Below are 56037 nucleotides of genomic sequence, written 5' to 3'. Positions count from 1 at the left end.
TCGCGGGGTGGAGCAGTCCGGTAGCTCGTCGGGCTCATAACCCGAAGGTCGCAGGTTCAAATCCTGTCCCCGCAATCATAAAAAAAACGAAACTTAGGTTTCGTTTTTTTGTTTTATCCGAAATTCAAATAAATTGTCCCTAACTTATTTGTTTCTTCTTTTGAAACAAGGTAAACTACATATAGAATGGTTTTTGTTCCATAACGGACATGAAATATAGGACGTTTTCCTAATAATGATAAAGGTGATTGATATATGCAACATTTTGAATGGATTTCTCAGGATGAGGAAGAAACAGCGCAATTTGCGCATAAATTGGCACAAAAACTTTCGAGTGGAGATGTACTGGCTTTAGAAGGTGACCTAGGTGCAGGGAAAACGGCATTCACAAAAGGGCTAGCTAAAGGGTTAGGTGTTACTAGAGTAGTAAATAGCCCTACCTTTACGATAATAAAGGAATACATGGGGCGATTGCCTTTATATCATATGGATGTATATCGGGTAAGTGAATCAGAAGAAGATTTAGGCTTTGATGAATATTTTGATGGTGATGGTGTGACTGTCGTTGAATGGGCCCATTTAATAAAGGATCACCTTCCTGATGAAATCTTGACCATTTATATTTATCGTCTTAGTGATACAAGTCGGCGTTTTGTTTTAGCAGCCAAAGGCGAACGATATGTAACGTTATGTAAGGAGATTATTTGATGAAGGTTTTAGCTATAGATACTTCGAATTTCACATTAGGGATCGCGCTGATAAATGGGAGTCAAGTAATTGGTGAGTATACGACGAACCTAAAGAAAAACCATTCGGTGCGGGTAATGCCAGCAATTGAGACGCTGTTAAGGGATTGTGATACTAATCCGAAGGAATTGACTAAGATAGTGGTCGCTCAAGGTCCAGGCTCTTATACAGGCGTCAGGATTGGTGTGACGATTGCGAAAACCTTGGCCTGGACGCTTCAGATTCCGTTATCAGGTGTTTCCAGTTTAGAAGTTTTAGCAGCAAATGGACGTTATTTTAACGGGTTGATATCTCCCTTGTTCGATGCAAGAAGAGGGCAGATTTATACTGGATTATATGAAATGAAAAACGATCTGTTAAAAACTGTCATGGAAGATTGTAATATTCTATCCTCTGAGTGGGCGATGCGATTGAAGGAATTAAATCGTCCTGTTTTATTTGTTGGTCAAGATGTTGACATCCATCGGGATGCGATTACGGAAGCGTTAGGCAATTTAGCAGTATTTGCTCCGGTACAGTCGTTTAACTCAAGACCAAGCGAACTGGCCTTCATTGGTCTTCTCAAGACTGAAGTGGATGTTCACCAGTTTGTACCGAATTATATTCGCATGGCTGAAGCAGAAGCTAAGTGGCTTGAACAGCAGGGGAAATAAAAAGGAAAGCGACCGATTACTATGAGTAAAACATTGACGTTCCGAAAGATGAAAACGGAAGATATCGACCAAGTGCTTAACGTGGAAAAACAATCCTTTACTTTGCCTTGGAGCCGGGAAGCTTTTTTTAATGAATTGAATCATAATCAATATGCTGTATACATGGTGATAGAAGATGAGGGGGAAATAGCTGGTTATTGCGGCGCTTGGATTGTCATTGATGAATCGCACATTACCAATATTGCAATTTTACCTGAATACCGAGGGCAAAAGCTTGGAGAAGCTTTGCTCAGGAAGATGATTGAAATCTCCATTGCAATGGGTGTGGTGCGGATGACGCTTGAAGTCCGTGTCAGTAATGCAGTAGCCATTTCACTTTATGAAAAACTAGGTTTCCAAAAGGGCGGAATCCGAAAAAATTATTATACAGATAATCAAGAAGATGCTTATGTTATGTGGGTGAATTTTTCATGAAAACAAATCAACTTATATTAGGAATTGAAACGAGCTGCGATGAAACTGCGGCAGCTGTCATAAAAAACGGAACAGAGATACTAAGCAATGTCGTGGCGTCACAAATAGAAAGCCATAAACGTTTTGGCGGAGTCGTCCCCGAAATAGCTTCCCGTCACCATGTAGAGCAAATTACGATTGTTCTTGAAGAGGCGCTGCTTCAGGCGGGTGTGACATATCAAGATTTGGATGCCATTGCCGTTACAGAAGGCCCTGGACTTGTAGGGGCACTATTAATAGGCGTTAATGCGGCTAAGGCTGTAGCTTTTGCACATGGAATCCCGATTGTAGGTACGCATCATATAGCGGGCCATATCTATGCAAATAGACTTATTCAGGAGATCCAATATCCTGCCCTTTCTTTGGTCGTTTCGGGAGGTCATACTGAATTGGTTCTTTTGGAAGAACCGGGTTCTTTCAAGGTGATAGGTGAGACGCGGGATGATGCAGCAGGAGAGGCGTATGATAAAGTGGCTCGAACCTTGGGGCTCCCTTATCCTGGTGGCCCTCATATCGATAGACTTGCACAAGAAGGTTCACCTTCATTGAAACTGCCTCGGGCATGGTTGGATGGCAGCTATGACTTTTCTTTCAGCGGGTTGAAATCAGCTGTAATCAACACTTTGCATAATGCAGAACAGCGCGGGGAAAAAATTGAACCTAAAGATTTGGCGGCAAGTTTCCAAGCAAGCGTGATAGAAGTGCTTGTAATGAAAGCTGTTAAGGCTGCCAAGGAATATAATGTGAAACAGGTATTGCTCGCCGGAGGAGTTGCGGCAAATAAAGGCCTGAGGGAAGCATTAACGGAAGCTTTTAAGGATTTACCTATGGATATATCCATTCCGCCCCTCTACCTTTGTACGGACAATGCGGCCATGATCGGTGCTGCCGGCAGTGTCATGTTTGAAAAAGGTAAGCGCTCCGGATTGGATTTGAACGGAAATCCCGGATTGGATATAGAAGCATAATTGACGTGAAGACAGGACCTTAACTTCGGGATCCTGTCTTTTTATCGTGTTTAATAAAAAAAATAGAATATTCTGTGGATAAAGTTTATTTGTCAATCAAACTGCATGTGTATAAACAGGAGTTTTGTGGATAAGTGGATATGTTTCTGTGGATTATGTGTATAACTCGAATCAATGGCTAGTAAACGGCAAGTGGTTTGTTAATAATTTTGTGGATAACTTTTAAGGGCATTTTAACTGGAAAAGAAAAGACCGAGTCATTTGACTCGGTCAATTGTCATTCTCCCAGTTCAGCCCATTCTTCGAGAAGCAGGTCTAATTTTTCCTGTGCTACATCAAGCTTTGTTTGGACTTCCATTACTTTCTCGTGGTCCTGGAAAACATTTGGGTCACAAAGGTGTTCGTTGTATTCGTTTATTTCAGTTTCAAGAAGCTCCATGGCCGCCTCGATTTCCTCAATGCGCCTTTTTCGCTGGCGTTCAGCTTTTTTTGCTTCCTTATCAATTTTATAATTTGTTTTTTCTGCGGCTACATCTAAGGTTTTTGCGTGATTTTCCTGTTCAAGTTCTTTGATTTCAGCTTGCTCCTGTTTCTTCTCTACGTAGTAATCATAATCACCGAGGAATTCTTCGTTCCCGTCTTTGGAAAGCTCGATCACTTTCGTTGCTATCCGATTTATGAAATAGCGGTCATGTGAAACGAAAAGAATGGTTCCCGGATAATCGATCAATGCGTTTTCAAGCACCAATTTACTGTCGAGGTCTAAATGGTTTGTTGGCTCATCAAGAATTAAAAAATTCCCTTTTTCCATCATCATTTTGGCTAGAGCTAGCCTGGCCTTTTCGCCGCCGCTTAGTGTGGAAACGGTTTTCAAAACATCGTCCCCACTAAAAAGAAAATTACCGAGTACGGTTCGTATGTCTTTTTCCGGTTTAAGGGGATAATCATCCCATAATTCATTGAGTACCCGTTTATTGGAAATAAGGTTAGCCTGTTCCTGATCGTAGTAGCTGACTTCGACGTTCGTTCCAAAACGGAAATTCCCAGAAAGTGCAGGCAGCTTAGAGATGATCGTTTTCAATAACGTTGATTTTCCAACGCCATTTGGGCCAACAAGAGCTATACTCTCTCCTTTTGTCATCCGGGAATTTATATTTTTTGATACCGTTTCCCCTTCGTAACCGATAGCCAAATCCTGAAGGTGTAGCACTTCATTTCCGCTTTGCCGTTCAATCTGGAAAGAGAAATTAGCGGATTTTTCATCACCTTGCGGCTTGTCCAATACATCCATCTTTTCGAGCTGTTTGCGTCTGCTTTGTGCTCTTTTCGTGGTGGAAGCCCTTGTGATATTGCGTTGGACAAAGTCGCGAAGCTTTTCGATTTCCCCTTGTTGTTTCTCGAAAAGCTTCATGTCCCGCTCATAATCTTCCGCTTTTCCCTCTAGGTAAGAACTATAATTGCCATAGTACTTTTTCATGTTATTCCGGGAAATTTCATATACCTGGTTTACAACTTTATCTAGAAAATAGCGGTCATGGGAAACAATAAGAACAGCTCCTTGGTAGCCTTGTAAATATTGTTCAAGCCAAGAAAGGGTTTCGATATCCAAATGGTTCGTTGGCTCATCCAGAATCAATATATCCGGTTTCCTTAAAAGCAGCTTCCCTAAAGCAAGTCTTGTTTTTTGCCCACCGCTTAAAGTGGAAATTGGGGTAGAATAGTCAAAATCAGCAAACTGAAGTCCATGCAATACTGAACGAATATCCGCTTCATATTGATAACCGCCCTTCTCTTTGAAAGCTACCATCAAAGTGTCATATTCATTTAATACTTTTTGGTAAATTGCTTCATTTTCAAAGATGTCAGGTCTGGCCATATCAGCCTCAAGGCGACGCAGTTCTTTTTCTTGTTCTAAAAGGTCATTGAATACAGTCAGCATTTCATCCCAAATGGTCAGTTCTGATTCCAGTCCCGTGTCCTGTGCCATATATCCGATGGTGACACCTTTTGGTTTGATTATTTCACCACCATCATGGGAAAGCTGCCCGGCTATGATTTTTAGCAGAGTAGATTTTCCAGCGCCATTTCGGCCGACAAGTGCAATTCTATCCTTATTTTGAACTTCGAGCTTCATATTTGATAAAATAAGTTCAGCTCCATAATATTTCGATAGTTGATTGATTTGTAATAAAATCATAGATTTCACCTCAATTGATTATTGTTAGTGTAACGTATTATAGTTATTATCGGCAACAGCTTGGTTCCAAGCAAAAACAAGCTATTACATAAAGTGGAATAATAGTGTATGATTTAGGAGGGGTTACTTAAATGGGAGACTTAACGCATTTTAATGAACAAGGCAGGGCTAAGATGGTTGATGTGACTGCTAAGCCTGAAACATCCCGGACGGCAATAGCTCAATCGAGCATTTTATTGAACGATGAAATATATGAGTTGGTCACGAACCAGAAAATGAAAAAAGGTGATGTACTGGCCGTTGCACAGGTTGCAGGAATCATGGCCAGCAAAAATACATCCAATATAATTCCAATGTGCCACCCTATTGCTCTGCAAGGGGTCAATATAGCCTTTGAATGGGAAAAAGAAGATGAAGGATATAGGCTTAGGATTGAAACGGAAGCTAAGACAAAAGGGAGTACAGGTGTGGAGATGGAAGCGTTAACAGCTGCATCCGTGACTGCCTTGACTATTTATGACATGTGTAAGGCCCTTGATAAGGGAATGGTAATCGGGCCTACATTCTTAGTGGAGAAAACAGGCGGAGTGTCTAGTAACGATTATAAAAGACAAGTAATTCAAACAGATAGAGATTAAGTTGAAAAGCATGTGTGAAGGCGGGGAAGAATGATGAACCATGACCTAAAGATACCGCAGGCAACAGCCAAAAGGTTGCCATTGTATTATCGATTTTTAAAGAACTTACATTCCTCAGGTAAACAAAGAGTTTCCTCGGCAGAGCTAAGCGAAGCTGTAAAGGTGGATTCTGCGACCATTCGCCGTGATTTTTCCTACTTTGGAGCGCTTGGAAAAAAAGGCTACGGCTACAATGTCAATTATTTATTATCCTTTTTTAGAAAAACACTAGATCAAGATGAACTGACAAAAGTCGCTTTAATCGGAGTGGGGAATTTAGGGACTGCTTTTTTAAATTACAATTTCATTAAAAATAATAATACGAAGATTGAAATGGCATTTGAAGTTTCTGAAGATAAGGTCGGCAAGCAAATAGCTGATGTGCCAATCTATCATATGGATCAAATCGATACACTATTGCAGGAAAATAATATTACTGCGGCTATTTTGACAGTCCCTGCTCAGGTAGCACAGACGATAACCGATCGTCTAGTCAAAGCTGATATAAAAGGAATATTGAATTTCACACCTGCACGGCTGACGGTACCCCCATCCATAAGGGTTCACCACATTGACCTGGCCGTGGAGCTTCAGTCACTCATCTACTTTCTGAAACATTATCCTGTAGTGGAAGAAGCTGCATTGGAGGAATGAAAAAAAACGCTGCATCTCGCAGCGTTTTTTTATTTTTTCTTATTTTTTTGGGCGGCTTTAATCTTAAAGTGAAGCATGATCATGCGTAATCCCGATCCAAAGTCTAAAGTCGCAATTAGTACAAGTATGTAGGCAAAGATTCCCCATCCGGAAGAACTGACGGTTTGAATCGCGATAGCGGTAAAAAGAGCTCCTAAGCCTGCATAGATGATACCCATGAATAATGGTGATTGACGTTTCATAATAAACCTCCGATGAAGGCCTGTGCAGTATCTAGCATCTTCTCAATATCATCCCGATTTACAACTTGAAAGATGATAACAAGCGTATTCATCGCAATATGTGCGCTCATGGAAACGAGGATGCGGCCCGTTTTCGCATAAAGAAAAGCAAAGGTAAAACCCATTGCCGAATATAAAAGAAGATGTTCCAATTCACCATGCGCCAAGCCAAAAATAACTGAACTGAGTAAAGCAGAAATAAAGAAGTTAAAGCGTTTATGAAGTGATCCGAAAATGATTTTCCGAAAAATGATTTCTTCCAATATAGGTCCAATAACTGAAGTGACGAAAATGACTATGGGAACTTGGTAAATGAGTGAAATGAGCTGCTGTGTATTTTCAGATTCAGGCTCCACCCCAAGCATCTGTTCAATGTATCCAGCAATGCTTTGCGCAAAAAGAGCGAGGAACACTCCGGCAACTGCCCATAATATGGACGTGGGAATGGAAGCTGGAGTGCTTCTGTCCATTTTTTCCTTCATATCTTTTCTCATTAAAAACAGGATCAAGGATAGAGCAACGAAAAAGCTGAATACGATCCAGTATGCTGCAGACCTCACCTGGAGTTCATCAGCAGTCATTCCAGTTGAAGACCCGATCAGCATGAAAAGAGGTACCCCAACAATACTGGATAATTGCATGGAAATGTAGGTGATGATGACGAACCAATATTCTTTTTTCAAAAATGAAAACTCCTTTTATTTAGTCACCCATTCCGCTTAGAACGTTCCTGATATGGGGACAATCTATAAACGCATACTCCAAAATGGTATCAAATAATGAGACAGAACACCACTTAAAGGTACCCCTAACAAAACATTTTAGCACCTTTGTTAAAAGAATCATTATGCTAAAGTAGTATACCCGAAATTTATCAGAAATTAATAAAAAATTTTCGATAAGATACTTGCAAAAAAGGCTCGGTTTATTTAATATTATAAATGTGTTAGCACTCGATGGTGAAGAGTGCTAACAATCATGAAACAAATTATCAAGAGAATATGAGGAGGTTGTTTCACTTGTTAAAACCATTAGGTGATCGCGTTATTATTGAACTAGTTCAATCTGAAGAAAAGACTGCAAGCGGTATTGTTCTTCCTGATACTGCAAAAGAAAAGCCACAAGAAGGTAAGGTAGTAGCTGTTGGTACTGGCCGTGTCCTTGAAAATGGCGAACGTGTTGCTTTAGAGGTTGCCCAAGGCGATCTAATTATCTTCTCAAAATATGCAGGTACTGAAGTTAAATACGAAGATACAGAATACTTAATTTTACGTGAAAGCGACATTCTAGCTGTTATCGGCTAATTATACATCATACTTAACTGAACGAAAATTTTCTTAAAATTTTAGGGAGGTACTTATAAATGGCTAAAGAAATTAAATTTAGTGAAGAAGCTCGCCGCTCCATGCTTCGTGGTGTGGACGCACTTGCAGATGCAGTTAAAGTAACGCTTGGACCAAAAGGTCGTAACGTGGTTCTTGAGAAAAAATTCGGTTCACCGCTTATCACAAATGACGGTGTGACGATCGCTAAAGAAATTGAATTAGAAGATGCATTCGAAAACATGGGTGCGAAATTGGTTGCTGAAGTAGCGAGCAAAACAAACGACGTAGCTGGTGACGGTACAACTACTGCAACGGTTCTAGCGCAAGCGATGATTCGTGAAGGTCTTAAAAACGTAACAGCTGGTGCAAACCCAATGGGTATCCGTAAAGGAATCGAAAAAGCGGTTAATACTGCAATTGCAGAATTAAAAGCTATTTCTCAACCTGTTGAAAACAAAGAATCGATTGCACAAGTTGCTGCTATCTCTTCAGCTGATGAAGAAGTGGGCCAACTGATTGCTGAAGCTATGGAACGTGTTGGTAACGACGGCGTCATCACAATCGAAGAGTCTAAAGGTTTCACAACTGAATTGGACGTTGTAGAAGGTATGCAGTTCGACCGTGGATATGCTTCTCCTTATATGGTTACAGATTCAGATAAAATGGAAGCTGTTTTAGACAATCCATATATCTTAATCACGGATAAAAAAGTAACGAATATCCAAGAAATCCTTCCTGTACTTGAGCAAGTTGTTCAACAAGGGAAACCACTATTATTGATTGCTGAAGATGTAGAAGGCGAAGCGCTTGCAACTCTTGTTGTGAACAAACTTCGTGGAACATTCAATGCAGTTGCGGTTAAAGCTCCTGGATTCGGTGACCGTCGTAAAGCAATGCTTGAAGACATCGCAGCTCTTACAGGCGGCGAAGTAATCACTGAAGAAATCGGACTTGATCTTAAATCTGCAACAATCGAATCTTTAGGACGTGCTTCTAAAGTGGTTGTTACAAAAGAAAATACAACAATCGTTGAAGGTTCTGGAGATACAGCTCAAATTCAAGCTCGTGTAAACCAAATCCGTGTTCAATTAGAAGAAACAACTTCTGAATTCGACCGTGAAAAATTACAAGAGCGCCTTGCTAAATTAGCTGGCGGTGTAGCCGTGATCAAAGTCGGTGCAGCTACTGAAACGGAATTAAAAGAACGTAAACTTCGTATTGAAGATGCATTGAACTCCACTCGTGCCGCTGTTGAAGAAGGTATCGTAGCCGGTGGTGGTACAGCACTTCTTAACGTATACAATAAAATCGCTGAAATTCAAGCGGAAGGCGACGTAGCAACAGGCGTGAAAATCGTTCTTCGTGCTATCGAAGAGCCTGTTCGTCAAATCGCTCACAATGCTGGACTTGAAGGCTCTGTAATCGTAGAGCGCCTTAAAGGCGAAGCAGTTGGCACTGGCTTCAATGCAGCTACTGGACAATGGGTGAACATGATCGAATCCGGTATCGTCGATCCTACAAAAGTAACTCGTTCAGCGCTACAAAACGCTGGTTCTGTAGCAGCCATGTTCTTAACAACAGAAGCTGTTGTAGCTGACAAACCAGAACCTGCTGGTGCTGGCGGCATGGGCATGCCTGACATGGGCGGCATGGGCGGAATGGGCGGCATGATGTAATCATTCGCTAAATCCCTTAATAGAGGGGTTTAACGAGGATTCAGAATGAGCTCACCTAACATGTGAATATCAATTTTAAAGAAAAGGCCTCTCACAGTTTACTGTGGGAGGCCTTTTCTTCGATGTTGAAAGGGAAACTTCATACATCCAATTTCAACGAAAGACATACATATAGTTCTTGGCGATGGGGGAACAACAAATACTAGAGTCAGTCCTTTAGAGTAAAAGGAACTGTTGAAAGTTGGATTGAAAATGTTTTTAACTTAGTGAAGTATCATCCAAAGGCTGTTTTCCCTTTACTAGCATCTTTTGCTTCGGTTATTTTGCATGAGTATGATATGAAGCCCATAGTTGTTGATGTATCAGGAGAATCCAGTAGTGGCTAAAGTGGTTTACTTCTACTCTGTTCATCGGTATGGGGGAGTCCTAAAGAATAAAAGTAAAAGCGGGAAACCATGAATTATCAATGTTTTTCCCGCTTTTTATCATTTTATATTTGAGTTACATATAATCATAAACAGAGTCATCAAAATAGAGCCAGTGATAATATTCAATCTGTGAATCTGTCATCTTGGAAATGTCTTTCTCATTGAATTTTTGTTGCTCAATTAATTTCTGCACTTTGGACTTTCTTTCTACTTGGCTCATCTTAAATCCTCCTTATAGTATGAGAAGTAACGAAGTACTTAAATATTGAAAACGCTTTCTTTTTCTCTTGTTTTTATTATATATCTCAATGTGAGATTAAACAAATATCAAATATAGATGATTTTTAAGGAAATAATATAGAAATGTTATTTATCTATTTACTTTGAAGCAGTTAAAGAGGCAAGGTCGAATTCCCAAAGCCTGAGTTTTGTTAAAATATCAAGCCAAAGTTTCTAGAAAAGGGAGTTACTTCCTTTTGTAGGAAATAACTCCGATGATTTTTGGTTTTCACTTTTAAATAAGGAAAAGCTAAATTTCACTTGTAGTTTACACATCAAAAAACTATTTTTGTCTGTAAGTTATTGGTTCACTAGTGAACATGGCCATTCTTCTTTAGGATTAGCTTTCCCTGTTTCATACTTTTCAGCTTCCTCTAGACTCAATTCAGTTGTTTTACCATTTCCTTTTACACCATTTTTATATGTAAGGTCACCATTTGAGAGTAGAAAAGAAGAAGAAGATTTCATTACTAAGGAAATTGAACGTATAGCTAAAGCAAAAAACATTGATTTAAATATTTATCATGCTAAAGAAGATACTTCAAAACTTGGCCTAAAACAAAATTCGTTAACACTTGCTTTTTATCAAGATGGTGAAAAACATTCAATGTTACTATTAAATTATTAATTGAATGGGCGGGCATGATGCATCGCTTAAATCCCTTAATATAGGGGGTAACGGGAGATTCAGTCATGAATGCTCACACCAAACATGTGAATATTTTTAAAGTTGAAGGCCTCCCACAGTTTACTGTGGGAGGCCTTTTCTTTGATAGTTAAATTCGTTATGTCCTAATCGTTGTTGGATTTTTTAATTCCTACTACAGCTTCAATCAATAGGGAAGTGTAGGTATGCCTAAATAAGTGTGGAGTAATGTTCTTTTCCATTCCTGCTTTTTTCGGAAGCCGTTTAAGCTGGGTGTCAAATATTCGGAGCTTCTATGACATGTTAATAGCATTTCATCTATCTTAATCGTACGTAAAGAACCCTTTGTTTTTGGTGTTAAAAGTTGCCCATTTTAAGGGAATTGATCACCGATTCTTAAACCGGTATAGGGAATACACGATTTCTACTAGGGAAGCATCGCTGGAAAATAAGGGAATTATGAAATGTGAATTATATCGTTTCATTTTTGGAACGAGGGGATTTACTAAATATATTAGTATAAAGATAGAAGTGCGGAAACACTTACCTAAACCCCATTGTTAAAAGGAGTTTGACCAATATGAAAATTATTAGAGTTAGAGAAATTGGTGTTAAGAGAATTATAGTTCCAGCTGTTGCAAGTGCTTTTATATTTTCAGCTTTTGCTCCATTTTCAAAAGCTTCTGCTTCTGAACTAAATGAATCAACAATTCGAACAAATACTGAAATTGGTTCTATAATAGTAACCGAGCAAACCAAAATTAGCCTAGAAGAAATAGAAAGTGTCATTGCTGACCAATCGACTCCCTCAAGTTTGTTAATGCAACAGGCCAACCCCGTCAACCCTTATGATGGTACTCAAATGTCATCTGAAATTATTCAACAATTAGAAAATGAGTCCAAAAAAAGGGGATTTAAAAAGACAGTTGTAGTGTATGCACTAAAGTATGGTGGTACAGCAATGGGCAAAATTGTTGGTAGTTTATCACCTGCCAATGGTAAGCTTTTGAAAAAACATGCTTTTGAAATTGGTGATGCATTAGACAGAATGTCTAATAAAATTGAAGCAAGATTAGTTGATTTCATGATACATGAATTAGGCTTTGCACCAAGTGCTGCTAGATCTATTGCTTGGGCAATTGCACTTTGGGTATTATAATAGTAGGAGTTGAATTTAATGGATGAGTTAATAGATGAATTTAAAAAGATGAAATATCATCAAAAGTTATTACTTACAATTGCTTTGGATAAAAATCCTGAACAATATACTTTTTTTCATTTCATTTTGAATAATGACCTGAGTGAAAAGGATTCAAAGGTAATTTTTGATATACTTCATGCTTTAGAAGATAAAAAAGAAGGTACTTACCAAAAGGGTAAATATGAAGCAGCCATTGCATCATTATTAGGAGATAATCCTTTAGTGTCCATGGATACCTTTGAAAAGGCATTGTTACATGTAAATATTGATGTGAACCCTATTTATCTAATTAAATCCTTGAGAAATCAATATTTTCAAGTTGATTTATGTAATTACCTCTTGGAACAATAAAGTATAATCTCAAAAAGCATCAGTATATTTATATTATTTCGGCAAACTAACTAAATATGCAAAAGCGAGACACCCCTTTTTCTATAGTTGCACTGACCTGAAAAATGAGAAAAGTAAAAACACCTTTTCGTTGAAAAGTAGGTATTGAATATCAGCCAATCAATGTAGAGGTTTTTTTTCTATTTCATGATAATCTCTCCTTTTGAAATTAATAGGGGTTTGAATGATTTAAAAATTCACCATCTAGGGTTGCAAACTTTTCTGCTAACCCAATTTTTATTTTTCATTCCAACGTATAGAATCTCGATTCTTAAAATTCAGGTTACACCAAGAATTTTCCAGTCCATCTAAGAGTAAAAAACCACTTTTAGATGGGCGGGCATGATGTAATCATCGCTTAAATCCCTTAATATAGGGGTTTAACGACGATTTAGAATGAGTGACCACCTAACATGCGATTATTTTTAAAGTTGATGGCCTCCCACAGTTTACTGTGGGAGGCCTTTTCTTTTTATGTAAAGTAAAAATTGAATATAATAATTCTGAAAATTTTAAGTTGTTTAACATATCTTCGGGTGATATACTAATTTCACAAATATAATCATGATTATAAAATTACTTTGATTGTTTTGTAATTACGATTAAAAATTTAGGCGCTAATAGTGAGTTGAAAATAAAGATAATGACTACTTTATGGCGGATGAAAATGACTAAGAGGAGGTTGGAAAATGTCAGAGTATAAAGAAAAAGAAATTATCACTAATTTTCCTTATGCGGTTCAAAACATTGAAAACACTTGGATTGTTTTAAAAGATGGAACTAGACTTTCAAGTCGTATCTGGTTGCCTGAGATTAGGGAAGGGCAAAAAGTACCTGCCATTTTAGAGTATATTCCTTACAGGAAAACAGACGGTACAAGGGCAAGAGATGAACCGATGCATGGTTATTTTGCCGGGCATGGATATGCAGTTGTCAGAGTGGATATGAGAGGCTCGGGAGAATCCGATGGTCTGCTAAGGGATGAATACTTAAAGCAAGAACAAGATGATGCTCTGGAAGTTATTGATTGGATCTCAAAGCAAATTTGGTGTGATGGAAATATCGGTATGATGGGTAAATCATGGGGGGGCTTTAATTCGCTTCAAGTTGCAGCCAGAAGACCCCAAAATTTAAAAGCAATTATTACACTCGGGTTTACCGATGACCGGTATAACAATGATATCCACTATAAAGGCGGCTGCCTCTTAAATGATAATTTCTGGTGGGGGGCCATTATGCTGGCCTATCAGGCGCGTCCGCTTGACCCTCATATAGTTGGGGATAGCTGGCGTGAAAAATGGCTGGAAAGATTAGAGGAAATGCCTTTATGGATGGCGCAATGGATGGAGCACCAAACGAGAGATGCTTATTGGAAGCATGGATCAGTTTGTGAAAATTACGATGACATTGAAGTCCCAGTTCTAGCAATCGATGGTTGGGAAGATTCTTATACGAATACCGTATTAAGTTTAATGAAAGGGCTTTCAGTTCCCAGAAAGGGGATTATTGGCCCTTGGGCACACGTATACCCTCATGATGGAGTTCCAGGACCAGCAATGGGCTTTTTGCAAGAAGCTGTTAAATGGTGGGACCATTGGCTAAAAGGAAAAGAGAACGATGCGATGGATGGACCAATGGTGAATGTATGGCTTGAGGAAAGTATGCCTCCTTCTTCCATTAAACCAGTAAGTAAAGGAGAGTGGGTTGGACTCGATTCCTGGCCATCAAATGAAGTGCTAACGCAAACTTATCAATTGACTCATGGTAAATTGCTAGAAGAAAGAGATGAAACAGAAGAGCGAGCGTTATTAAAAACACCTTTAAATCACGGCCTTTTATCAGGTGAATGGATGGGTGCCGGAGTACAGGGGGAAAGTCCGTCAGACCAACGATTGGATGATGGTATGGCGATGGTATTTGAAGGGGATGTCTTAAAAGACCCATTAGAAATAGTTGGTTATCCAAGATTTGAAGTACAAATCACAAGTGACAGGCCAAAGGCTATGCTCTTCGCACAACTATCAGATGTGGCACCAGATGGAGCCGTTACCCGTGTTTCTTATGGAGTAATGAATTTAACCCATTTAAATGGACATGATCAAGTAGACTTGTTAACCCCTGGTGAAAAGGTAAATGCATTTGTTAATTTAGACTGTTGCGGGCATAAATTTAAAGCCGGGCACCGGATACGTTTGTCTATTGCAACAACTTTTTGGCCAATGTTTTGGCCAATGCCTGAGGATGCAACACTTACTCTGAATCTTGAAACCGCAAAGTTTTCATTACCAATCTTTAAAGGAAGCCGGGTATCTGGACCGAATATGAGTCCTCAAAGCGCGCCATTAACTCCGACAACTATACTTTCAGAGGGAAAGGTCGATCGTTCCATTTCATACGATATTTTAACGGACACATGGACTTGCATAACCGATGGTGTAGGAGGGGTATTTGGTGAAGGGGTCTATCGCTTTGATGACATCGGTGTTACGGTTGAACACAATTTGAGAAGAGAGTTGACATTAAGCAATGCTAATCCTCTTTCGGCGAAATATACCATTTGTCAAAAAATGAGGATTGGACGTGAGGGTTGGTGGATTGAAGCTGACATTACCGTTACGCAAACTTCTGATGCAGAAAGCTTTATGATTGTTGGGGAAATGGATGTTAAAGAAAACGGCCGACCGGCATTCCATAAGAATTGGGATCAAAAGATTGAGCGTTCAGGACTTTAAAAAGCCAGGGATTGGAGAGAAAAGAGATGAAAGGTAAACTAAAGAAAAATATACCTACTCTAGTCATATTAATCATTGCAGGTGAAATGATTTATACATTGCCTTATTTTCGAAACTATTATTATGATGTATTCTTAAATGCCTTTCACTTAACCAATACACAAATGGGTACGCTTGGCAGTGCTTATGGAGTTTGCTGTTTGATTTCCTATATCTTTGGAGGGTATGTGGCAGATCGATGGAGAACGAAGCACTTGTTGTCCATATCTTTATTTGCGACAGGGATTCTAGGCTTTACTTTACTATTGTATCCCCCTTACCCTGTGTTGCTGCTAATCTATGCAGCTTGGGGAATAACATCCATCATGACCTTTTGGGTAGCGTTAATAAAAGCCGTCCGTTCGTTAGCATCTGAAAATGAACAAGGAAAGGCATTCGGCTTTTTTGAAGGCGGACGCGGAGCTGCCAAAGTTATCGAATCTGCTTTGGTATTAGGACTCTTCGCCATTTTAGCAAAGCAACTGAGTGACAAGCTGGCATTGTCTTCTGTGATTATTTTTTATTCCGTGATGTGTATTCTTTTAGGGTTTATGATTATGTTACTTTATAAGGAACCAGATGGTAACAACAGTAGTGATGAAATAAAAGAAAAGGAGGATAAAAAATTTGATTGGGCAATACTTTTGAGGATTCTCAAAATGCCAACAACCTGGTTGGCAGCCATTCTTATTTTAACGTCTTATGCGATGATTAATAGTTTCTATTATATTACGCCTTATGCAACGGCCGCCTTTGGTGCTTCAACAATAATTGCCGCTGCTTTGGGTTACTTTTCACAATATTGTCGCCCAATTGGAAGTTTCGGCTCTGGGATTATCGGGGATCGAATTGGTATTTCGAATATGGTCATAATTGGCTACTGTGTTCTGGCAATCGGTTTAGCTGCTCTCATCGTATTACCCGGAAAGCCTTCTTTCATCTTATTACTGTTAGTTTTTATAGCGATTATTTATATATCAATGTATGCATTACAGGCAACGCACTTCGCTATTTTGGTGGAAGGAGACTATCCTGTCGAAACAACAGGAACAGTTGCCATGCCCTTGATGATTATTGGGTATAGCGGAGAAATCTTTATGCCAATTGTTGCAGGTGCTTGTTTGGACCACTGGAGTGGTACAGACGGTTATAAGGTATTATTTACAATTTTATTAGGCTTGACGATTGTTGGGTTGATTACGGCTATAATTTGGCAAAGAGTAACGAAAGAAAAACGAAAAGAGATTTCGCTCCTTAAGAGAGAAATGAAAGCTAGTTAGCAAAAGGCAAGAGGGTACCCAAGTGATAGAATAATTGGGTTTTCTTAAAGATCCCCCAAAATGTAAAAAGGCTGGCGATAAACGTTTTGTTTTTTGCCAGCTTTCTATTTTTATACGTTTCCATGGTGGGCTAATGTTCTTTCGGCTTCCATGCCATAGTTTGGTATAATTTAACCTTAAGCACTTTATTGATTAGCACGCCCCAATAATATATAGATAAGAATACTGAAAGCTATGTTTTATAGGGTTCAGTGATTGAAATGGACCTATATCTTTTTTAAAAATGTGAGGGGAATAGATATGAAAAAAAAAGAAATACAAATGGGCCGCATGTGGAAATACTTTGTGGACGCAACAGCCGAAATTATCGAAGAGGAAGGTTTAGAGAATGTAACAATAAGGAAAGTTGCGGATAAAGCGGGCTATAATAGCGCTACCATTTATAACTACTTTTCTGAGGTCTCCCATTTGATTTTTTTCGCTTCAATGAAATTCTTGAAATGCTACACAGATGAGGTAGCTGTTTATATTGAAAAAGGAAAAGACCCAATTGAAAAGTACTTATTAGCATGGGAATGTTTTTGTAATCACTCTTTTCAGCAACCACAAATTTTCCATGCTGTTTTTATTATGGACCTAGCTGATCAACCTGAAAAGCTGCTCGAAGACTATTATAAAATCTATCCGTCTGATTTGATTAACATTCCTGAAGAATTAAAGACTATCCTATTCGAACGTAATGTGTCAAAAAGAGGGCGATCCTTTTTAGAAATTGCACTAAGAGAGGGCTACATTAAAGAGGAAAACGTTGATGCGATTAATGAATTGACCATTTTAGTATGGCAGGGAATGTTTACGAATGTTCTAAATAATCGCAAAAGCTACGATCTTCAAACGGCTGCAAAAATCACCATGAACTATATAACAGAGATTGTACACAACGCAAATCTCTTTCATTTTAAAAAAGATCATGCCAATCTGCAGTAGCATTCTCTACCATTTGACAAATAAAAATTACTATATATTTGTTTTCCTAGCGACATAGAACCCTATTGATCGAGAAGGCTTGTGATAATATTTTATTATTTCTTGTTTACCTTCAATAATCTTCCTAATGCAAAGGCACTCGCCCTTAGAGCGCATTTCTTGCCCCAGAAACATGCCCTTTCCTTGAATAACTTAGGTCGTTGAAACGGGGACATACCTATTGAATATTTGCCATCCGTGAATGAAATAAAACCTCAGTTAAAAATGACGTTAGAAAACAGTTCAAGCAAAATTACTATAACAAACATCAATAATCCAAATTTTTGTGTCCAATATCCTTTCTAAGGGTGTTTTTTATACAGCCAATCTGAAGCCCTTTTTATGTACAAAGATGTTCGAATCTTTGTGCCATAACCCATTTTTTGTAATTTTCATAATTACGATGAATTGCGTATAATGGAAGGGTATACATGAACTTAAAATAAATCCGATATGAAAGAATGGTCATCATTCTATTCTATAAGCAATTAAAGGTGAAATGATTATGATATCTAGTCTTATGAAGTCTTGGACAATATGGATGAAAATTGGTGTAATGTTATTCGGGGTATTCTTATTATCGTGGTTGGGCCCTGACGAAATTGGTCTTACTGATTTGCTTATTTCATTAAGAGAAGGTGAAGAAACGGGAAATAAGTTAATGCTTGCCGTTTTTTTGTTAGTGTCTTTAAATACAGTTTTAGCTTTGTTTCATTATATTGGTGCACTGCTGTTGGGAGACGAAATCGCTGCTCGTTTAAACCGTCCATGGTTAAAAATCATCATTCCTCTTATTGTTATTCCTCTCGACTATATCGTGATAAATGCTTATTATTCATTAACATACTCATTTAGCGCCTATGCGTTGTTATTGTTATTCGCAATCTTATTATTGCAAGCCTTTGAAAAGGATAGGCTAAAGCCAATTATTAAATCAATTATTTGTTCTCAATTAATCTTTGGGATTGAATGGCTGAATGAGATTCCTTCTTTATCCCAATATGGATTTGGCCAAGGGTCGCTTTCAATGGAATTAAAAGATATTGCAGTTCAAGTTGGATTTGAGCAATCTTTAACATTGTACAGTTTAACTTTGTGTTTAATTTTTGTTATTAATGCTGTTATTTTAGCTGTGTATTTTTCATTAGCTGAACAAAAGTGGCGGATAAAGCAAGAGCTTCATTATGCGCAATTAGAAGCGATGCAGTCAAGGTCAGGACGGGAAGCGCTCTATCTGGTCCATGATTTAAAAACGCCTCTCACAGCAATTGAGGGGCTAAATTCTTTAATTAGTTTGAAGGTGGACGATTCTAAAATTAAAGAGTATTGTCAAAAGATTTCAGCATCGATTCATTCCGTTAGCGACATGATTTCTGAGATTTTATATGATGATAAAAAACATTGGTGCCGTATAAAAGATTTAGTTGAATATGTCGAAGCAAGCAGACTGAGCGGGACAAATCTTAATCTGAAGGTAGACTTTCAAACAGATCCTGAAATTAAAATTTTCATTAATAAAATCCGAATGACAAGGGCATTAGTGAATTTAATTGACAATGCTTACGATGCAGTGAATGGAGTGGAAGATGGCAAGATTTTGCTTAAGGTGAAAAACTATGAAAATGAACTTTGGTTGGGCGTATCAGATAATGGGATAGGGATTTTACCTAAAGAGCAGGAGAAAATATGGAAAGCTGGGTTCAGTACGAAATCGCATCCAGGGATGGGATTAGCTTTCGTACGACAAGTTGCTAAAGGGCATGGTGCATCTTTAGAAATTGACAGCAAGCTTGGACACGGGACAACAATTTGGATTAAACTAGCCGAGAGGAGTGTGTCAAGATGAACATTTTAGTCATTGATGATGATGCATCAATTCAATATATGCTAAGTGAAATTTGTGAATTTGCCGGCTGGAATGTAGATACGGCTAACAACGGAAAAGAAGGGTTAAATGTGTTTGCAGAAAAAGGAGCAGATGTTGTTTTAGTTGATTATCATATGCCGGAAATGGACGGAATAAAAACGGTGGGTGAGCTCCGTACCCTTAATGCTGATGTTCCGATTCTTGTATTGACAGTCGATGAACGACAGGAAATTGCTGATCGCTTTCTTGAAGCAGGCGCAACGGATTTTGCCTTAAAGCCCGTAAAAGCGCCTGATTTGATTTCAAGAATTCAACTGCATGCCCGCCTTGCAAAATTAACTCAATCAGCTACGCAGCAAAAATTCAGTGAAGAAAAGGATGTATTTGTTACAAAGGGAATTAGTAAGAGAACACTTCGTCACATTAGTGATTTTTTACATTCTAATCGTGAACCTTTTTCTGTTGATACAATTTCTAAAGAAGTTGGTTTGGCTTATCCGACCGTCTATCGCTATATTATGCATTTACTTGATGAAGGAAAAGTGGAAATTATTGTGAGTTATCAAAAAATAGGAAGACCGAAAAATTTATATCAATGGATTGTTGACTAAGAAACTGCCTTAATACAAGGCAGTTTTTTTATTATGATGGGGGCCCCTGTTGCTGCACAGACCGCTAATCCAGCAAGACTTTTTTTCTTTTTTTTCTGTATTTTTATATTTTCTGATAATATAAAATTATTTTACAACACTAAATATTCTTGAAAGTTTACATACTTTCATTGAACCTCCTTTTTCAAGCAATAAGAATTTTTTCATTTAGAGAGATTGATTACACAGAGGGGTGACATTGTTAGTGGACTAAGAACGTTGACTCGGTACTGGTGTAACCTTAAATGTTATCAAAATAAACACGAAAATATAGTGTAAACACCGAACATTCTGGAAGTTTGCTATCTGATTCATTTTGCACCGGAGACAAGATCGGAAATGAAAACGCTTACTGAAGATGGGTTGGGTGACCTTCAGCGTTAGATCTAATAAAAAAATACAATTATATTGTGAATGTAAACGATTGGTGGATGGTTTAATATTCAACCATATTGAGGAGGACTTTATTATGCAAGCACTATTAAAAGAAGAAGTTCAGCAGCCAAACCCGTCCAGGAAAAAGCATCCTCTTGGATTGTATATGCTGTTCGCGACTGAGGCATGGGAGCGCTTCAGTTATTACGGAATGAGGGCAATCCTTGTTCTTTACTTAACGGCAACTGTTGTAAACGGCGGGCTTGGAGTCGACAAATCTACGGCTATGGGCATATACGGATTCTTTACTGGTGCCGTTTATATTACGCCAATGATTGGCGGATACTTAACTGACCGTTTCATAGGCAGAAGATTGGCGATTACGATTGGTGGCATTTTAATGGCGCTTGGTAACTTTTCGCTATTCGCAAGTCAGAGTTTGACGGCGCTTTACATTGGTCTTGGTTTATTGATTGTCGGTAATGGTTTCTTCAAGCCAAACATCTCGACAATTGTTGGTGATCTTTATGAAGACAACGATCCGCGTCGTGATGGAGCTTTCACCATCTTCTATATGGGTATTAACGTTGGGGCTTTCTTCGCACCATTAATAGTTGGACTTATGAGCTATAAATATGGGTTCCTGACAGCAGCAATTGGCATGATTGTAGGGCAGTTAGTTTTCAACTTATTAGGCAATCGTTATTTAGGCGATATCGGTAAAGAACCTACTGGTAAACCGGAAGTTACAGCTGGTCAAAAATCAGCTGCACCGTTAACGAAAAGAGAACAAAAACGTACAGCGGCAATCGTGATTTTGGCAGTCTTCGTTATTGCGTTCTGGGCCGCTTTCGAGCAGGCAGGAAGTTCATTGACATTGTACGCTAATGACCAAATTGATCGGACTGTATTTGGTTTTGAGGTTCCGACTGCTTGGTTCCAATCATTGAACCCATTATTCATCGTGATTTTAGCGCCAATCATGTCTGCTTTATGGTACAAGCTTGGCAGCTCAAAACGCGGTGACTTAAAAACTCCAACGAAGATGGCTCTTGGTTTGGTCACTGTTGGTTTAGGTTTCTTAGTACTGCTTCCTGCTGTTATGTATACAGGAAACGATACAGCGCTGAAAGTAAATATCCTGTTCATGATTGTAACGTATTTCCTTCATACATTAGCCGAATTAATGATTTCACCAGTTGGCTTATCAATGGTAAGCAAAATTGCTCCAATCAAGCTTGCCTCTCTTCTAATGGGAGTATGGCTGGCAAGTTCCGCGGTAGCTAATATGGTAGCCGGCCAATTAGCTGCATATACGCAGTCTTTAGGTTACCTGGAAATCTTCAGTGTAATTGGTTTTGTAACAATTGGTTTAGGTATTGTACTATTGCTTCTTTCGAAGCCAGTAGCAAAGCTGATGAAATAATGAGAAAAGGAGCTGACCCAAAAGGCATATAATGTGCCTTTTGGGTCGAGCTTTTTTGTATATGGCCGTGCTTTGTGGAATATCATTGGTGTATTTAAGTCTGAATGCCCTAATCTTTCTTGAATCTCATTTACGCCTGCCCCAGCTTCAATGAGAAGGGATGTGTGGGTATGTCTAAGCTGTGTGGAGTGATGTGCTTGTCTACATCCAAATGCTTCATTAAACGCTGTAAACGCAATACCACTTGCTTCATAACCCTTGGATGCCCGATGTTTTCAGCAAAAATGAAATCTTGATTCTCATATACTAACCGTTGTTTCATTTTCAATTCCATCTGCTCACGCTTGTGTCCTCTGCTTTAGAACATTATCTAAAAGTACACACTGTGATTTAAATTGAAACGCCGTATACGCGAACCGTACGTACGGTGTTGTGAGAGGGGCGAAAATAAACTTATTTTCTCCCTACTCGATTATGCAACTAAAGGGGCAGGTTTGTTGAAGAAGGATATTTTCTGTTTTAAGCGAATTAGAATTTCAAACAAACTTTACACGAATACAGGTATTGAAAATAACAGGAATATAGGAGGTATGAGATATGAAGATCAATAGAATAGATCATGTGAGTATAAACGTAAATGATCTTTCAGAGGCTAAAGCGTTTTTTCTTGATTTAGGACTTGAAGTACAAGCGGAATGGGAATTGGATGGAGAACAGTTGGACAGAATAGTTGGGCTTAATGATGTTAAAACGGCATGTGTAGGATTGGGGATGCCAGATGGTCAGGCATGGATAGAGCTAGTCAAATTTTATACGCCGTCAGATGAAAAAGATATTCAGCAACCTTTGGCAAATACGCTGGGTATCCGACATATTTGCTTTGCTGTTGAAGATATTGAAGCTATTGTTGCAAAATTGAAAAAGAAAGGCACGGAAATCTTTAGTGAGATACAGCAATATGAAGAAAGTTATAAGTTATGCTACGTTCGTGGTCCAGAGGGAATTATTTTAGAGTTGGCGGAGAAAATCAGATAAATATTGAATGGGACTTTAAATGATTTAGACCTCCAACTTTAAAGATTTCTTCTTAAACTATCGGGTGCTTTACTTGAAGAAGTCAAATAAAAAAGTCGGTTCCTTAACGTACAGGGAATTCGACTTTTTTATGTTTGAATTTGCTTAGCGTACAAAATTTCCGAAATGTTGGCGATACTCCTTTATACAACTAACGGGGCAGTTTAGTTGAAGAGTGCTGTCTGATCTTTATTCAACAATTGGGCCATATTCTGGAATAACGGGTAACCCCAAGACACCTGTAACTTTTACATTTAAACTTTAGCGGAAATAATAAAATTCTTTTTGGTTAAGCATTAGAGGACATTAGAATCTTTAATTCCTGGTGTTAATGTCCTCTATCCTTTATCCATCTCTACCATGCTTCCAGAACCACAAAATAAAAAATAGTCCTTGATAAGAGAAAGGCATCTTTCAAAAAAGTCCCGCAGAATGAAGTCTTGCGGGACTTTTTGAATACCAGTGGTTAGCGGTTATTATCAGAATAACTAGGATTGAATTTCTTCTCCGATCGATACGAAAAGCCTTTCTCTTCATTCAAAAGCACAATTCCATCTAAAAGAACTAGCCACCATTGCTCAATGCGAACACTGGATGGCCTCGAATGATAAAAACAGGGAGTTTTTAGAAGGGACATTAGGAGATGGTTGTTTACGGGAACTGCCTGATTTCGATATCGATGGTGAAGTAAAGAAAAACTTTGGCTATATTTCACCGCCTTAAAGGCGTTTCCAGTGTGTCTTGAGCCACTATATCTCTAAACTTGGATATTAAGAGTTAGATTTTTTATTACGCTTTTTTCTTTTTACCAAATAGACAATGAAAGAAATTAAAGCAACCATGAATATGAATATAGTAATTTGATATCCTACATCAAACCAATTCACATGTGTTTCATTCATGTTATTATGCCTCCTTTAGAAATTAACAGTGTATGTAACTGATTTACTATAACCCAGAGGTTGACGCCCAGTATGATGAAGGCGACATAGATATGTAATCATCGCTTAAATCCCTTAATATAGGGGTTTAACGAGGATTCAGAAATGAATGCTCACCTAACATGTGAATATCTTTAAAGTAGAAGGCCTCCCACAGTCTACTGACGGGAGGCCTTTTCTTATTTGTTGTCAGTGAAGACAAAATTCCATGTTGGGAATGAAATCGTTTCGAACAGCCACCTATATTTTGAGTGGTATCGAAGTAAGCGTATGGTTTAAAAAAAATCAATCTCATCAACAGGCAAAGTCTGCACAAAATGAGGTTGATTTGGGATTCATAAGTTGTTCAGAGTAGGTGCTTAATCCTAAAGTTAACAGGATATTACCATTCTATGTTTCTATTTCATTATTTTTGCACTAGAACCTTCCAAACTCCCCAATAAACTTTGACTTTTATTAACGAGAATCTAGTTAAATTCAAAAAAAAAAGCGCTTGCATTATTAATTTTTTTGATTATAATACTTGTATACAAGTGTACTTGAACTCTATTAGAAGGTGAATTTATGGTCGAATCAAAGGAATTTCTTTATCCTGTAAAATGGCTTTCAAAAGCTTCAGCTGGTGATCGTGTAACATCTGAACTTAGAATGCGTATTATTTCGGGTATGATTGAAAGCGGTACCATCCTATCCGAAAATAAATTAGCTGCTGATTTCGGTGTTAGCCGCTCACCCATTCGTGAAGCGTTAAAAATACTGGCATCTGAAAATATCATCCGATTAGAAAGAATGGGTGCGGTTGTCATTGGTTTAACAGAAAAAGAATATGCAGAAATTTATGATGTGCGTTTACTCATCGAGACGTTTGTATTTGAACGGCTAGTAAGAATGGACACGAATGAATTAGTAATGGAACTTAGTAAAATATTAGAAATGATGAAAATTTCCATAAAATACCGAGATGCTGATGAGTTTTCCAATCAGGATGTCATATTCCATGAAACAATTATTCGGTCCATCAATCATTCCTACATCCTGATGATCTGGGATAATTTAAAATCTGTGATGGAAAGTTTGATTCTTCTATCCATGCGGAGTCGTTTTAAAGAAAAGTATGAAGACTTTACACGGATCATAAATAATCATCAACTTTATATTGATGCGATCAAAACAAAAGATCGAGACCTTATGATTAAGTCGTTACATAAAAATTTTGATGATGTTCAAGAGAAAGTTGAAGACTTATGGATGTCCCAACAGATGCTTTCAAAAGGGGTCGAACAAGAAAATGACTAGCTATATGTTAGGTGTAGATATCGGTACAACAAGTACAAAAGCTGTTTTATTTACGAAAAAAGGCGATGTCATTCAGCAAGAGAATATTGGTTATCCTCTTTACACACCTGATATGACAACGGCGGAACAAGACCCTGAGGAGATTTTTCAGGCTGTTTTGAAAGCCTTTTCAAATATAACGAAACAGCATTCAGATAAAAAACTATCATTCATTTCATTTAGCAGTGCGATGCATAGTGTTATAGCTATGGATGAAAATGACCAGCCGCTAACCCCTTGTATCACTTGGGCAGATAATCGCAGTGAAGCTTGGGCCCATAAAATAAAAGATGAATTAGATGGGCATGAAGTTTATAAACGAACCGGAACACCTATACACCCGATGTCACCATTATCCAAGATCACCTGGATTGTAAATGAATGCCCAGAGATTGCAACCAAAGTTAAAAAGTACATCGGGATTAAAGAATATATCTTTAAAAAGTTCTTTGATCAATATGTTGTCGATTATTCCCTTGCGTCATCCATGGGCATGTTGAATCTCAAAAATTTGGATTGGGATGAGGAAGCCCTAAGAATTGCTGGAATAACGCGTGGTCAATTATCTGCGCTCGTACCAACAACAAAGATTTTTAACAACTGTGATCCGGATTTAGCCAAACAAATTGGGATTGACCCAGAAACCTCTTTCGTCATTGGGGCAAGTGATGGTGTTCTTTCAAATCTAGGCGTAAACGCAATCCGGAAAGGTGAAATCGCTGTCACGATTGGGACAAGCGGTGCGATTCGGACGATTATTGACGAGCCGAAAACAGACGAAAAAGGAAGAATCTTTTGCTATGCTTTAACGGAAAAGCATTGGGTGATTGGCGGGCCGGTAAACAATGGCGGGATGGTCCTCCGCTGGATTCGCGATGAATTTGCTTCATCCGAGGTAGAAACAGCTAAAAGACTCGGAATCGACGCTTATGAAGTTTTAACCAAGATTGCCGAACGTGTAAGACCAGGGGCTGATGGATTGTTATTCCATCCATATCTTGCAGGTGAACGTGCACCATTATGGAATCCGGACGTACGGGGTTCATTTTTCGGATTAACACTGTCGCATAAGAAAGAACATATGATTCGAGCGGCTCTAGAGGGAGTCATTTACAATTTATACACAGTATTTTTAGCCTTAACCGAATGCATGGACGGTCCCGTGACCCGAATCCAAGCTACGGGTGGCTTCGCTAGGTCGGCTGTTTGGCGGCAAATGATGTCCGATATCTTCGAATCGGAAGTCGTGGTTCCGGAAAGCTACGAAAGTTCCTGCCTGGGTGCTTGTATATTGGGGTTATATGCCACCGGGGAAATTGAGTCCTTCGAAGTAGTTTCAGAAATGATAGGCAATACCCACAAGCACACACCGATAGCTGATTCTGTAAAAGAATATAGGCAACTACTGCCGATTTTTATTAACCTATCAAGGGTATTGGAAAACGAATATACACAGGTTGCGAATTATCAAAGAAACTTAATAAATGCTGCAAAGTAAAGACATGGAGGAATTACGATGCCATTAGTTATTGTCGCTTTAGGAATTGTCGCTTTATTAATTTTAATAATGGGCTTAAAATTAAACACCTTTATTTCCTTAATCATTGTGTCGTTTGGAGTGGCTTTAGCACTTGGGATGCCACTTGATGGAATTGTCAAAACCATTGAAGCAGGATTAGGCGGAACACTTGGTCACTTAGCGTTAATCTTTGGACTTGGAGCGATGTTGGGTAAGTTAATCGCAGATTCAGGGGGCGCGCAGCGCATTGCCATGACCCTTGTTAAAAAATTCGGTGAAAAGAATATTCAATGGGCAGTCGTAGCAGCATCATTTATTATCGGTATCGCGTTATTTTTTGAAGTGGGATTAGTATTATTAATTCCAATCGTATTTGCGATTTCAAGAGAATTAAAAGTTTCGATATTATATCTTGGTATTCCAATGGTAGCGGCATTATCCGTGACTCACGGTTTCTTACCGCCGCACCCGGGACCAACCGTTATCGCTGGTGAATATGGTGCAGACATTGGTCAGGTTTTATTGTACGGCTTCATCATTGCGGTACCAACCGTTATTTTAGCTGGACCAGTATTTACAAAGATAGCTAAAAGATTAGTACCTGACTCATTTACGAAAACAGGCAGCATTGCCTCTTTAGGAGAACAAAAATCTTTTAAACTTGAAGACACACCTGGATTTGGAATCAGTGTATTTACCGCTTTACTTCCGGTTATATTAATGTCAATTGCTACGATTATCACTTTGATGCAAAAAACAATGGGATTTGAGGATAATGGTTTACTGGCAGCTATCCGTTTTATTGGCGAAGCCGGTACTTCCATGTTGCTTTCCTTATTATTTGCGGTCTATTCAATGGGATTAGCAAGAAAGATTCCAATGAAAGATATTATGGATTCTTGTACCTCAGCAATCTTGCATATCGGAATGATGCTCTTAATCATAGGGGGCGGGGGAGCCTTCAAGCAAGTATTGATCGATGGCGGTGTAGGTGACTATGTAGCTGAATTATTCAAAGGAACATCATTATCACCAATCCTGCTTGCCTGGATCATCGCGGCAATCCTGCGTATTTCCTTAGGATCTGCTACCGTTGCTGCCTTAACGACAGCTGGTTTAGTAATTCCGATGTTAGGTCAGACTGACGTTAACCTTGCTCTAGTTGTACTTGCTACAGGAGCGGGAAGTTTAATCGCTTCACACGTTAACGATGCTGGCTTCTGGATGTTTAAAGAGTATTTTGGTTTAAGCATGAAAGAAACATTTGCAACATGGACCTTGCTTGAGACGATTATTTCAGTAGCCGGATTAGGGTTTATTCTATTACTAAGCTTATTTGTATAGGCCTTTCCCGGCAGTAAATCCCCACTTATAGTAGGGATTTACTGCCTATTATTCTTACATAGAAGGAGCAGAAAATTAAATGTACAATTCAATTGGTGTCATTGGTTTAGGGGTAATGGGCAGTAATATCGCTTTAAATATGGCTAGTAAGGGGGAAAAAGTAGCTGTCTATAACTACACAAGAGATTTAACGGATCAACTTGTTGCTGAATTGGACAGTCAGTCGCTCCATCCGTATTACGAAATCCAGGACTTTGTTCAGTCACTGGAAACGCCAAGAAAGATTTTTCTAATGGTGACTGCGGGCAAGCCGATCGACTCGGTGATCAATTCATTGCTTCCTCATCTTGAATCAGGCGATATTATCATGGACGGCGGCAACTCCCATTACGAAGATACTGAACGCAGATATGATGAATTGAAATCTAAAGGAATCAGTTATTTGGGAATTGGTATTTCTGGTGGAGAAGTCGGGGCGTTAAAAGGACCTTCAATCATGCCGGGTGGAGATAAAGACGCCTATGAAAAAGTAGCTCCAATTCTGACAAAAATCGCAGCACAAGTAAATGATGACCCTTGCTGTACCTATATCGGTCCAAAAGGAGCAGGTCATTTTGTAAAAATGGTACATAACGGGATTGAGTATGCAGATATGCAATTAATCGCCGAAGCCTATACATTTTTAAGAGAAAAGCTGCATTTTGAAGTTAATGAAATTGCGGGCATCTTTGAAACATGGAATCAAGGCGAACTGAAAAGTTATTTAATCGAAATCACTGCTGAAATTTTAAGGAAAAAAGATGAAGTAACGGGCTTACCCTTGATCGATGTGATTCTTGATAAAGCAGGACAAAAGGGTACAGGCAAATGGACCAGCATGCAAGCTATTGATAACGGAATACCAGCATCGATTATTACAGAGTCTTTGTTTGCTCGTTACATTTCCGCTTTAAAAGAAGAACGGGTCAATGCAGAACATATTCTAACAGGCCCTGAGAACGATCAGCAAAAATTAGATAAAAATGAGTGGATTGACTATATTAGACAAGCATTATATATGGGAAAAGTTTGTGCATACGCGCAAGGTTTTACTCAATATAAAATGACTTCTGAACTTTACGGCTGGGATTTGCCTTTAAAGGATATTGCGCTGATTTTCCGCGGTGGCTGCATCATTCGTGCAGAATTTTTAAACGTCATTAGCGAAGCCTATCAAGAGCAGCCGAATCTGGCTAATTTATTAATCTCACCATATTTTGCCGAAAAGGTTACGGATTACCAGGTAGGATTGCGAAAGGTTGTCTGTGAGGGAATAAACTCCGGTATCTCGTTTCCATGTTTAAGCGCTTCACTCACTTATTACGATAGTTATCGAAAAGGCATCTCAAATGCTAACCTTTTGCAAGCACAACGTGATTATTTTGGTGCACATACCTATGAACGACGTGATTTAGCAGGAGTCTTTCACACAAACTGGCAGTGATAGAAAGTGACAAAAGAAACAGCCATCTCTCAATAAGCGTTCATGAATTTGAAATGAATAAATTTGATAAACTTGTGAAAAATCTGTCATTGATTGACAATGTTATGTTTCCTGCTCTTGTATCAAAAGATGCGGATAAAAATGCGGTATATCGGAATTGAAAAGCTTGCAGATAATACGATCACTCAAGGCTCTGGCGGCCATCTGCAGAGAGTCGCCATCTGTAGAGCATGCATAATGATATTAAGACAAGAGAGAAAGCATTATGAAATGGTTAGTAGAAAATGGATTCTAATTTTTAAATGGCATTCGCATAAAGTTCATACGGAAACTTTATTTGGTAAGTTCGAAAGGAAAAATGAAGAATGTTTGTAAGGAAAGACACGCTAACAATTTGTTAACGCAATCAAGCGGAAAACGATAACGTTAAAGATGTTACACCACTGATTAGCAAAAACCTTGCTATAACACATTTTTAGCACATATCGTTAAAAATATTACACACTCTCACCATACGGGCGGCATAATGTAATAATTGCTTAAATCCCTTGAAATATAGGGGTTTAACGAGGATTTAGAAATGGATGCTCACCTAACATGTAAATATTTTTAAAGTGAAGGTCTTCCATCAGTTTATTGAACTGCTGGGAGGCCTTTTCTTTCATGTAGTCAGTCGTATGAGCATAGAAGTTTATCGTTGTTTGAATATCTGTATGTCCTAATCGCTGTTGAATTTCTATCAACCCCACCCATGCTTGGCACGGGGCAAGGCGCCAAGACCAACCAGGTGTAACACCCACAATGGATAAAGATAGATAGGAGATAGCGGCTATGCAAGAGAAGGAAGGTAAGCGAATAGAGGATCTAATCGTATAGGGAAACAGAAGAAAGGAAAAGGAAATCTTATCGGTATCCCTAACAACTTCTGAATAGGCTAAACTTATCTAGACAGAAAATTTAAGGTCAGGTAGACTACAGATACAACTAGTTATAGAAAAGAGGTCCGATATGCGACGTGATATACAACCGAATGAACGAGCTTTCTCTTCCAAGGAAGTGGCAGAAGAAGTGGGGATTGCAACTCCCACTGTTCGAAAGTATGGTCAAATCTTAGAAAGAAATGGATATGAGTTTTTGAAAGATGGAGATCGACGTATCTTTGTTCAATCTGACATCGGGGTGCTTATAGCGCTACGCGATACGGACAAGCCCCTAGACGATACAGCTAAAGACCTTGTATTTCAACAAAAAGAAAGATTAGAAGGATCCAATGAAACAGAGATAGCGATACCCGATACATATGAAAATTTACCCCACGACCCCAATCAATTAAAAGAGGTCTTAATGTTTTTAGTCAATGAACTCGCAGCCACACGTGAAATGAATGTCCAACTGACAAGCGATATGTCAGAGCTTAAAACAAAGGTTTCCCGGCTCCAGCAAGATCATCATGTTATAAGTTCTAGTATTGGAAATTCAGCGCAAAGAACTAATACTAAAATTGAACAATTAACTGAACAACAAAATATCCATTACGAAACATTGCTGCAGCAAGAAAAACAAAAAAGTGAAATCTTACAAAAAGAAATACAAAATATGCGGGACGAACAGAAAAAAGACTGGAGTTCACAAAATGAATTTAATAAACGTTTAGAAGAAGCGATACAAAAACGTTCAGAAAAATGGTGGGGGCTTTTCTCCATATTCAGAAAATAAGGTGACTGTCATGTTTTTTTTGCCTAACTGATTAATGATTTGTGGAAGCAATTTATTGATGTAGAAACATTTGATAAATCTTTTTTTATATATAATGATGGATAAAAGCATAGTGACATATATGATTCGCATAGCTGAAACACAGAATTAAGAAAGAGTATTTCAACTTTACAGGATTTGGTGCCTACTATGTAATCGCTCGGCGATACCAATGTTTCGCAAGTTCTACCAGAGGCAAACATAGGCTCAATTGAAATTCATTGGAGATTTGTTTAAGCGATATGCATCTAAAACAAAATCACAATTTGAGGCAAGCAAAAAAACATGTTTGATAAAATGGAGTTGAGGCGGTTGAAAACTGCATTCAAAAAAAGAGTCATCCTTAATAGAGTTGCTCCAGACAGTGGGTGATCGGTTCTTTTTTTGTGTGTTTCGTATCGCTGGGCGATATAACTTGGTGTTCGATATCAAAAACATGATATACATCCGAATGAACGAGTATCTCTTCTAAGGTAGTGGAAGAAGAAATGGGGATGCAACACCCACTGTCAAAAGTATGGTCAGAACTTAATGAAACGGATATGAGTTTTTAAGATGGTGATTGCCTATCTTTATTCAATCCGACATCGAAGCGGTCATAGCGTTACGCGATACGGACATTCCCATAGAGGATACGGCCAGGACCTTGTGTACCTACAAAAAGATAGATTAGAAGAAACTAATGAAACAGAGATAACGATACCCGATACATATGATAATTTAACCCATAATCCCAAACGATTAAAAGAGATTTTAATTGTTTTAACCAATGAACTCGTAGCTACGCGTGAAATGAACATCCACTGACAAACGATATGTCTCAGCTTAAAACAACGGTTTCCAGCTCCAGAAAGATCCATGTCCTTAATAGTGTTCCTCAAGAAAGGGGCTGATCGGTTCTTTTGTGTGTTTCGTATCGCTGGGCGATATAACATACAAATAAATCCACAGAACCTTCATCTTAAGGGAGGTCCAATATACGATAGGATATTCATCCGAATGAATGAGCAGCCTTTTCCAAGGAAGTGGCATAAGAAATAGAGAGGCAAAATCCACTGAGCGAAATGGATAGGAGCTGTTAAGATGGCGATTGGCATATCTTCGTTCAATCCGACATCGAAGCGCTTATAGCGTTATGCGATACGGGTAGCCCTCTAAACGATAGAGCTAAAGACTCTTGGATCAAGAAATAGAAAGATTAGAAGGAACCAATGAAACAGAGATAGCGATACCCGATACATATGACAATATATTTGACCCATGTTCTCATTCAATTAAAAGGGATCTTAATGTTTTTAACCAATGAACTCACTCGCAGCTACGCGTGAAATGAACCTCTAACTGACAAACGATTTGTCACAGCATAAATCTGAATAACAAAAAAACATTATGCAACCAAATCAAAAGTGGAAATTCCTTTGTTCCAACTATTCGGGATCACCATTTTCAAATTTCAACAATTTCCCGAGAAATATCTACAAATTCTGAGTAGATATCGACAAAATTAGGCTTTTAAAAGAGATAGCGATACCCGATACATATGACAATATATTTAACCCATATTCTCATTCAATTAAAAGAGATCTTATTGTTATTAACCAATGAACTCGCAGCTATGCGTGAAATGAACCTCTAACTGACAAACGATAACGATATGTCACAACTTAAAACTGAACAACAAAAAACCCATTACGAAACATTACTGCAATAAGAAAAAGGTTTCACTCCCTTTTTTTAGTCTCCTATACGATCTTCAGGTGTTAATTTTCGTTAATAACTATTTAAACCTAAGGGAACCAAATCAAAAGTGGAAATTCCTTTGTTCCAACTTTTCGGAATAACCATTTTCAAATTTCAACAATTTCCCGAGAAATATCTACAAATTCTGAGTTGATATCGACAAAATTAGAAACTTCTAAAGGCGATTTGTTTTTGCTGATAAAAAAGTAGAATTTGCATAACCGTTACTTACCAGAGAGTTTGTAATTGCTCCATTATGGAACACAAAAAATGATCAACTTATATAAAAAATCCAATTAAATAGTATAAGGGCATGTTTTGATTAATCTTTTTTCAAAACATGCCCTTTCTATTTATTCATTTATCAGGTTTCTTGGATTAATTTGATAAAACATTGTTTCAAAGCTACACTTTTATAAATTAGCAAAAAATTTCCTTGCCTTAATTATAATAGATGGAAATAGAAAAAAGGTGGATATTATATGAAATTATCAATACTTGTAGCCCCTTTTTGCATAAAAAAGAGCTGCCTTAAAGACAGCTCCGATCATCAGCTAATGCACCCGTTTAGTTGATTAAGAATGTTTTACTCTCGCCTAACGGCAGTTAAATAAGACTCCAGAGTTCGCTGGCGTAGAGCATGTCAGCAATCATACCTTACCGAAAACGTGTGGTAATTGGTTTTACAAGTTCATGAAGGCTATTGCCATGTTGCAACGAATCCTTCATCATTCGTATCTATCCGTTACCCTGCGCTATATTGGGATTACAGAAGAAGAAACCGACAATGTATTAAAGTCATTTAGTGTCTTTAATAATTCATAACAAATAAATGGCCTCTTTTTAGTAGGTTTCTTTTGATAACTTCACTTTTTAAAAAATTATTGTTATTTCAAATTAGCCAAACATAAATGCTCTTTTTCGATAGCTTATTGAAAAAATTAATCCTATTGCTAACATATTCCCCATTAATGAGCTGCCTCCGTAACTTATAAAAGGTAAGGGTATCCCTGTTATAGGTAGTAAACCTATGTTCATTCCAATATTCTCGAAAATATGGAAAAAAATCATTGAAACCACACCTACACATAGGTAAGATTCAAAACTATTTTTGACATCTAACGCTAATTTCACCATGCCCGAAATAAGGAAGAAATAAATTGTTATTAAAATACTAGATCCTAGGAATCCATATTTAGAAGCAATAACGCTAAATATAAAATCTGTGTGTGCTTCAGGAACATATACCCCGCTTCCTTTATAACCAGAAACTCCACCTGATCCTATGGCAAGCAAGGCTTTGATTAAGTTAAAGCCCTCTCCTGATTTATAAGACTCTGGATCAATCCAAGCATAAATCCTTCCTAATTGAAATATTTTTATCCCCATTAAACGGAGAATTTCAGGGTGAAGAAAAACTAAGTACAAAATTCCACTTACAATTGATCCTCCAATAATAAAAATACCACCAATTATTCTCCATGATATTCCTGAAACAAATAATATCCCTATAAAAATACACATTAATACTAAAGATGTACCTAAATCTGGTTGTTTCATAATTAAAAGTATTGGAAGAAGTGTTGCAGCCCCCATCTTAATTAATAGAAAAAAATCCGTTTTCAAAGTTTTGTCTTCATATTTATTATGATGTTTTTGTATTAAGTAACTTAAACAAATTATTAAAGATATTTTAGTAAACTCAGCTGGCTGAAGAGACCCAATCCCAGGAATTTGAAACCAACTTTTGGCTCCATTTATTTCTCGTGCTATTGACTCAGGCGACAAAATTAATGCAATTAATAGAAATAAACTAAGCGAGTAAAAAAACCAATTCAAGCGAAATATTTGTTCAGAATCCAAATACATAACTCCTAAAATCATACCGAAACCTATAAAATACCAAGTTACTTGTCTAAATAAAAAATCCCCTTCGTATTGACCAAATTCTTGAGCAGTGTGAATAGCTATACAACTAGTTATAAATAGCAAAAGTAAAAGTGTAACTAGGTTGTAATCAAACTTTGAATTTTTCATATTTTTCCCCTTGTAAAATATTTACTCATGTTATAATTTAACTCTATTTTACTAAAAATGTAAATTCATTAGTGCCATAAGACGGGTTGAAAATCGAGCTCTCTTTTAAGTCGCTCTTGAGAAATATTATTTAGCTAAGAAAAGTAAAAAAATAAAAATCCAACCCTGAAAAGCTTCAAGGATGGATTCAGACAAGCACCAAGATCCTTAGGGTGTCTCTTGGATAATTCCTATTATGGTCTATAGATGGGGATGTTATCCAGGTTATTACGAGAATGTGCTTATAAATGGGAAAAATCCAGCTGCCATAATTGGTGGCTTTTTTTATGACTAAAGTGCAGATTTGGTCTTTATATAGAGGGGGGAATCGAGGATTAAATGTCTTTGCCCCCTTATTACTAAGGTTCCTTTCGAATTAATATAAATGGACTGAAAAAAATGAAATTTGCACGCTTTGATCTTTTTAGGCTGTATCTATGGTATTCATGAAATATTTATAGATGGTGCACAAAGGTATTTTTCAAAAATAGTAGGAATGTTATCCATCATTTTATCAACATGGGTATTTGCATGTATAACGTCTTTGAAAGACAAAGCTGGTCGATAATTGCATTCTTATTCAGTATATAAATTTTAAGACTATTCGCTTCAAATAAGTAGACGTGTTTCCCTACTTAAGACAATCAGAAGTGGTTCTCGAAAGGGGGATTTAATTTGAAGAAATTTATTGTTTGTTATACCTTGGAAAATGATATTAAACGAGAAAAAATAATAAAAGGGCCAGATGTAAAGAAGGAAGACGTTCTACAAGATGTATTAGATAAGATAGTACGAAGTAATTACTTTATTGCGAAAACCGACCAAGGAGAGTATAGGATAAATTCTTCCTTAATACGTTATATACAGGTTTTCCATGAAATGCATTGTTTTAAATACCATACTGATCATCAATGACTAGTGAGTAAATAAAAGGTTATTTCTTTGCATAGTTTTCTTCAATTTTGTTGAGTAACCTTGAATATGGGAGAGAAGATTAATGTCAGAAACGTATCGTTCTCGTCAGGAACGAAAACAAGTGGAAAAAACAAAACAAGATCAAAAAAAAGGTAAGAACTCCCCTAAAAGAAGGTCTTTCTTGAAAAAAGTTTTACTTGGGTGCTTACTGTTAGGTGTTGTTTCAATTGGAATAGGGGCAGTTACGGTTGCAGCAATGATTAAGGATGCACCTAAAATAGATGCTTCAAAACTAGTCGATCCACTTTCTACCAAATTATACGATAAAAACGGGAATTTCCTTTACGAATATGGTAAAGAAAAACGTACAAAAATTACGTATTCTCAAGTTCCAAAAATGTTGGAACATGCTTTCATTGCCACGGAGGATGCACATTTTTATGAACACAATGGCATTGATATAAAAGGAACTGCGAGAGCAATCTTCAAGAACCTAAAAGGGGATTTCGGATCTCAAGGCGGAAGTACGATTACACAGCAGGTCATTAAAAACTCCTTTTTGTCACCTCAGAAAACAATAAAGCGAAAGGTACAGGAATGGAGCTTGGCCTATCAGCTTGAGCAAAAGTATTCCAAACATCAAATCTTAATGATGTATTTTAATAAGATCTACCTTGGAGACGGGGCATATGGTGTAGCAGCCGCCGCCGAAAATTACTACGGAATCGATGCCGATCATCTAAATAAACTAACGCTACCAGAGGTCGCTATGCTGGCGGGGCTCCCACAGAGTCCAAGTTATTATGATCCCACTGAACCCGAACATGTGAAAGCTGCAACAGATCGTCGTAATATTGTTTTAGAAGCTATGTATAAACAAGGGTATATTACGAAAAAGCAATTGGAGGATGCAAAGAAGGTTCCAGTTACATCAGGACTTGTTCCAAAAACGAAAAAGCAGGGAATGCCGTACGAGGCGTTTTTGGACGCTGTTGTAAAAGAAGTTGAAGGAAAGCTGAAAAATGTAAATATCAGTTCGGATGGATTATCTATTTATACGACGCTAGATCCAAAAGCTCAGACCTTTGCGGACAAAATGATGAACACCGATACGATTATTTCTTATCCAAATGAAAATTTTCAAGGAGCCTTCGTATTTTTAGATACAAAAACAGGAGAAGTACGAGCTATTGGAAGCGGTCGAAACCAATATAAAGCTTCCTTCCGAGGCAACAACTTTGCGGTTGATATTAAACGTCAACCAGGATCTACTTTCAAGCCAGTCTTTGATTATGGTCCGGCTATTGAAAATTCAAAATGGTCTACAGCACACCAAATTAATGATCATGAGATAACCTACTCAAATGGTCAATCTATTTCTAACTGGGATCATCAATATCACGGAAAGTTGTCGATTAGAACAGCACTTCAATGGTCATACAATATTCCAGCACTCCTTACCCTTCAAGAAGTAGGGATGGATAAAGCACAAAACTTTGCAGAAAATCTGGGTATTACTTTTAATAATAATAAGGTGTACGAATCATATGCGATTGGAAGTAATACGGTTAATCCATTAGAGTTGGCAGGGGCATATAGTGCTTTTGGAAATAACGGTGAATACAATACACCACATTTTGTTCGTAAAGTTGTTTATCCTGATGGCAGAGTTGTTAATTTAACTCAAAAGCCAAAACGTGTTATGCATGATCACACAGCTTATTTGGTGACGGATATGTTACGGACAGTCGTAAAATCTGGTACAGGAAAAACAGCAAATGTCCTTGGACTAGATGTGGCTGGAAAAACTGGCACAACCAATTTTGACAGTAAAACCAGAGCACAATATGGATATCCAGCCGGTTCGGTAAATGATAGTTGGTTCGCTGGTTATACACCGCAATACACTATGGCGGTTTGGACTGGATATACTAAAAATGGTCCAGGTAATTATATGGATGGAAATACAACTAAAATCTCGCACCAAATGTTTAAGGCCATGCTGGAAGCGTTTGGAACAGACAAAAGTAGCTTCCAGCAGCCTAGTGATGTATACCGGGTGAATAATGAACTGTTCATTAAAGGTGCAAATCCTGAAGAAGCTCCACAAGTTATAAAAAATAATAAAAATAAACAATTTGATATTGGTGGAAATAAAGAGGATAAAAAACATAAACAAGAGGAAGGAAAGCATAAACAACAAGAGGAAAAGAAACACAAACAAGAGGAAGAGAAGCATAAACACCAAGAGGAGAAACACAAACAAGGGGAAGAGAAGCATAAACACCAAGAGGAAAAGGAACACAAGCAATAAAGATTTTTAGGATGGGATCGCATTGGTTCCATCCTTTTTTATGATACAAATAAGAGAATGTGATGGTTTCTACTTAAACTATAAGGTGCTTTACTTCAATAAGGGAGCTGCTTTGAAGTGACCCAAAAAGTTAGACACTTTATTTAATTAGGCAGCCTTGAGGGCATGAACCCGGTAATCTACCGGGCTCATGCCTCAGTGTTTGTCGACAAAAGGGGTTCGGAATGTATTAAATCCGAGCCTCTTTTGATATTCTGTGAGGGGCGAGGCAGTTAGTGGAAGAAAGTAATATCTGTAAATTGATTTTAGTCGGAATACTTGATAATGTGGTGGTGTAAATTAGTTTACAAAAGGATGATTGTCATGAAAAAAGCAGAGGAAATAGCCTCCTAAATCAAATAAAACATATTAGGAGGCGTTGTATATGAAATTCAATATAATTGATCGTGAAAATTGGTATCGAAAAGAGTACTTCGAACACTATTTACAATACAAACAACGTTCAGTATAACGAATGAAATTAATATTACTGTTCTTATGAAGAACTTAAAGAAGAAGAATTATAAGTTATATCCTGCGTTTATTTTTATGGTTACAAATATAGTTAATTCCCATCGAGAATTTAAAACCAGTTTTAACCCAGAAGGGAATTTAGGTTATTGGTCAGAAATTTTGCCTTCTTATACAATTTTTGATAAGAAGACATACACATTTTCTAGCATATGGTCACCAAATGTAAGTAGGTTTTCTGAATTTCATTCTCAGTATGAAAAAGATGTAGAAGAATACAATGGTACGGGTAGTTTATTTCCAAAGACTCCTGTACCAGATAATAATATTCCGATATCTATGATCCCTTGGAGTTCTTTTACAGCATTTAATTTAAATATTAATAATGGTGGAGATTTTCTCTTACCCATTATAACTGGGGGTAAATATTCACAAATAAAAGATGAATGGTTCATACCTGTCTCGTTACAAATTCATCATGCTGTTTGTGATGGTTATCATGCAAGTGTTTTTATGAATGACTTACAAAGGTTTGCTGATGAAAGTGCAGACTGGCTCTAATTAATTGTTCATTGGGAAAATATCTAAAAGGGGAACTGTGAAAGCAGTTCCTTTTTTTATAGAATTACAACCAAAGTTTGTTAATAAATGTACTTAAACTATCGGGGCAGGTTAGTTCCATAAGATGTATAATATTGGATATACTTAAGGGGGGATTTTGATGTTACTCAGAGAGGCAAAATCAGATGATGCTGAAAGTTTCGATTGGCTAATGAAGCAAGTTGAAACTGAGGCTGATTTTATGCTTATGGAACCAGGGGAAAGAAAAGGTTCTCCTGAACAACAACGTAAATGGTTGGAACGAATGGACAAAGAGAATAATTCAACTGTACTTGTTGCAGAACAAGAAGGTGGACAGTTAGTAGGATATTTAGCAGTGATTGGCGGAGATACAAGAAGAACCAAACACTCAGCCTATCTAGTTATAGGTATTTTAAAAGAATACACAGGGCGTGGTATAGGAACAAAACTATTTCAAAGGTTAGAAGAATGGGCAATAATTCATAATATCTTACGGTTAGAGCTTACAGTCGTCACCCAAAATGAAGCAGGAGTATCCCTATATAAGAAAATGGGGTTTGAGGTAGAAGGAATAAAAAGAAACTCACTAGTGATAGATGGCAATCTTTTTGACCAGTATTTTATGTCCAAGTTATCATAAGGTCTTGTTAAAATAACAGGTGCATTAGTTGTATAAGAATTTAAGTGAAATTATGAGTGAGGTCAGATTTTAGTTATTCAATTAAAGGGTGCTATTCTGAAACAAGGGTAAGCGCCTATTTTTCATTATAGGGTCATTTAATTGAATAAGCTTTTGAATTACGATGCAGTTTGTTGAAGTGATATAATTAACTAAAATTAAACGTTAATACCGAAATATAATGAAATAAAGAATAAGGAAAAGGGGGATTGAAAATGGATGTAAGATACCCAATCGGGAAACTACAAGTTCCTGAAACAGTAACTTTAGAAAATTTTCAAGAATGGCTAAAGGAAATCGAAACTTACACGATTCGATTAAGAGAAACTGTCGACTCATTAAGTGATGAGGAATTAAGCAGAACTTATCGTGAAGGTAGCTGGACAGTTCGTCAACTTGTTCATCACATTGCAGATTCTCAGTTGAACATGTATCAACGTTTGAAGCTGGCTTTAACAGATGAGAACCCAACAGTACCAGCTTTTGATGAAGAAAAGTGGGCTATTCAACCGGATACAAAGCTTCCTGTAGAAAGTTCTATTAAAATGTTAGAAGGTATAAATGAGCGCATCGTATCTTTAGGATATAGTTTAACTGAAGAGCAATTAGATCGAGCTTTTACTCACAAGATAAACGGTATAATAACAGTTGCAACAAAAGTTGCAAAATTAGCTTGGCACGAAGAGCATCATTTAGCCCATATAAAAATCGCATTATCAAAATAATACATTATGTATAAAAGTGGCTTATCGAACCTCGATAAGCCTTTTTTAAAATTAAAGTAAGGAATAATTACAGAAGTTTTATTCAACTATCGGGGCAGGTTACATTCCTGTAGTTCGTTATTTTTCAGCTTTGAAAAAATAGGGCTCCTCAGTAAGATATGAGTAAGACATCACTCTAACTCAAAACCTTAGGAGGAACCTTAATATGAATTTTAAAATGCAAGACAAACAAAATCAACTAATAGAAAGAATTTCCGGTACTGGACAGGTTACACTTAGTTGGAAAATAAAAATAAGGCCATGTAGAAGCATACACAATAAGTGAGGAGAATCTACTACACCAAAAAGGGGGATTGAAAGTGGGTATAATACTCTGATAACTCTTGGTTTCATCATAATCGGATTTGTTGTTCTCTCTTATATAAAAAGAAATATGGATAGTAAGCAAAGTTCAACTATCCAATCCATAGTTTGGTGGATAGTGGGAACCACAGTTTTTGGGGGAGCGAGTATAATACTTATTGTGTGGTGGTTTAGTAAAATTTAGTGAGTTTTTGGCAATGGTTTTGGAGAGAAGTAGTTCATTTTTGTGAAGTAATGTACTTAAACTAACGGGTGCTTTTACTTCAATAAAGGAGGTTTTATAACCACAATAGAACGGTCAACCATCTTAGGGGGAAAAATACTTGATAGCATTACTATTACTTCTAATTTATATCGTATATAGAATTTATAAATCCAAAAGACCTTTAACAAAGTTTGGACATTTCTATGACAAATCTTTTTATCTTGAAGAAAAAAAGGAATATGAAAAAGCCCTTGATCTAAGAAAACAAGCATTAGAATTAGATACACTTACTAATCTGGAACGTGCGGAATTAAATTTAGCTAATGCCAGAATGTATTTAAGGTTAGAACAATATAAAAAGGCAACCGATTACTTTGATATATCATTTGAACTAGCAAAAGAAGAAAAGTTTCCGTACTCTAAAGGGATTGACGAGGTAGTTGAAGCTTATTTGCAGGCAAATCGCAAAAAAGATGCCATTGAATTAGTAAACAAGATGTTAGAAAGACAAAGCTACGATAAGAAATTCAAAAAATTACAATCCATAAAAGAAAAACTAAAATCAGTTTAAAAGACTACCATGTTTATTCCTAATTCAATTAGGGAGGAGCTAAGGGAGCCTTTTTATTATGAAACTAAAGGGGCAGAATAGTTCCAAAACATTCCAATATAAGGTAGAATATATTCTGGATATTGGAGTTTAAAAGAGCTAAAGAAATAAAGGTGATTCTGTGAAGAAATTATTAGAAAAAAGACTTGCGTACCTTTATAAAGGTGAAAGAAACGCAATAATTGTTTTTATTGTTATAAGTTATTTATATAACTTTGCATTTCCCAGTATACAATTATATTCATTGTTTTCTTTTTGGACATCATTTCTTCTTTTGGAATTTATTTTATTACAAGGAACCATTTATTGGTATAAAAAATGGGATCGTTTAAGAAAAGAAAATACACCTATAACTCCCATTCAAACTGTTAAACAGTTACGACGTTTGAAAAAAATCAATATAATCTTGATTGCGATTTCACTCTTAGCTTTCGCTATTGATTTCTCTAAATGGTATCCTTCTTTACCAGTATTGGGATTGTCAATTGCAGGATTTATTTGCATTTTGCAGTTTTAGAATATATTAATTATTTTCACATTCAATTATCATATGATAATATCTCAGATATTAAATATTTGCTGAAAACTAAAAGGTTGAAGCAAGCCTGTATAGGTAAAGACTTAAACGACTGTCGTTGAGAAATTAATATTTTAGTCACTAAAAATGAATAAGTTTGTGAAAAGATGTTCTTAAACAAACGGGTGCTTTACTTCAATAAGCAAGGTTGCTGACGCAGCCTTTTTCTTATGGCACTAAACCAGCTAATAGTTAGTCAACATTTTTCAATGAAAACTTAAAATATTTCATGCTATACTAAATTTGTGCATGCTAAATAACCTTCCAATGAACTGTATTTGGAAAGTTTTATGCTATTTAGTTATACTTTTAAACTAGGTTAGATCTTGGGGAAAGTCGAGTTGTTTTGTATAGTGCATAAATCCATTTTAGAAGCTTATTGGCACATGCTATCACAGCCACTTAAAGGGCTTTCCTTCTTCACGTTTCTTATCATAGAACTCTCGTAATCTCTTGTTCCGAGGGATGATTTCATCTGTCGTTTTCTTCTTGCGACAATCACGAATGGCACAACGAACGGCCATATATAAGGCATGTCGAAATCCTTTGGAATGAAAATAAAGATTTAACCTCACCAACATTTAGAAGTGAAATATGGATCCCCGTTATGAAAAAGTAAGGTGGGCGAAAGATTTATCCGAAGAGCTGTCTTAAGACAGCTTTTTCGTGCGCCCGGAATGGGTGCAATCTATAGGGTGAAAGTCCGAACCATGAAGGCAGTAGTAGTGGTTAGCTTAATGCAAGGGTGTCCACGGTGACGTAGAATCTGAAGGAAGCAAGCGGCAAACCTCCGGTCTGAGGAACACGAACTTCATATAAGGCTAGGTATCATTGGATGAGTTTGCGAAACAAAACAAAGTCCTTACTGCCGAAGGTGGTACAGAGTAAATAAGCAGATAGATGGAGGGAAAGATTGCACTCTTACCCGAGGAGGTCTGGTTTAGTTCATGTAAGGGATCTCTAAAAATAATCAAACTATTCTATAAAAACTGTATACTAAATCACAAGAAATGAATCCACTTTGATCAATCTTTTTTTCAAAATGGGTTCTTTTTATTTACGCTAATATTGGGTTCAGGAGAACCTTTTAATGTTGGGGAAATCAGTAATGATTGAAGAGTTATAACCCTGAGTGGGCCGTTTATAGGTTGTTTTTTGATAATGTAGGATTTTTTCTTATTAAGCAATCGGGCCAGATTGTACAACAAAACTAGATTTTTAGACGACTTTATTGCTAAAGTATCCTTTATAAAAAAATTTAACAACTCATTTACTCCCATCTAATAAGGACGGGGGTATGTATGTTTGAAGTATTAAAATTAAATAACTTATTGTAATCTTGACATTTCCATATTCGGGTACTAACAGCGAAGCTGTCACTACCCGCAATATAGGAAGTATGAATATGGGAGGGGAGTAATTTAGAAAATGTACTTCAACCGATAGATGGAGAAATCCCGATATAAATGAAACAGGTTAATAAATAATTCACAACATACCGCAAAGTGAATCTCCGAATCTTTTAGGTTTTCCCTAAACAGGTCCAGACAGATTATTTGATTTTATTTAAATATCTATAAATAGTGGCTTCGGATACGTCTAAATATTTGGCTACCTCGCTTACGCCGCCTTTAAGTAAAAATGCTCCCTTTTCATTCAGTATTTTGACCACTTCTATTTTTTCTTGCGATGACATCCGTTCAGGTGGAATGTCATACTCTGCTAAAACCCCTTTAATAAGAGATAAAAGAAGTTCCTCAATATTTTCTTCGAAATTCTCAAAAAGATGTGTATCAAAGGTAGGCTTTGATGACTCTATAGGATCATTTTTGGGTTTGTCAATCATGATGAATTGATCCAAAATGTTGCGAGCGTTTATAACATCGGAAATATCCATGTTAACACAAATCATGCCAATGATTTTGTTCATTTCATCTTTAATAAAATAGCTCGAAGAACGGAGCGTCTTATTCTTTTTTGATCTACTTTTATAATTGCAGATATAATCTCGATCTTTATAACTTTCATCTTTTAATATTTTCAAAGCAAGATCCGTAATGGGACTATTAATCTTTCTTTCACTAACATGTCCATTCACTATTTCAATAATGGAATGATCAGGGTTTGTTACATCGTGTAAAACAACCTCACAATTTTCCCCCATTATGTTAGCAATAAAGTGCACCATTGGAATATACTGTTTCAGCTTTTCTACATTTGTCACTACCATCACTCATCGCACCTTCAATTTCCATTTGTTAATTTTAGTTTAACAAATATTATTAAAATTTCAACTTTACTAAAAATTTAGTTGTTGTAATAATAATTATACATTATAATAAAATAAAATCATCATAATAATTTTTTATTACAGGAGGCAATTACGATGAAAAACGCTATTTCAACGAACAATGCACCAAGTGCCATTGGACCTTATTCTCAAGCAGTAAAAATGGGAGACTTTCTTTTTGTTTCTGGACAACTTCCGATTAACCCAAGTACAAATGAAATGCCGGAATCCGTTGCAGAACAAACGAAGCAATCATTAGAAAATGTAAAAGCCATTCTAGAAGCTGCTGGAAGTGATTTACAACATGTCTTAAAAACAACTGTATTTTTAAAAGATATGAATACGTTTACGAAAATGAATGAAGTATATCAATCGTACTTTACTGAAAATTATCCGGCTAGAAGTGCAGTAGAGGTTGCTCGCTTACCAAAAGAGGCTTTAGTGGAGATCGAAGTCATTGCATGTGTACCAAATAATAAGTAGTAGTACATTCAAATAATCCTATTGAAATATGATCGCGCAGGGGGGGGGGAAACCGTTTAATTTAACCATTTGTGTAAGCCTTTTCAATCTATTTTTCTACTTAAAGGGGTCTCGCCAAGATTTCGGAAATTTTGTACGCTAAGCGAATTTCAGCAATGATTTTGCTGTTTTTATGTACGTTAAGCCCTTCCCAAAAACGGTTTCAGTCCAGATTATTGAAACTTTGTTTTGGTATTGAGTTTTGGGTCTGAAAACCAGCTATTTTCAAAGAAAAAGTAGCTTTGTTAGATCCTGCATCAAAAACGAACGTTAGGGTGCTTCTCTTTTATATCAAGGTTTGTAGCCTTAACGTCCATTTTTTCCGAAATGTTGTCTGTACCTCTTAAAGCATCTATTTAGGAGGGACATGCTATTGACTAATCAAAATAACAACAAAAAAAAATGGTTTACGCTTGCCGTATTAATTCTGGGTGGAGGAACGGTCTTTAAACTCCCTTGGTTAAAAGATGCTTTTTATATCCCTATGATGGATTATTTCCATTTGACACACACACAAATTGGTTTTACCCTGTCTGTTTACGCTTTTATCCAGACCTTTGGTTACCTCATATCTATGTATGTAGCAGATCGATTTTCCAAGAAAAAGTTGATGCCGGTTGCTTTAATTGGGATTGGAGGAACGGGATTTTACTTGACAACATTTCCAAGTTATTACGAAATATTAGTCATTTGGGGACTTTTCGCATTATTTGCAGAAATTGCTTTTTGGCCCGTCTTGATTAAATCTGTAAGATTACTAGGGGATTCAAATGAACAGGGGAGAATGTTTGGATACCTAGAAGCAGGAAGAGGAATCGTAGATACTGTAATAGCGTTTGCTGCCCTTGGAATCTTTAAATGGTTAGGAGAAGGGGTGGCAGGTTTCAGAGGTGCCATCCTCTTCTTTTCGATTACCATGATTGTGATTGCTATTATTTTGTATTTCCTCCTTGAAGAGGATGAAATTAAAGAGGTAGATGAGCAAGGCGAAAAAGTTAACAAAAATAAGGTAGCATTAAAAGGTGCTTTAAAAGCGATAAAAATGCCAGAAATATGGGTAGTTGCATTCACTATATTTTCAGTATATTCCGTTTATATTGGTTTGACGTACTTTGTTCCATTCTTAAAAGACATCTATGGAGTACCTGTTGCTTTAATAGGGGTATATGGGATCATTAACTCATACGGTTTAAAAATGTTAGGCGGACCTATAGGGGGATTCTTGGCTGACAAAAAGTTTAAATCTCCATCAAAATATTTGCGGGTGGCTTTTGCAGCATCTATCATTGGAATGATTATCTTTATTTTGTTGCCACATCAACATCTGAATGTTTATGTTGGCGTAACCTTTACACTCGCTTACGGTGCCATCATTTTTTCACAAAGAGCGGTATTCTTTGCTCCTATTGAAGAAGTAGGAATCCCAAGAGAAATAAGTGGTGCCGCAGTTTCTATTGCCTGCTTAGTAGGATATGCTCCTTCCATGTTTGCCTTTACTCTATATGGAAGCATGTTAGATCAATCACCAGGAATGGAAGGATATCGACATGTCTTTTTGACCATGATTGCATTTGCAGTTATCGGTTTACTTATTAGTAGCTATTTAGTAAAAATCGTAAACAAGAAAAAAGAACTCCAACAAAATCTGGAGGGCAACCAATTCAATGCTTAATTTTATATCAAAAGATAAATTGACATAAGGGAGTGTAAGACATGAAAATTGGATTAGAGACAGAAAGCTTTCACTTGCAGTTTATTACAGGGCGAATGGATATTTTCGGTTTTATCAGAAAAACGGCTGAATTGGGATTAGATGGGGTCATGATCAATATTGTTCCATGGCCAGAGTTACCAGGAATCGGTACATTAGAATCATTTGAACCAGAATACTTAGACAAGGTGAATAAAGAAATTCAAAAGTATGGATTTTTCGCTGAAATCGATACAAATGGAACCGATCCGAAACATCTAACTGAGGTCATTGAGGCCGCGCATAGAATTGGAGCGGATGTCATTCGTACGTATACCTGCATGGGAGAATATGATCCAGACAGATTGAGAAGAGCTCCTGAAGAAATTAAACAAGTTGTACCATTATTAAAGAAATATAGAATCAAGCTTGCTGTTGAAAATCACGAGGAAGAGTTAACGGATGAAGTGATTCAAATCATTAAGGAAGTCAACAGCCCTTGGGTTGGTGCTCATTGTGATTTCGGGAATGCAATGATGGCATGGGAGGACCCGGTTGATGCTGTAAGAAAATTAGCACCATATGCCTTTACAACTCATTTTAAGGATCATATTATCGTCCATGATGGCGAAGATTACATGGTATGTGGCGTACCTGCTGGGACTGGTAATATCGATTTGGAAGAATCTTTTAAAATATTGATTGAGAATTCAATGTTGACTAGAATCAACGTTGAAATGTGCTTCCCGTATGCCATCCATTTTAAGAGAGAGCCTGGTACAGGTGGAGTCTTTGCAGTAGGAGAAGGAGCATTTATGGTGGAACAATCTCCTTATGATTTAAATGTAATTAAACCATTGGATTACTATTATCCGCCAGCAGAACTTCTAGAACAAATGATTGAGGATCAAGAAAAAGGTGCAGAGCAATCAGTTAGATATGCACTTGCATTAAGGGATAAATACTGCCGCTAAATAAAAAACAGGGAGAGGTTTTTTAAGGAATAATCTCCCTATTTATTTTACAGAAGGCATTTTCAACGTATCAGCTGTTTCGTAAATGAAACTGTTGTTTTCGCAAATGGAACCAAACCCAAACCACGGAATAGGACCTATCATTTTAGGAAAAACACACGTTTAGGCATAATTGACATAAACAAACCATTAACAACTATGTTTCAAAGTTCAAAATAACATAATGTTAGAACCTGTCTTTATTTGGGAGCACGAACATGGAAATCTAAATAAAATCGCTGGAAATTTAAAAGCATTTATATTAATAATATAAAATACTAGGTGTATATTTATGTTTAGGTATTAAACTTTAGAATAATTAGATTTTTAGTGAATAAAAAATTCCTTTTTTATAACTAGACTAGTGTTGGCTGTCCTTAAAGTGGCAGCCACTTTTTTGATTGTTATAGGATTTTAATTTGCTAAAGAAACTGCAACGAATGGATGTAAAAGTATGTTTATTTACTTAATTTTTAATTGAAGCATTTTTTGATAATAAAGAAATCGCTCAAATTTGGAATATTAGTCACCGATAGGAATGTTTGTAGGTTCACACTTATCAACCTTTCAATGCAAGTGAAAGGTTAGGGCTTCGTAATATCTCGGTTCGTTTACAAAATCATTACTGATAACATCTATATTTTATTTATGCGTAAAATCTCTGTTTTACACATAATTGAACATAGGAATTAATGTTTAGTATCTAAATCTTCTTTGAGCGTTTCTTTTTTGTTCATAAGTAATATTGGTCGACTTTATTTAAAGGTGTTCAAAATACCAATGAATCTAGGTCAACTTAAAAAGCATGAACCAAGTTGATTACTGGGTTCATGCTCTCAAGGTTGCCTAATTAACTATAGAGAGGTTCAATTTTTTGGTTCACTTTAGACATTTAAATAATCAAGCCCACCCAAAATTGATTTGGGCTTTCATGGATAGATTTCGTTATCGGACATTCGTTAAGTATTTTCCATATACATAACCTGTTTCCTTACCGTACTTAATTTTGTACCAAGAACTGCTATTAGTAATGACGGTAACAGTTTGGTTTTTCTTCAAAGAGCCAAGAACTTTCCCTGATGTGGAGGGTTTGGAACGGACATTTAACTTTGTAGCATTGACCCTACCAGTCATATTCTTCGCTGCCGGTTTGTTTAATGTGTAGGAAGTCGTAGTTGCACGTTTGTTCTTACTTGGATCTATCGCTTTAATGGTAAACGTATACTTTCCGTTCGAAACCTTTGATACATCCCATGATGCACTTTGGACACCGGCATTTTTATTAGTATTATTGGTCAGTGTCGCCACGGTTTTGCCTTTTGCATCTTTTACCTGAACGGTTACCTTCGCCTTTTCGTTAATCTCATACTTCAAATCAACTTTATTCGTTTTTGAATCATATGAGGTTTTTATATTCTTAATGGAAGGTGAAGTTGTATCGGGTTTTGTTAATGTAAATGTAACCGTTGCTGAGCTTTTATTTTGATTACTGTCGATCGTTGCAATTTCAAATGAGTACTTACCGTTCGAAACCTTAGATACATTCCACGATGTCCATTGGATACCGGCATTTTTCTCTGTATTATTGATCGTAGTAGCTAGGATTTTACCTTTTGTGTCTTTTACTTGAACAGTAACCTTTGATTTTTCATTGGTCTCATACTTTAGAAAAACCTTATTCGTTTTTGAGTCATATGAGGTATTTGTATTATTAATAACTGGAGCCGTTGTGTCAGGTTTTGTTAATGCAAATGGAACAGATACTGAACTTGAATTATTACTACTATCAATCGTTCTAACTTCAAAGGTGTATGAACCGTTGCTTACCCTTGAAGCATCCCAAACGGCTAATTGCAATCCTGATGGCCTTTCGTCCCCTTTAACAAGAGAAGCGACGACATCCTCTTTTTCATCCTTAACTTCCACTGTCACATTCGCTTTTTCATTCGTATCAAAGGTTAATTTGACTTGGTTTGTTTTAGTATCGTAATACGTTTTTATATCATTAATTGTTGGTGCTGTTTCATCTTTAGGTGCAGGATCCGGAACTGGTGTTGGGATTGGCGTTGGAATGACAGGTGCCGGTTCCGGCTTTACTGGTTCTACTTCCTCAGGTTCTGGCTCATAAGCTTGTTTTAAGCTTGTCCCTTCATAATAGAATGCAAGAATCTCGCGATACGTATATCCCTGTTCACCAGCCTTTTTCGCGCCATACTGGCTTAGTCCGACACCATGGCCGAATCCTTTACCTGAAACGTTAATCGTATCCTTTGCAGTATCTACTTTTTCTATTAAAAAGCTTTTCATGAAGCTCAGGCCTATAATGTCTCTAATTTTCGAAGCCGCTACATCTTCTAATATTACACTTTGTTGTAGCGCTTTCCCCTTTTCTTTCACCATAAATTCAATCGTAATACTTCCTTTACTCACCCTGCCGCTACTTGTTGGTGCTTGAAGGGTGAGTATAGGGACAGCGATAATTTTAATGTCTTTGCCTGTATAGCCATTTGACTGTAGCCATGCTCTTATATTAGAAATTTCTTGTGTTTGTTCGGCTTCCTTCGTATTAGCCCACCATGTATCTGCTTTTGTTAAATCTAAGTTTGTAAGGTCTATTTGATGCTTTTTCACACTAAAACTCCATGCAGTTTGCGGATCATATGGATCGTTTTTGACCATTAAATATGGTCGCTCTGTGCCGCCCCATACATTTTTGTTGGACTCCGTTTTTCCTCCATTGCTAGAGTAAAAAAGAGCATCTGAACCTATATGTTGTTGTTCATCACCATAACCAATGACCTGACCTTCTGTTGCGTTAACAGCTTTTGTTGAATTTCCGTGCCAAGCATAGCCACCGTATACCTGGAAACTCACTGTGTCATCGGGCGTTCTGTTGATGTAGCTCATTGCATAGGTTCTTGCTGCTACAGCCTGTGCCTTTAAGGCTTCCTGATTCCATAAAGCGGGCATTTCAGCTGGAACAACCCCTTTTAAATAATCTTCAAGACCAATCGAGTTATACGGACGGATGAATTTCCCATCTTCCATAATAAAACGGAAACTACCTAAGTATGTACGGCCATTAATCGAAAGTGGACCGTTCCCTGTTTCAGGTTTCACTTCAATCTCAGAAGCTTTGCCTAATTCTTTTGAATCTAACAGCACAACAATTTCCGTACCGCTGACCCTCAACGTATACTTCTTGTTCGATTCTAGTTTTACATTTGCTAGATTCGTAGTGTACGTGACTTCCGGTTCGACGGTAATCTCAGATTTGTTACCAAGATAGCCTTTTAATTTAACCTTAATGATTGGATCGGATGCCGCCTTAACTGATATTTCCGGAAGCAAAAATAGCATGAGAACGAGTGTAACAAACATCCATATTCTATACCGTACCTTTTTCATTGAATAACCTCCGCTGAATTAAAAAATAACTAAATAATAGTATAACATCCATAATTATACATCGGGCAATATTTTACTATTTTAGGGGTTCCACTTATTCGCCATCACCAGGACAACCAGTAAAAGATAAAAAGAAGACATTCTCGTTATATGCATATGTTTTTTTAAAAAACTTTAAATGAGTGAGAAAAGTCTTTTCGTATAGGTCTTCCATATCTGTAAAAATACCTTTCCCCTCAAAAGTTTGTGGAATATCTGTACCGTGGGTCTATGTATGGATAAGCTCCTATTTTGGTGATATTCCTTAAGTACATTTTGGAGCTTGCAAATCTACCATTCTATAAAGAGCGTCGATACTATAACTAATTTTATCTCTAATCCTATTTTAATGTATTACAGCCCAATGTTTAATCTAAATTGATCAATAAAATTTGTAAAATTCATAAATATTTTTCCTATACTTTTACTGTCTAAAAGTTAGTCTATAACTAAGTGTATAAAAGTTTCAAGACTTATAGACAAAGGATGATACATATTGTTAATTGGTTATGCGAGGGTTTCAACTACTGGCCAAGATTTAGAAACACAAAAGGAAATTTTAGAAAATGAAGGGTGTAAAAAGCTTTTTGTTGAAAAAGTAACAGGAACAAGCACAAAACAAAGAGCCCAACTTTATGAAGATATTGAATTTGCACGAGAAGGAGATACATTAGTAGTAACTAAAATAGATCGTTTAGCTCGTTCTATTATGGAGTTGAAGAGACTGATAATGGCTGCTTCTTGGGATTTCTAATACTTCACACATTCTCTGTACAGGGTATAGATTCCTATTTTCCTCGATAAATTCGGTAAGATCTGTCTCGGTTATTTTTTCGCGAATATGGCCATAGCCTTTTTTAAGATTTCAACTTCCTGCTTTAACCGAAGGTTTTCCTTCTGTATGGCGGCTAATTCCTTCGGAGTCATAGACTCTTCCCCTAAACCGATAGGGGTAAATTCTTTAACCCATTTATAAATAGTTACGTCTGATACACCATATTCGCCACTTAATTCTCTTACTGAATTACCCGAGTGATAAAGATCTACAATAGTCTTCTTGAATTCATTATTATATTTTTTACCTGTATTCTTACGTTCCAAAACGGACACATCCTCTCAAAAATCATTGTAAGGACTTAACTAAAATGTGTCCATGAAACTATACTAACTCCAATTGGTTATTCTAACAGCAGATCTGTTATCAAACAGATATAATATAAATCCGGTGATTGTCTGAAAAATATGTTTACAAAAAAACAGAAAAGGAAGGTTGATTCCACATGATAGGAACGGAGAGTAAAAAACAAGAAATTTTAAAAGCTTACCAGTTCAGACATGCTTGCAAGGCATTTGATAACAACAAAAAGATTTCGGATGAAGTTTTTTCACTTTATTTTGGAAACAGGAAGATTATCTCCAAGTTCAGTTGGCTTAGAGCCTTGGAAGTTTGTCGTGATCCAGGATGAAGCGCTTCGCGAAAAATTAAAACCTGTATCCGGCGGTGCCCAGGGACAACTGCCCACTGCCAGCCATTTTGTAGTTATATTGGTTAGAAGAAAAGAAGGCTTAAGGCATGATTCGGTTCACGTGATCAAAATGATGAAAGACATTCATCATATGCCTGAAGAAGTTGTGCAAGGTCTTTCCGGTTTCTATAAATCCTTCGTCGAAACAGAACTCGAAGATAATGACCGTCTCATTTTTGAGTGGGCAAGCAAACAAACATATATAGCATTGGGTAACATGATGACAGCCGCGGCTCAAATTGGTACTGATTCCTGTCCAATCGAAGGTTTTGATAAAAAGCAGGTGACCTCTATTTTACAAAATGAGGGTATCATTAACGCAAACGATTTCGGTGTAGCCTGTATGGTCGCTTTCGGATATCGGCGAGAGGATCCCAAACGTCCAAAAACAAGACAAAATCTCGATGAGGTTGTTGAGTGTCGATAAACTTAAGATGATATTTCTTAGCATCAGGAGACATGTTCACAAAGACATGTCTCCTTTAAATGTCATTTTGGGATAAGTCCCAAATGCTATATAAATGAAAAACTGGAACGGAAGGCGAAAATACCTTCGTTAAAAGATACGCATTTGAATCGTGTTTAATAAATGTTCCATTAAAGGGCGCGATTCTTGAAGAAGTTTCGCTGTCCTTAATGAACTAACGGGTGCGCTAGCTGAAGATCAGAGCTGTCTTTAAGGCAGCTCTTTCTTATGCAACTATCGGGGCACGGGGCAGAATCCTTTAATAAGTAGTGAGTGCTTTTTATTGAAGGGAATCGAAGTTTTATTAATAAAATTATAAAATATTAATCGAATTTGGATTTTATTGTTAATACCATTCTCCTTTTGCGATTAAAAATACTTTACCACCTACAAGGATTTGAATGGAATTTTGGGAATTTTCAGCTTGTATATTTAAAATTGATGGTCTTCCCATTTGGAATCCTTGTTCAACTCTGTACGCTATATTTTTACTTTCAAAAAAGTTATGTGCGATAAGGTATCCAGCAAGATTTCCGTTTGCACTTCCAGTCGCAGGATCTTCAGGGAATCCTGTATCATCTAAAAATACTCTTACGTTTAAATCATTTTCTTTTAGTTTGGTTTCAGGAGAAAAGACAAGGATACTTGCTTTTATAACGTTATCAATGAAATTTTGATAATTATTATGATTGATCTTGCAACGATTTACAGCATCCAATGAACAAAGAGGAATAATTACTGCTGGTAATCCAGTTGATACAATTTGAATTGGAAAACGTGAATCAATATCTTCATTTGGTATCTGTAATATTTCGGTGAAAATATCTTGATCAGGAATAATCGTTCCTAATTCGGGTGGGTTTTGCTTCATTATTAATTGTTCACCTTCAATATTTACAGGTATTTGTCCTACTTTAAGGTTTAGAGTTATTTGTTTACTTTCATTGTTTTCTAAAACTTTATGAATGATAAATGCTGTTCCTAATGTTGGATGACCAGCAAAAGGAACCTCAACATCAGGAGTAAATATTCGAACATCGTATCCTCCGTTGTCTTGTTTGCCAGATAAAATAAATGTTGTCTCATTAAAGTTTATCTCTCTTGCAATCTTTTGCATTTCTTCAGTAGATATTGTTCTCGAGGGAATAAGTACAGCTAATTGGTTACCTTGATATTTTTCTTCTGCGAATACATCAACAATATAAAAATCCATAAATATTACAACTCCTAATTTTTAATTTTAGAATATTATATCATTTCTTATTCAACTAACCCGGTGCTTTACTTTATTACCAGGAGCTGATCAATAGCTCCTTTTTTTATGCAACAAACGGGGCAGGATAGTTCCACAAGCACAGTGTATTCATACTGTCGGTAGGCAAGTTGTCAGAAAGTATTTTTGGTAATATTTGATCATTTTTTAGGTCTTTTCTCATCGTTATTTTTTGTATTTAATTACATATTAAACATATTTTGATGGTTATTATATATTAACTAGAGAAAGGTTATGGATATTAGTGTTATCTCTTAACGAAATGAAATGTAGGATTAATTACATGAGAACTCATTTAATTGAAATTGGTATGTTACAAGGCCTTTCTCACCCCGAAACTGTTAAAACTAGTCAAGAGTTAGATAAGTTGTTGTACAAATTTCAAAAGAACATATCAAAATAATCCTATATCCCGAAAAATTTCTTTGCCTACATTCTTTCTTCATAGTAAAGGATCACATGTCGTGGTCTTTTTTTTAGTCCGAAAATACCTCACAGTTTGTGACAACTCTACAATAAGGCAGGTTGCTGAGGCTGCCTTTTCTTATGGCACTAACGGGGCAGGTTAGTTCCATAAGAAATTGACTATAGGTTAATTGTGGCATATAATTGCATTAAAAGGAACGTATGTTCTTTTTTTGTGGAGTAGCTTTTGATGTGGAAAAAATAAACTATGAAAATTATGATTGGAGTGTTAGTAGATGAAAATAAAAAAAGTTTATCTATATGTATTTAATACAATGTCAGACTGGGAATATGGATATTTAATTGCTGAACTAAATTCAGGAAGATATTTCAAAAAAGATTTAGCACCTTTAAAAGTAATTACCGTAGGAGCGAATAAAGAAATTATTACTACGATGGGGGGACTGAGTATAAAACCAGATATTTCTCTTGATGAATGTAACTTTGATAGTAAAGATCTTGTAATTCTACCTGGAGGGAATACTTGGGGAGAAGCTATTCATCAACCTATCTTGAAAAAAATTGGCGAGGCTTTAAAGCTTGGCACTATTGTTGCTGCTATTTGTGG

General features: G+C 36.9%; 47 protein-coding genes, 1 tRNA gene and 7 pseudogenes. 43 read left to right on the top strand and 12 right to left on the bottom strand.

The window, feature by feature from the left end; translation table 11 throughout:
- Nucleotide 1: 1 nt before the first annotated feature.
- The 5 genes from SB775_RS19680 (at nucleotide 2) to tsaD (ending at nucleotide 2881) form a co-directional block, all read left to right on the top strand.
- A tRNA-Met gene (locus SB775_RS19680) sits at nucleotides 2–75 on the top strand.
- 180 nt (nucleotides 76–255) lie between these two features.
- Entirely contained in the window at nucleotides 256–708 is a 453-nt protein-coding gene (gene tsaE / locus SB775_RS19675; protein WP_061461194.1) for a tRNA (adenosine(37)-N6)-threonylcarbamoyltransferase complex ATPase subunit type 1 TsaE, read from the top strand.
- Nucleotides 708–1400, top strand: a complete 693-nt coding sequence (gene tsaB / locus SB775_RS19670; RefSeq protein ID WP_061461195.1) for a tRNA (adenosine(37)-N6)-threonylcarbamoyltransferase complex dimerization subunit type 1 TsaB — start codon at nucleotides 708–710, stop codon at nucleotides 1398–1400. Before tsaE ends, tsaB begins: the two co-directional genes overlap by 1 nt.
- 21 nt (nucleotides 1401–1421) lie before the next feature.
- On the top strand, nucleotides 1422–1874 hold the full coding sequence (gene rimI / locus SB775_RS19665; protein ID WP_410862881.1) for a ribosomal protein S18-alanine N-acetyltransferase: 453 nt from the start codon (nucleotides 1422–1424) through the stop codon (nucleotides 1872–1874).
- The gene (gene tsaD, locus SB775_RS19660) at nucleotides 1871–2881 is read left to right on the top strand and encodes a tRNA (adenosine(37)-N6)-threonylcarbamoyltransferase complex transferase subunit TsaD (RefSeq protein WP_061461197.1); all 1011 of its coding nucleotides are present in this window, start codon (nucleotides 1871–1873) and stop codon (nucleotides 2879–2881) included. Before rimI ends, tsaD begins: the two co-directional genes overlap by 4 nt.
- Before the next feature lie 277 nt (nucleotides 2882–3158).
- Here tsaD and SB775_RS19655 read toward each other — a convergent pair whose 3' ends face one another.
- Entirely contained in the window at nucleotides 3159–5078 is a 1920-nt protein-coding gene (locus tag SB775_RS19655; protein ID WP_410862880.1) for an ABC-F family ATP-binding cassette domain-containing protein, read from the bottom strand.
- Between the two features lie 131 nt (nucleotides 5079–5209).
- Here SB775_RS19655 and moaC point away from each other — a divergent pair, with 131 nt between their 5' ends.
- Nucleotides 5210–5716, top strand: a complete 507-nt coding sequence (gene moaC / locus SB775_RS19650; RefSeq protein WP_061461199.1) for a cyclic pyranopterin monophosphate synthase MoaC — start codon at nucleotides 5210–5212, stop codon at nucleotides 5714–5716.
- A 30-nt stretch (nucleotides 5717–5746) separates the two neighbouring features.
- Nucleotides 5747–6409 carry a redox-sensing transcriptional repressor Rex gene (locus SB775_RS19645; protein ID WP_410862878.1) on the top strand — a complete coding sequence of 221 codons (663 nt, stop codon included), beginning with the start codon at nucleotides 5747–5749 and terminating at the stop codon, nucleotides 6407–6409.
- A gap of 29 nt (nucleotides 6410–6438) precedes the next feature.
- Here SB775_RS19645 and SB775_RS19640 read toward each other — a convergent pair whose 3' ends face one another.
- Both SB775_RS19640 and SB775_RS19635 read right to left on the bottom strand, forming a co-directional pair.
- Nucleotides 6439–6651, bottom strand: a complete 213-nt coding sequence (locus SB775_RS19640) for a YdiK family protein (protein ID WP_061461201.1) — start codon at nucleotides 6649–6651, stop codon at nucleotides 6439–6441.
- The gene (locus SB775_RS19635; protein ID WP_410862876.1) at nucleotides 6648–7373 is read right to left on the bottom strand and encodes a CPBP family intramembrane glutamic endopeptidase; all 726 of its coding nucleotides are present in this window, start codon (nucleotides 7371–7373) and stop codon (nucleotides 6648–6650) included. Before SB775_RS19635 ends, SB775_RS19640 begins: the two co-directional genes overlap by 4 nt.
- Nucleotides 7374–7709: 336 nt before the next feature.
- Here SB775_RS19635 and groES point away from each other — a divergent pair, with 336 nt between their 5' ends.
- The 3 genes and pseudogenes from groES to SB775_RS19620 all read left to right on the top strand — a co-directional run.
- Nucleotides 7710–7994, top strand: coding sequence for a co-chaperone GroES (gene groES / locus SB775_RS19630; protein WP_053348954.1), 285 nt, complete (start codon nucleotides 7710–7712; stop codon nucleotides 7992–7994).
- Between the two features lie 59 nt (nucleotides 7995–8053).
- Nucleotides 8054–9691, top strand: coding sequence for a chaperonin GroEL (gene groL, locus SB775_RS19625; RefSeq protein WP_061461203.1), 1638 nt, complete (start codon nucleotides 8054–8056; stop codon nucleotides 9689–9691).
- 221 nt (nucleotides 9692–9912) lie between these two features.
- Nucleotides 9913–10077, top strand: a pseudogene (locus SB775_RS19620) (DUF927 domain-containing protein); the annotation flags it as partial.
- 115 nt (nucleotides 10078–10192) lie between these two features.
- Here the strand turns inward: SB775_RS19620 and SB775_RS19615 are convergent.
- Nucleotides 10193–10339: a BH0509 family protein gene (locus tag SB775_RS19615; protein ID WP_127777491.1), complete on the bottom strand. Its 147-nt coding sequence runs from the start codon at nucleotides 10337–10339 to the stop codon at nucleotides 10193–10195.
- Nucleotides 10340–10687: 348 nt separating this feature from the next.
- Here SB775_RS19615 and SB775_RS19610 point away from each other — a divergent pair, with 348 nt between their 5' ends.
- The 9 genes from SB775_RS19610 (at nucleotide 10688) to SB775_RS19570 (ending at nucleotide 22030) form a co-directional block, all read left to right on the top strand.
- Nucleotides 10688–11026, top strand: a complete 339-nt coding sequence (locus SB775_RS19610; protein ID WP_410862873.1) for a hypothetical protein — start codon at nucleotides 10688–10690, stop codon at nucleotides 11024–11026.
- Between the two features lie 598 nt (nucleotides 11027–11624).
- Nucleotides 11625–12203 carry a hypothetical protein gene (locus tag SB775_RS19605; protein WP_410862872.1) on the top strand — a complete coding sequence of 193 codons (579 nt, stop codon included), beginning with the start codon at nucleotides 11625–11627 and terminating at the stop codon, nucleotides 12201–12203.
- A gap of 18 nt (nucleotides 12204–12221) precedes the next feature.
- Nucleotides 12222–12596, top strand: a complete 375-nt coding sequence (locus SB775_RS19600; RefSeq protein WP_262871071.1) for a YhaI family protein — start codon at nucleotides 12222–12224, stop codon at nucleotides 12594–12596.
- 728 nt (nucleotides 12597–13324) lie between these two features.
- Nucleotides 13325–15367: a CocE/NonD family hydrolase gene (locus tag SB775_RS19595; RefSeq protein ID WP_410862870.1), complete on the top strand. Its 2043-nt coding sequence runs from the start codon at nucleotides 13325–13327 to the stop codon at nucleotides 15365–15367.
- A 26-nt stretch (nucleotides 15368–15393) separates the two neighbouring features.
- Complete coding sequence (locus SB775_RS19590; protein WP_410862869.1) at nucleotides 15394–16686, top strand: MFS transporter; 1293 nt, start codon at nucleotides 15394–15396, stop codon at nucleotides 16684–16686.
- 300 nt (nucleotides 16687–16986) lie between these two features.
- Nucleotides 16987–17673, top strand: coding sequence for a TetR/AcrR family transcriptional regulator (locus SB775_RS19585; RefSeq protein ID WP_410862868.1), 687 nt, complete (start codon nucleotides 16987–16989; stop codon nucleotides 17671–17673).
- A 655-nt stretch (nucleotides 17674–18328) separates the two neighbouring features.
- Nucleotides 18329–19558, top strand: coding sequence for a sensor histidine kinase (locus SB775_RS19580; protein WP_410862866.1), 1230 nt, complete (start codon nucleotides 18329–18331; stop codon nucleotides 19556–19558).
- Nucleotides 19555–20190 (top strand): response regulator, encoded by a 636-nt coding sequence (locus tag SB775_RS19575; protein ID WP_410862864.1) that lies wholly within the window; start codon nucleotides 19555–19557, stop codon nucleotides 20188–20190. The genes SB775_RS19580 and SB775_RS19575 overlap by 4 nt, the downstream gene beginning before the upstream one ends.
- A gap of 508 nt (nucleotides 20191–20698) precedes the next feature.
- A complete protein-coding gene (locus SB775_RS19570) occupies nucleotides 20699–22030 on the top strand; it encodes a peptide MFS transporter (RefSeq protein ID WP_410862863.1) in 1332 nt (443 codons plus the stop codon).
- Here SB775_RS19570 and SB775_RS19565 read toward each other — a convergent pair.
- Nucleotides 21934–22269: a tyrosine-type recombinase/integrase gene (locus SB775_RS19565; protein ID WP_410862883.1), complete on the bottom strand. Its 336-nt coding sequence runs from the start codon at nucleotides 22267–22269 to the stop codon at nucleotides 21934–21936. The genes SB775_RS19570 and SB775_RS19565 overlap by 97 nt on opposite strands.
- Before the next feature lie 358 nt (nucleotides 22270–22627).
- On the opposite strand from SB775_RS19565, the gene SB775_RS19560 reads away from it, so the two are divergent.
- Nucleotides 22628–23065: a VOC family protein gene (locus tag SB775_RS19560; RefSeq protein WP_061461207.1), complete on the top strand. Its 438-nt coding sequence runs from the start codon at nucleotides 22628–22630 to the stop codon at nucleotides 23063–23065.
- Nucleotides 23066–23698: 633 nt separating this feature from the next.
- Nucleotides 23699–23827, top strand: coding sequence for a hypothetical protein (locus SB775_RS19555; RefSeq protein ID WP_286141072.1), 129 nt, complete (start codon nucleotides 23699–23701; stop codon nucleotides 23825–23827).
- 47 nt (nucleotides 23828–23874) lie between these two features.
- Here SB775_RS19555 and SB775_RS19550 read toward each other — a convergent pair whose 3' ends face one another.
- A complete protein-coding gene (locus SB775_RS19550; RefSeq protein ID WP_286141071.1) occupies nucleotides 23875–24006 on the bottom strand; it encodes a hypothetical protein in 132 nt (43 codons plus the stop codon).
- A gap of 235 nt (nucleotides 24007–24241) precedes the next feature.
- Between SB775_RS19550 and SB775_RS34700 the strand changes: the two are divergent.
- The 7 genes and pseudogenes from SB775_RS34700 to SB775_RS19520 form a co-directional block, all read left to right on the top strand.
- A pseudogene (locus SB775_RS34700) lies at nucleotides 24242–24408 on the top strand (IS6 family transposase); the annotation flags it as partial.
- Nucleotides 24409–24609: 201 nt separating this feature from the next.
- On the top strand, nucleotides 24610–25341 hold the full coding sequence (locus SB775_RS19545; protein ID WP_089364305.1) for a GntR family transcriptional regulator: 732 nt from the start codon (nucleotides 24610–24612) through the stop codon (nucleotides 25339–25341).
- Entirely contained in the window at nucleotides 25334–26878 is a 1545-nt protein-coding gene (gntK, locus tag SB775_RS19540; RefSeq protein WP_410862861.1) for a gluconokinase, read from the top strand. Before SB775_RS19545 ends, gntK begins: the two co-directional genes overlap by 8 nt.
- A gap of 18 nt (nucleotides 26879–26896) precedes the next feature.
- Nucleotides 26897–28243, top strand: a complete 1347-nt coding sequence (locus SB775_RS19535; protein ID WP_089364303.1) for a GntP family permease — start codon at nucleotides 26897–26899, stop codon at nucleotides 28241–28243.
- Between the two features lie 79 nt (nucleotides 28244–28322).
- A complete protein-coding gene (gnd, locus tag SB775_RS19530; protein WP_410862860.1) occupies nucleotides 28323–29726 on the top strand; it encodes a decarboxylating NADP(+)-dependent phosphogluconate dehydrogenase in 1404 nt (467 codons plus the stop codon).
- Between the two features lie 1008 nt (nucleotides 29727–30734).
- Complete coding sequence (locus SB775_RS19525; RefSeq protein WP_289336696.1) at nucleotides 30735–31442, top strand: SH3 domain-containing protein; 708 nt, start codon at nucleotides 30735–30737, stop codon at nucleotides 31440–31442.
- Between the two features lie 594 nt (nucleotides 31443–32036).
- Nucleotides 32037–32288 carry a hypothetical protein gene (locus tag SB775_RS19520; RefSeq protein ID WP_410862859.1) on the top strand — a complete coding sequence of 84 codons (252 nt, stop codon included), beginning with the start codon at nucleotides 32037–32039 and terminating at the stop codon, nucleotides 32286–32288.
- Between the two features lie 1830 nt (nucleotides 32289–34118).
- On the opposite strand, the gene SB775_RS19515 is transcribed toward SB775_RS19520, so the two are convergent.
- Nucleotides 34119–35258, bottom strand: a complete 1140-nt coding sequence (locus SB775_RS19515) for an FtsW/RodA/SpoVE family cell cycle protein (RefSeq protein WP_089364298.1) — start codon at nucleotides 35256–35258, stop codon at nucleotides 34119–34121.
- 714 nt (nucleotides 35259–35972) lie between these two features.
- Between SB775_RS19515 and SB775_RS19510 the strand changes: the two genes are divergently transcribed.
- From SB775_RS19510 to SB775_RS19480, 7 genes and pseudogenes are all read left to right on the top strand, one after another.
- Nucleotides 35973–36212 carry a hypothetical protein gene (locus SB775_RS19510; protein WP_410862857.1) on the top strand — a complete coding sequence of 80 codons (240 nt, stop codon included), beginning with the start codon at nucleotides 35973–35975 and terminating at the stop codon, nucleotides 36210–36212.
- Between the two features lie 82 nt (nucleotides 36213–36294).
- Entirely contained in the window at nucleotides 36295–38526 is a 2232-nt protein-coding gene (locus SB775_RS19505; protein ID WP_410862856.1) for a transglycosylase domain-containing protein, read from the top strand.
- 424 nt (nucleotides 38527–38950) lie between these two features.
- A pseudogene (gene catA / locus SB775_RS19500) lies at nucleotides 38951–39597 on the top strand (type A chloramphenicol O-acetyltransferase).
- 160 nt (nucleotides 39598–39757) lie between these two features.
- Nucleotides 39758–40258, top strand: coding sequence for a GNAT family N-acetyltransferase (locus SB775_RS19495; protein ID WP_410862854.1), 501 nt, complete (start codon nucleotides 39758–39760; stop codon nucleotides 40256–40258).
- Nucleotides 40259–40512: 254 nt separating this feature from the next.
- Entirely contained in the window at nucleotides 40513–41022 is a 510-nt protein-coding gene (locus SB775_RS19490) for a YfiT family bacillithiol transferase (protein ID WP_410862853.1), read from the top strand.
- Between the two features lie 686 nt (nucleotides 41023–41708).
- Entirely contained in the window at nucleotides 41709–42161 is a 453-nt protein-coding gene (locus SB775_RS19485) for a tetratricopeptide repeat protein (protein WP_289336691.1), read from the top strand.
- A 160-nt stretch (nucleotides 42162–42321) separates the two neighbouring features.
- Nucleotides 42322–42839, top strand: a pseudogene (locus SB775_RS19480) (general stress protein).
- A 247-nt stretch (nucleotides 42840–43086) separates the two neighbouring features.
- Here the strand turns inward: SB775_RS19480 and SB775_RS19475 are convergent.
- A pseudogene (locus SB775_RS19475) lies at nucleotides 43087–43328 on the bottom strand (IS110 family transposase); the annotation flags it as partial.
- On the opposite strand from SB775_RS19475, the pseudogene SB775_RS19470 reads away from it, so the two are divergent.
- A pseudogene (locus SB775_RS19470) lies at nucleotides 43313–43396 on the top strand (GyrI-like domain-containing protein); the annotation flags it as partial. The pseudogenes SB775_RS19475 and SB775_RS19470 sit on opposite strands and share 16 nt — an antisense overlap.
- A gap of 933 nt (nucleotides 43397–44329) precedes the next feature.
- On the opposite strand, the gene SB775_RS19465 reads toward SB775_RS19470, so the two are convergent.
- A complete protein-coding gene (locus SB775_RS19465) occupies nucleotides 44330–45001 on the bottom strand; it encodes a helix-turn-helix transcriptional regulator (RefSeq protein ID WP_208857038.1) in 672 nt (223 codons plus the stop codon).
- A gap of 162 nt (nucleotides 45002–45163) precedes the next feature.
- Between SB775_RS19465 and SB775_RS19460 the strand changes: the two genes are divergently transcribed.
- The 3 genes from SB775_RS19460 to SB775_RS19450 all read left to right on the top strand — a co-directional run bounded on the left by SB775_RS19460 (nucleotide 45164) and on the right by SB775_RS19450 (nucleotide 48253).
- Nucleotides 45164–45550, top strand: coding sequence for a RidA family protein (locus SB775_RS19460; RefSeq protein WP_061461227.1), 387 nt, complete (start codon nucleotides 45164–45166; stop codon nucleotides 45548–45550).
- Between the two features lie 412 nt (nucleotides 45551–45962).
- Nucleotides 45963–47261, top strand: coding sequence for an MFS transporter (locus tag SB775_RS19455; RefSeq protein ID WP_410862851.1), 1299 nt, complete (start codon nucleotides 45963–45965; stop codon nucleotides 47259–47261).
- A gap of 41 nt (nucleotides 47262–47302) precedes the next feature.
- Nucleotides 47303–48253, top strand: a complete 951-nt coding sequence (locus SB775_RS19450; protein WP_410862849.1) for a sugar phosphate isomerase/epimerase family protein — start codon at nucleotides 47303–47305, stop codon at nucleotides 48251–48253.
- A 984-nt stretch (nucleotides 48254–49237) separates the two neighbouring features.
- On the opposite strand, the gene SB775_RS19445 is transcribed toward SB775_RS19450, so the two are convergent.
- Nucleotides 49238–51700 (bottom strand): SpoIID/LytB domain-containing protein, encoded by a 2463-nt coding sequence (locus tag SB775_RS19445; RefSeq protein WP_410862848.1) that lies wholly within the window; start codon nucleotides 51698–51700, stop codon nucleotides 49238–49240.
- A 535-nt stretch (nucleotides 51701–52235) separates the two neighbouring features.
- Between SB775_RS19445 and SB775_RS19440 the strand changes: the two genes are divergently transcribed.
- Complete coding sequence (locus tag SB775_RS19440) at nucleotides 52236–52493, top strand: recombinase family protein (protein WP_410862847.1); 258 nt, start codon at nucleotides 52236–52238, stop codon at nucleotides 52491–52493.
- A 71-nt stretch (nucleotides 52494–52564) separates the two neighbouring features.
- Here the strand turns inward: SB775_RS19440 and SB775_RS19435 are convergent, their stop codons facing one another.
- Nucleotides 52565–52840: a transposase gene (locus tag SB775_RS19435; protein WP_061461571.1), complete on the bottom strand. Its 276-nt coding sequence runs from the start codon at nucleotides 52838–52840 to the stop codon at nucleotides 52565–52567.
- 179 nt (nucleotides 52841–53019) lie between these two features.
- On the opposite strand from SB775_RS19435, the pseudogene SB775_RS19430 reads away from it, so the two are divergent.
- Nucleotides 53020–53692, top strand: a pseudogene (locus tag SB775_RS19430) (NAD(P)H-dependent oxidoreductase).
- A gap of 385 nt (nucleotides 53693–54077) precedes the next feature.
- Here the strand turns inward: SB775_RS19430 and SB775_RS19425 are convergent.
- Nucleotides 54078–54944 (bottom strand): PhzF family phenazine biosynthesis protein, encoded by an 867-nt coding sequence (locus SB775_RS19425; RefSeq protein ID WP_410862846.1) that lies wholly within the window; start codon nucleotides 54942–54944, stop codon nucleotides 54078–54080.
- A 322-nt stretch (nucleotides 54945–55266) separates the two neighbouring features.
- Here SB775_RS19425 and SB775_RS19420 point away from each other — a divergent pair, with 322 nt between their 5' ends.
- Both SB775_RS19420 and SB775_RS19415 read left to right on the top strand, forming a co-directional pair.
- Nucleotides 55267–55407: an aspartyl-phosphate phosphatase Spo0E family protein gene (locus SB775_RS19420; RefSeq protein WP_377386580.1), complete on the top strand. Its 141-nt coding sequence runs from the start codon at nucleotides 55267–55269 to the stop codon at nucleotides 55405–55407.
- Between the two features lie 298 nt (nucleotides 55408–55705).
- Nucleotides 55706–56037, top strand: a 332-nt coding sequence (locus SB775_RS19415; RefSeq protein ID WP_410862844.1) for a DJ-1/PfpI family protein, incomplete at its 3' end; no start/stop codon positions are given.

It is taken from the genome of Peribacillus sp. SIMBA_075 (assembly GCF_046534585.1).
This window is presented reverse-complemented; position numbering and strand designations above follow the sequence as displayed.

What these genes read in the sequence shown, in the direction of transcription:
- SB775_RS19425 (WP_410862846.1), bottom strand. Translation starts at nt 54,944, where the DNA reads ATGGATTTTTATATTGTTGATGTATTCGCAGAAGAAAAATATCAAGGT.
- SB775_RS19600 (WP_262871071.1), top strand. Translation starts at nt 12,222, where the DNA reads ATGGATGAGTTAATAGATGAATTTAAAAAGATGAAATATCATCAAAAG.
- SB775_RS19515 (WP_089364298.1), bottom strand. Translation starts at nt 35,258, where the DNA reads ATGAAAAATTCAAAGTTTGATTACAACCTAGTTACACTTTTACTTTTG.
- SB775_RS19445 (WP_410862848.1), bottom strand. Translation starts at nt 51,700, where the DNA reads ATGAAAAAGGTACGGTATAGAATATGGATGTTTGTTACACTCGTTCTC.
- SB775_RS19545 (WP_089364305.1), top strand. Translation starts at nt 24,610, where the DNA reads ATGGTCGAATCAAAGGAATTTCTTTATCCTGTAAAATGGCTTTCAAAA.
- tsaB (WP_061461195.1), top strand. Translation starts at nt 708, where the DNA reads ATGAAGGTTTTAGCTATAGATACTTCGAATTTCACATTAGGGATCGCG.
- gnd (WP_410862860.1), top strand. Translation starts at nt 28,323, where the DNA reads ATGTACAATTCAATTGGTGTCATTGGTTTAGGGGTAATGGGCAGTAAT.
- SB775_RS19590 (WP_410862869.1), top strand. Translation starts at nt 15,394, where the DNA reads ATGAAAGGTAAACTAAAGAAAAATATACCTACTCTAGTCATATTAATC.
- SB775_RS19560 (WP_061461207.1), top strand. Translation starts at nt 22,628, where the DNA reads ATGAAGATCAATAGAATAGATCATGTGAGTATAAACGTAAATGATCTT.
- tsaE (WP_061461194.1), top strand. Translation starts at nt 256, where the DNA reads ATGCAACATTTTGAATGGATTTCTCAGGATGAGGAAGAAACAGCGCAA.
- SB775_RS19525 (WP_289336696.1), top strand. Translation starts at nt 30,735, where the DNA reads ATGCGACGTGATATACAACCGAATGAACGAGCTTTCTCTTCCAAGGAA.
- SB775_RS19460 (WP_061461227.1), top strand. Translation starts at nt 45,164, where the DNA reads ATGAAAAACGCTATTTCAACGAACAATGCACCAAGTGCCATTGGACCT.
- SB775_RS19605 (WP_410862872.1), top strand. Translation starts at nt 11,625, where the DNA reads ATGAAAATTATTAGAGTTAGAGAAATTGGTGTTAAGAGAATTATAGTT.
- SB775_RS19450 (WP_410862849.1), top strand. Translation starts at nt 47,303, where the DNA reads ATGAAAATTGGATTAGAGACAGAAAGCTTTCACTTGCAGTTTATTACA.
- SB775_RS19490 (WP_410862853.1), top strand. Translation starts at nt 40,513, where the DNA reads ATGGATGTAAGATACCCAATCGGGAAACTACAAGTTCCTGAAACAGTA.
- SB775_RS19570 (WP_410862863.1), top strand. Translation starts at nt 20,699, where the DNA reads ATGCAAGCACTATTAAAAGAAGAAGTTCAGCAGCCAAACCCGTCCAGG.
- gntK (WP_410862861.1), top strand. Translation starts at nt 25,334, where the DNA reads ATGACTAGCTATATGTTAGGTGTAGATATCGGTACAACAAGTACAAAA.
- SB775_RS19420 (WP_377386580.1), top strand. Translation starts at nt 55,267, where the DNA reads ATGAAATGTAGGATTAATTACATGAGAACTCATTTAATTGAAATTGGT.
- SB775_RS19520 (WP_410862859.1), top strand. Translation starts at nt 32,037, where the DNA reads ATGGTGATTGCCTATCTTTATTCAATCCGACATCGAAGCGGTCATAGC.
- SB775_RS19615 (WP_127777491.1), bottom strand. Translation starts at nt 10,339, where the DNA reads ATGAGCCAAGTAGAAAGAAAGTCCAAAGTGCAGAAATTAATTGAGCAA.
- SB775_RS19575 (WP_410862864.1), top strand. Translation starts at nt 19,555, where the DNA reads ATGAACATTTTAGTCATTGATGATGATGCATCAATTCAATATATGCTA.
- SB775_RS19495 (WP_410862854.1), top strand. Translation starts at nt 39,758, where the DNA reads ATGTTACTCAGAGAGGCAAAATCAGATGATGCTGAAAGTTTCGATTGG.
- groL (WP_061461203.1), top strand. Translation starts at nt 8,054, where the DNA reads ATGGCTAAAGAAATTAAATTTAGTGAAGAAGCTCGCCGCTCCATGCTT.
- SB775_RS19595 (WP_410862870.1), top strand. Translation starts at nt 13,325, where the DNA reads ATGTCAGAGTATAAAGAAAAAGAAATTATCACTAATTTTCCTTATGCG.
- SB775_RS19645 (WP_410862878.1), top strand. Translation starts at nt 5,747, where the DNA reads ATGATGAACCATGACCTAAAGATACCGCAGGCAACAGCCAAAAGGTTG.
- SB775_RS19585 (WP_410862868.1), top strand. Translation starts at nt 16,987, where the DNA reads ATGAAAAAAAAAGAAATACAAATGGGCCGCATGTGGAAATACTTTGTG.
- tsaD (WP_061461197.1), top strand. Translation starts at nt 1,871, where the DNA reads ATGAAAACAAATCAACTTATATTAGGAATTGAAACGAGCTGCGATGAA.
- SB775_RS19550 (WP_286141071.1), bottom strand. Translation starts at nt 24,006, where the DNA reads ATGAATGAAACACATGTGAATTGGTTTGATGTAGGATATCAAATTACT.
- SB775_RS19655 (WP_410862880.1), bottom strand. Translation starts at nt 5,078, where the DNA reads ATGATTTTATTACAAATCAATCAACTATCGAAATATTATGGAGCTGAA.
- SB775_RS19555 (WP_286141072.1), top strand. Translation starts at nt 23,699, where the DNA reads ATGGCCTCGAATGATAAAAACAGGGAGTTTTTAGAAGGGACATTAGGA.
- SB775_RS19640 (WP_061461201.1), bottom strand. Translation starts at nt 6,651, where the DNA reads ATGAAACGTCAATCACCATTATTCATGGGTATCATCTATGCAGGCTTA.
- SB775_RS19505 (WP_410862856.1), top strand. Translation starts at nt 36,295, where the DNA reads ATGTCAGAAACGTATCGTTCTCGTCAGGAACGAAAACAAGTGGAAAAA.
- rimI (WP_410862881.1), top strand. Translation starts at nt 1,422, where the DNA reads ATGAGTAAAACATTGACGTTCCGAAAGATGAAAACGGAAGATATCGAC.
- moaC (WP_061461199.1), top strand. Translation starts at nt 5,210, where the DNA reads ATGGGAGACTTAACGCATTTTAATGAACAAGGCAGGGCTAAGATGGTT.
- SB775_RS19535 (WP_089364303.1), top strand. Translation starts at nt 26,897, where the DNA reads ATGCCATTAGTTATTGTCGCTTTAGGAATTGTCGCTTTATTAATTTTA.